We start from the raw sequence: 55,464 nt of genomic DNA, 5'->3' as shown, positions 1-55,464 counted from the left end.
CTGGCCGAGCCGATCGAGGATGCGCAGACCCTGTTCAACCCTAGCGTGGTCAAGGTTGTGAGTGACCTCAATGGCCTGGCGCTGACCTTCAGCCGTGCAATATTGCCCTGGGCTCGGGACGCGTTTGCCAAGAACCCCGATGTACTGCCCGAAGGCGTACCGTACCGCCGCCATATCGGTATCTATGCCTACCGCGCTGGTTTCCTCCAGGACTTCGTCGCCTGGGGCCCATGCTGGTTGGAAAACACTGAATCCCTGGAGCAACTGCGTGCCCTGTGGCATGGCGTGCGGATCCACGTCGCCGATGCGCTGATCGCTCCGCCGACCGGTGTCGACACCGCCGAAGACCTCGAGCGCGTTCGTCGCCTGCTGGAGGCTTGATGCGGGTCCTGTTCGTCTGCCTCGGCAACATCTGCCGCTCGCCCACCGCCGAAGGCATCCTGCGCCACAAGTTGCGTGAGGCCGGGTTGGCCGGGCAGGTGGAAGTCGCTTCCGCCGGCACCGGTGACTGGCACGTCGGTAAAGCCCCGGACAAGCGCAGCCAGGCTGCGGCCCTGAAGCGGGGCTACGACTTGTCGGCCCAGCGCGCGCAACAGGTCACCCGCGCCGACTTCGCCAGCTACGACCTGATCCTGGCGATGGACAGCAGCAACCTGCGCCACCTCAAGGCCCTGCAACCGGCCAACGGCAAGGCCGAGTTGGATCTGTTCCTGCGGCGCTACGAAGCCGAACTCGACGATGTGCCGGACCCGTACTACGACGGCGAGCAGGGCTTCGAGCAGGTGCTGGACTTGATCGAGCGCGCCACGGATCGCCTGGTGATCGAATTGAAGGGGCGGTTATGACCTTGCAGGTACGGGCGGGCGTCAGTCTCAAGCCCTTCAACAGCTTCGGAGTGGACGTCACTGCCCGCTTGTTCGCTGAAGCCCACGACGATGGCGATGTTCGCGAGGCGTTGGCTTATGCCAGCGAACATGCTGTGCCATTGCTGGTGATCGGCGGCGGCAGCAACCTGTTGCTGACCGGCGACATCGACGCATTGGTGGTGCGCATGGCCAGCCGGGGGATTCGTTTGCTCAGCGATGACGGCGAGCGGGTGGTGGTCGAAGCCGAAGCCGGGGAACCTTGGCACCCCTTCGTCCAGCACACGCTGGCGCAAGGCTGGTCGGGCCTGGAAAATCTCAGCCTGATTCCCGGTACGGTTGGGGCGGCACCGATGCAAAACATCGGTGCCTATGGCGTGGAGATCAAGGATGTCTTTGCCGGCCTCACCGCGCTGGATCGCCAGACCGGCGAGCTGCGCGAGTTCACCTTGGAGGAATGCCGCTTCGCCTATCGCGACAGCCTGTTCAAGCAGCAGGTGGGGCGTTGGTTGATCCTGCGGGTGCATTTCGCCCTCAGTCGCGCCGCGCATTTGCACCTGGAGTACGGACCGGTCCGCCAGCGATTGACCGAGCAGGGCATCGAGCAGGCGACGCCTGCCGATGTGAGCCGGGCGATTTGCAGTATCCGCAGTGAAAAACTTCCGGACCCGGCCGTGCTGGGCAATGCGGGCAGTTTCTTCAAGAACCCGCTGGTGCCGGCCACCCACGTTGACCATCTCAAGCTGCAATACCCTGACCTGGTGGCTTATCCACAGCCTGAAGGGCAGATGAAAATCGCCGCCGGCTGGCTGATCGAACGGGCCGGCTGGAAGGGCTTTCGCGAGGGTGATGCCGGGGTACACAAGTTGCAGGCGTTGGTGCTGGTCAACTACGGCAAGGCCACGGGCCCGCAGCTGTTGGACCTGGCGCTGCGCATCCAGAAAGACATTGCCGAACGTTTCCAGGTCGAGCTCGAAATGGAACCCAATCGTTACTGAACCGGGCTTTCGCAACCGCCTGAAAAAACGCCCTGTACACCCTGCGCACGATCATTTGTGCAGGATTGTGCAGGGCGTTTTGCTTGATCCTGGGTTAATTTAGCTTCCTAACGATGCGATCCTTGCATCCCTAAGGCCCGATACAGACGCCTGCGTGCGCCTGGATAAGAGAGCCCGATCAGCCTGAGCCAGTCTGCGACAACCGAACCGTTACCCAAGCGGCAGATTGCTCGACCCCATAACTCGATAACTATGCGGGCGTGCCCATGATTACCCTGAAACTCAATGGAAAAGACCATCAACTGGATGTGACCGAGGACATGCCACTGCTGTGGGCTATCCGGGACGTGGCCGGTTACAACGGCACCAAATTCGGCTGCGGCATGGGCCTGTGCGGCGCGTGCACCATCCACATCGACGGCGCCCCGGCGCGCAGTTGCATCACGCCAATCGGCTCGGTGAAAGGGCAGGACGTCAGCACCATCGATGGGCTCCACGCCGACCCGGTCGGGCAAGTCGTCCAGAAGGCCTGGCTCGACACCGCCGTGGCCCAGTGCGGTTTTTGCCAGGGCGGGCAGATCATGTCCGCCACCGCCTTGCTCAAGACCAACCCCAACCCGAGCGATGAGCAGATCGAAGAAGCCATGGTTGGCAACATCTGCCGCTGTGGCACTTACAACCGAATCAAGACCGCGATCCGCCAAGCCTCCACTCACCTGAAGGAGGCCAAGGCATGAGCCGCTTGCCCAATGATTTTGTGCTGAGCAACCTCAGCCGTCGTGGCTTCCTCAAGGGCGCGAGCGCCACCGGTGTGCTGGTGCTGGCCGCCAGTTGGGGGATGCCGGATGCCTTTGCCGAGGAAAAGAAATTCGGCGCCGAGGGCATGCCCCATGGCGCGGTCGACGACCCGAAGGTGTACGTCAGCATTGCCGCCGACGGCAGCGTGACCGTGATCTGCAATCGTTCGGAAATGGGCCAGGGTGTGCGCACCAGCCTGAGCATGGTCGTGGCCGATGAGCTGGAGGCCGACTGGGCGCGGGTGAAGGTGCAACAGGCGCCGGCCGATGAGGCGCGTTTCGGCAACCAGGACACCGACGGTTCACGCAGCATGCGTCACTGGTACGAGCCGATGCGCCGTTGCGGTGCTGCCGCCCGAACCATGTTGGAGCTGGCCGCTGCCGCACAATGGAAGGTCCCGGTGGGTGAATGCCACGCCCAGCTGCACAAAGTGCTGCACCAACCTTCCGGTCGCGAATTGGCCTATGGCGAATTGGCCGCTGCCGCCAGTGCCCTGCCAGTACCGAGCCGTGACAGCTTGCGTCTCAAGCAGCCATCCGAGTTCCGTTATATCGGCAAGGAAGCGAGCCGGGCCATCGATGGCGCGGACATCGTCAATGGCCGCGCCGTGTTCGGGGCTGATGTGCATTTGGACGGCATGCTCTACGCCGTCATCGCGCGTCCGCCGGTCTATGGCGGCAAGGTCAAGAGCGTGGACAGCAGCGCGGCGCTGAAAGTAGCGGGCGTGGTCAAGGTGGTGCAGATCGAAGGACGCCCGCTACCCTCGGAGTTTCAGCCGTTGGGCGGCGTGGCGGTGGTGGCGAAGAACACCTGGGCGGCGATCAAGGGCCGTGAGGCATTGAAAATCCAGTGGGACGACGGCCCGAATGCCGCTTATGACTCCATTGCCTATCGCAAGGAGCTGGAAGCGGCGGCCCTCAAGCCCGGCAAAGTCGTACGCAGTAGCGGCGACCTCGACGACGCGCTGGCCAAGGCCGACTCGACCCTGGAAGCGGCGTACTACCTGCCGCATCTGTCCCAGTCGCCGATGGAGCCGATGGTTGCCGTCGCTCGTTTCAAGGACGGCCAATGCGAGGCCTGGGCACCGAGCCAGGCGCCGCAGGTGACTCGCGAGCGTGTCGCCGAACGCCTGGGCATTCCTTTCGAGAAGGTCACGGTGAACATCACGTTGTTGGGCGGCGGTTTCGGGCGCAAGTCCAAGCCTGATTTTGTCGTCGAAGCGGCGGTGCTCGCCAAGGAGTTTCCCGGCCAGCCGATCCGAGTGCAATGGACCCGCGAGGACGACATCCATCACTCGTATTTCCATACCGTGTCAGCCGAATACCTCAAGGCCGGCCTGAACCAGGACGGCATGCCGTCGGGCTGGTTGCATCGCACCGTAGCCCCGAGCATCACCGCGCTGTTTGCACCGGGCATGACCCACGAGGCGCCGTTCGAAATAGGCATGGGCGTGACCAACATGGCCTACGCCATTCCCAACCTGCGCCTGGAGAACCCCGAGGCGGTGGCCCATGCCCGGGTGGGCTGGTATCGCTCGGTGTCGAATATCCCCCACGGGTTCGCGATCCAGAGCTTCATCGACGAGTTGGCCCACAAGGCCGGTCAGGATCCACTGAAGTACCAGGTCAAATTGCTCGGGCCGGACCGTAAGATCGATCCGCGTACCTTGAGCGAAGAATGGAACTACGGCGAATCCCCCGAGCGTTATCCGATTGATACCGCGCGGATCCGCACGGTGCTGGAAACCGCCGCGAAGGCCGCCGGTTGGGGCCGAGAACTGCCCAAAGGGCGTGGCCTGGGGCTGGCGGTGCACTACAGCTTCGTCACTTACGTGGCAGCGGTGATCGAGGTGGAGGTCAAGGACGATGGCACGGTGATCGTGCACAAGGCGGACATCGCCGTGGATTGTGGCCCGCAGATCAACCCCGAGCGCATCCGCTCCCAGTTCGAAGGCGCCTGTGTCATGGGCCTGGGTAATGCGATGGTGGGAGAAATCAGTTTCAAGGATGGCAAAGTCCAGCAGGACAATTTCCACATGTACGAAGTGGCGCGCATGTCCCTGGCGCCCAAGGAAGTGGCGGTGCATCTGGTCACTCCGCCGGGCGAGGTGCCGTTGGGCGGCGTCGGTGAACCGGGCGTGCCGCCGATCGCGCCAGCGTTGTGCAACGCGATTTTCGCCGCCACCGGCAAGCGCATCCGTAACTTGCCTGTGCGGTATCAGCTGCAAGGCTGGCAACAGGCGAAGGCCTGATGGACAGCGTTGATCTGAACGTCCTGCGCAGCGTGCTTGAATGGCGCCGCGCCGGGCAGCGGGTAGTGTTGTTCACCGTGGTGCAGACCTGGGGCACCGCACCGAGGCCGCCAGGGGCGATGCTGGCCCTGCGCGAAGATGGCGTGGTGATTGGCTCGGTGTCGGGCGGTTGTGTCGAGGATGACCTGATCGCCCGGCTTCACGACGGTCGCATTCCGGCGGACGGTCCGCCGGTGCAACTGATCACCTATGGCGTCACCCGCGAAGAGGCGGCGCGTTTCGGCCTGCCGTGCGGTGGCACCTTGCGCCTGACCGAGGAGCGGGTCGGCGATCCACAGTGGGTCGCTGAACTGTTGGAACGCTGCGAAGCCCATGAAATCGTCGCCCGTGAGCTGACCGTCGCCAATGGCAACGTGGTCCTGACCCCGGTCAGCAAGACCGATGCCCTGGTGTTCGATGGCCAGGTCCTGCGGGCCATTTACGGCCCACGTTGGCGGCTGCTGCTGATCGGCGCCGGGCAACTTTCGCGCTACGTGGCGGAAATGGCCCGGCTGCTGGACTTCGAAGTGCTGATTTGCGATCCGCGCAAGGAGTTTGTCTACGGTTGGGAAGAGCAGCATGGCCGCTTCGTCTCGGGAATGCCTGACGAGGCCGTGTTGAGCATCCAGACCGACGAACGCACCGCCATTGTGGCCCTGACCCATGATCCGCGCCTGGATGACATGGCGCTGCTCACGGCGCTGGACTCCAAGGCTTTTTATGTCGGCGCCCTGGGTTCGCGGGTCAACAGCCAGAAGCGCCGGGAAAACCTGGCTCAGCTAGGCTTGTCAGCAGAGGCCATCGAGCGCCTGCATGGGCCCATCGGCCTGCACATCGGCAGTCACACCCCGGCGGAAATCGCCTTGTCGCTGCTGGCCGAAATCGTGGCGATCAAGAATGGCGTTGAACTGCGGCAGAAAAAACCGCAGTAGGTCGCAGATGAGGAGGGAATATGTCCCAGTCGATTGGCGTGATCATTCTCGCGGCCGGATCGGGCAGCCGTTTCCGCCAGGTTGCAGGCCCGGACAAGGATAAATTGCTGGCCGATTGTACGGGGCGTGACGGTGCTGTGCGGTCGGTGATCGAGCAGGTGTTGGTGAATCTGCCTGCTTCCTTGGAAAAGCGCGTGCTGGTGACCAGCCCGGAGCGTCCGCAGGCCATTCGCATGGCCCAGGCCTACGGCTGCGATTTCGTGGAGCTGGATTCGCCCGGTTTGGGCGATAGCATTGCCGCCGGCGTCCAGGCCTGCCCGGACCTTGATGGCTGGCTGATTTTGCTCGGCGACATGCCGTTCATCCTGCCGTCGAGCATCGAGCAGGTGGTGGCGGCGGTCCGCGAGGATGGCATCAGCGTGCCGGTGCTTGCAGGTGAGTATGGGCATCCGGTGGGGTTTGGTCGTGAGTTTGGAGCAAAACTGATGGCGCTCACCGGGGATCGCGGCGCCAAGGTATTGTTTGCTGGGGCGCAAGTGGTCGAAGTACCGGTGGATGACCCTGGTGTTGTTTGGGATGTCGATGTGCCAGAGGCACTGACCTTCAAATAACAGACGACGCAAAACCCTGTGGGAGCGGGCTTGCTCGCGAAAGCGGTCTGACTTCAGTATTGATGCAAGCTGACCCGGCGCCATCGCGAGCAAGCCCGCTCCCACATTGGATCTTCAATGGGCATAAGTCTTGTGCCTGGTCCGAGACCCACTGTGGATAAGTCTGCAGGCATAAAAAAGCCCCGCCTGGCATGACCAGGCGGGGTTTTTTACTGGGCGGTGGAATCAGGCGTGAGGTTTAGGCTCGTGCTCTTTTTCCAGGGCTTCAGTATGACGCGGCGCGACTTCCTCAGCGGTGTGCTGAGGTGCGTCGATTTCCGGAGCTGGTTCAGCCGGGGTTTCCGCAACCGGGGCAGGGGCTGCCTCGACTGCTTCCACCACTGGTGCTGGCTCGGCAGCAGGCGCTTGAGCGGCGGCAGCGGCAGCTTGTTCGGCTTCCTTCTGCAGGCGCTCGGCTTCACGCTTGCGACGACGCACTTCACGTGGATCGTTCGGCGCGCGGCCATTCGCGGTCAGGGCGCTGGCAGGTGCAGGCGCTTCAACCGGGGCAGGTGTTTCGACGACCACGGGGGCTTCGACCACTGGAGCCGGCTCGACCACTTCTGGTTCGACCGCTTTCACTGGCTCTGGTGTCGGCTCAGGTTCGACAACCGGCGCCGGTGCAGCTGGCTCGGCGGTCCAGTTGAACGCTGTCTGCTCTTCGCGGGCAGGCTCTGGTGCCTTTTCCTCGGCCGGTGCTTCGAAGGCTGGCTCAGCGGCTGCCACTGGTTGCTCGACGACCGGTGCAGGCTCGGCGACCACTTCAGTTTCAGCAACCTGGGCTTCACGGGCCGGAGCGACTTCCACTTCTGGCGAAGCAGTGGTTTCTACCGGGGTAGTGGCTTCGACTACGGGAGCTTCGGCAACCGGCGCGCTTTCCACCGCGGCGGTGGCGCGTTCGGCTTGTTCGTGAGCCTGGGCTTCGGCCGGAGCGCTGATCGCGCTGCTGGCAACGGCCGCGGTCACGGCCAGGCCGGCAGCCAGGTCCGCAGCGCTTGGCGCTTCGGCGTTCTCGGTGGACTCGGATTCTTCCGAGCCTTCGATCACATTGCCGTTGGCGTCGCGCTGACGCTCACGACGGTTGCTGCGACGACGCTGGCCACGGGAGCGGCGGCGTGGACGATCGCCTTCGGCGGTGTCCTGGCCGTCTTCCTGCAACTGCTCTTCGGTATTCAGCACTTCTTCTTCGCTGGCAGCGGCGGCTGCCTGCTCGGCACGTGGTTGACGTTCTTCACGTGGAGGACGCGGTGCACGTTCTTCACGCGGCTGGCGGGCCGGACGCTCTTCAGCGGTGGCTGCTGCAACGGCCGGGGCGGCATCCAGTGGCTCGCGCAGTTCGCGAACACGTTCTTCACGCTCGCCACGAGGCTTGCGATCTTCACGTGGTGCGCGTGGCTGGCGTTCTTCACGCGGCGGACGCGGTGCACGTTCTTCGCGGGCTACGGCTGGCGCTTCCTCACGGGCTTCGCGTGGCTGGCGTTCTTCACGCGGCTCACGTGGCGCACGTTCTTCACGCGGTGCACGTTCTTCGCGAGGCTTGCGTTCTTCGTCGCGACGACCGTTGCGGTTGCGGGTCTGCTGGCGACCGTTGCGGCGTTCTTCGTTGCGGGCAGGACGCTCGGTGGCGGCAGGCTTGGCGACAACGGCAGGCGCGGCAGGCTCTTCCTTGGTGGCGAACAGGCTGACCAGCGACTTCACCAGGCCCTTGAACAGGCTTGGCTCAGGCGCGGCGGCCGGGGCGGCAACCGGAGCGGCCACTTCGGTCGGAACCGGAGCGTTGGCACGGGCCGGAGCGGTCTTGACCGCTGCTTCCTGGCGAACCAGGGTGCGCGTGGCGGCAGCTGGCTGGACTTCTTCCACTTCGGCAGCAGCCGCAGCGATTTCGTAGCTGGACTGGTTGGTGTGGGCTTCCGGGCTGTCATCGCGCAGGCGCTGCACTTCGAAGTGCGGCGTCTCGAGGTGATCGTTCGGCAGGATGACGATACGGGCACGGGTGCGCAGTTCGATCTTGGTGATCGAGTTACGTTTTTCGTTGAGCAGGAACGCAGCCACCGGGATCGGCACCTGGGCGCGAACTTCGGCGGTGCGGTCTTTCAGGGCTTCTTCTTCGATCAGGCGCAGGATCGCCAGGGACAACGACTCGACGTCACGGATGATGCCGGTGCCGTTGCAACGCGGGCAGACGATGCCGCTGCTTTCGCCCAGGGACGGACGCAGGCGCTGACGGGACATTTCCAGCAGGCCGAAGCGCGAGATGCGACCGACCTGTACGCGGGCACGGTCGGCCTCCAGGCATTCACGGACCTTTTCTTCCACGGCGCGCTGGTTCTTGGCCGGGGTCATGTCGATGAAGTCGATGACGATCAGGCCGCCGATGTCGCGCAGGCGCAGCTGACGGGCGATTTCCTCGGCGGCTTCAAGGTTGGTCTGCAGGGCGGTTTCTTCGATGTCGCTGCCTTTGGTGGCGCGCGCCGAGTTGATGTCGATGGACACCAGGGCTTCGGTCGGATCGATGACGATGGAGCCGCCGGACGGCAGTTCGACGACGCGCTGGAAGGCGGTCTCGATCTGGCTTTCGATCTGGAAACGGTTGAACAGCGGGACGCTGTCTTCGTAGAGCTTGATCTTGCTGGCGTACTGCGGCATCACCTGGCGAATGAAGGTCAGGGCTTCGTCCTGGGCTTCGACGCTGTCGATCAGCACTTCGCCGATGTCCTGGCGCAGGTAATCGCGGATGGCGCGGATGATCACGTTGCTTTCCTGGTAGATCAGGAACGGCGCGGAGCGATCCAGCGAGGCTTCTTTGATGGCGGTCCACAGTTGCAGCAGGTAGTCGAGGTCCCACTGCATTTCTTCGCTGCTGCGGCCAAGGCCGGCGGTGCGAACGATCAGGCCCATGTCAGCCGGGGCGACCAGGCCATTGAGAGCTTCACGCAGTTCGTTGCGCTCTTCGCCTTCGATGCGGCGGGAAATGCCACCGGCACGCGGGTTGTTTGGCATCAGGACCAGGTAACGGCCGGCCAGGCTGATGAAGGTGGTCAGGGCGGCGCCCTTGTTGCCACGTTCTTCTTTTTCGACCTGGACGATGACTTCCTGGCCTTCGCTCAGGACGTCCTTGATGTTGACGCGGCCTTCAGGGGCTTTCTTGAAGTATTCGCGGGAGATTTCTTTGAGGGGCAGGAAGCCGTGGCGCTCGGAGCCGAAATCGACAAAGGCAGCCTCAAGGCTTGGTTCGATGCGAGTAATCCGGCCTTTATAGATGTTGGCCTTCTTCTGCTCGCGTGCACCGGATTCGATATCCAGGTCGTAGAGGCGCTGGCCGTCTACCAGTGCAACACGCAACTCTTCGGGTTGAGTTGCGTTAATCAGCATTCTTTTCATGTAGTACCGTCGGTTTCCGGGCTGCCGGAAACGGCGTTCGGCACACACGACTTCTCACGGTCGGTGTCAGGTGCGTCCTGGAGATGGCAAGGCCAATCCAGTGTCCAGCGAGTTCGACCCAATGATGGCGAAGTCGCGACGGACGCGTCCTGCTTGCTGGTACTCAAGCACTCAGTCAGGAGGAGGAATCAACCGGCGTCTGTGGACGAGATGAAGCGTCTAAATATAAGCCTAGTGCTACACAGACCGACGGTTGTACATCTCCACCCTACACGTATCCCTGATAATTCGGGTGCTGCCGCGCGCAGAATCCGCAGCGGGTTGGCATTTACCGTGAGCTCCGGAAGGGGAGGTCACGCATCATGGCTAATTTAGGCGTTGTTTCCGAAGCTCTCGCTCGGGGTCGTTCGCAGCTGACTGCACTTTGTGAACTGGCCGTGAATGTGGCGCGCAAGGCGAGTCAAAACCCTGCTTTGCGGCGTATTTCAGGCCTCATGTCACCTGCGCTCGTTACACCTGCAAACTCTACCGTTACGTAGCGAAAGCCCCGTAGGACGGCCTCTCGTCCTCGTGAATTGCGTTGGTCAGGGCCGGTTTTTGACCGTTAGTCCGCTGTCCAGCCACTTTTGGCGGCGTTCGCGACTATAGCAGCAATGATTAAGTGCTTCAATTCCATAAAAAATTGTTATGATCGCCGCCATGACAACTACTGCCCCTTCGACCCCTGGCGTTCAACTGCTCGAGGTCTCGCCGGAATATGCCGGCCAACGAATCGATAATTTCCTGCTGGCCCGGCTCAAAGGCGTGCCCAAGACCTTGATCTACCGCATTTTGCGCAAAGGCGAAGTGCGGGTGAACAAAGGTCGGATCAAGCCTGAATACAAGCTCCAGGCTGGTGACGTCGTGCGCGTGCCGCCGGTTCGCGTGCCCGAGCGCGATGAGCCGGTGCCCCTGGCCCAAGGGTTGCTGCAGCGCCTCGAGGCGTCGATTGTCTATGAAGACAAGGCCTTGATCGTGATCAACAAGCCGGCGGGCATTGCGGTTCACGGCGGCAGCGGCCTGAACTTCGGCGTGATCGAAGCCTTTCGTCAGTTGCGTCCGGACGCCAAGGAGCTGGAGCTGGTCCATCGCCTCGACCGCGACACCTCCGGCCTGTTGATGATCGCCAAGAAGCGCAGCATGTTGCGTCACCTGCACGAGCAATTGCGCGGCGACGGCGTCGACAAGCGCTACATGGCGCTGGTGCGTGGCCGCTGGGAAACCGCCATCAAGCAAGTCCGTGCGCCGTTGCTCAAGAGCAACCTGCGTTCCGGCGAGCGCATGGTCGAAGTCAACGAGGAGGGCAAGGAGGCGCTGACGGTGTTCAAGGTGCTGCGTCGCTTCGACGACTTCGCCACCCTGGTCGAGGCCAAGCCGGTGACCGGGCGTACCCATCAGATTCGTGTCCATACCTTGCACGCCGGGCATTGCATTGCCGGTGACAGCAAATATGGCGATGACGATTTCACCAAGGAAATCCGCGATCTGGGCGGCAAGCGGCTGTTCCTCCATGCCTACATGCTGACCGTGCCGCTGCCTGATGGTGGCGAACTGAAACTGCAGGCTCCGGTGGATGACATGTGGGCCAAGACCGTGGAGCGGTTGAGTGCATCCTGACTACAAACTGCTGATCTTCGATTGGGACGGCACTCTGGCGAACTCCATTGGTCGGATCGTGGAGGCGATGCATGTCGCATCGGATCGCATGGGGTTTGCCCGGTGCGATGACTTCGCGGTCAAAGGCATCATTGGTCTCGGATTGCCGGAAGCCATCCGCAGCCTGTATCCGGCCATTGACGACGATGAACTGCTGGTTTTTCGCCAGCATTACGCTGATCGCTACATCGCGCTGGAAGCCGAGCCTTCACCATTGTTCGATGGTGTGGTGGAAACGCTCCAGGCCTTGCGTGCCGAGGGTTACCGTCTGGCGGTTGCGACCGGGAAAGCTCGTCGGGGCTTGGATCGGGTATTGAAGTCCCATGGCTGGGAGGAGTATTTCGATATCACCCGGGCTGCGGATGAAACCGCCAGCAAGCCGCATCCGTTGATGCTCGAGCAGATTCTGGCGCATTGCAACATGCGGCCGGAGCAGGCGCTGATGGTGGGGGATTCGTCATTCGACCTGCAGATGGCGCGCAATGCCGGCATGGGGTCGGTGGCGGTCAGCTACGGGGCTCAGGCCATCGAGGCTCTACGGGCATTCGAGCCGCGACTGGCCATTGATCATTTTCCTGAGTTGCACGCCTGGCTGAGCCGGCGGGCCCTTTAAGTCTTGCTAGGGATTCACCCATGACCGATGAATGGAAAGCACCTGTCAAGGCGAGCGCCGAGAATGGTGATGACAAAAGCTGGAAGCTGCTGGAGAAAACCTTGCTCGCTGGCGTGCAGGAACAGCGTCGCGCCCGTCGTTGGGGGATCTTTTTCAAGTCGCTGACCTTTATTTACCTCTTTCTTGCGCTGGCGTTGTTCACGCCGCTGATGGACATGGAAAAAAGCGCTGTCGCCGGCTCGGCGTACACCGCCTTGATCAATATCGAGGGCATGATCGCCGACAAAGAGCCTGCCAGCGCCGACAACATTGTCGGCAGCCTGCGGGCTGCCTTCGAGGATCCTAAGGTCAAGGGTGTGGTGCTACGCATCAACAGTCCGGGTGGTAGCCCGGTGCAGTCGGGGTACGTTTACGACGAGATCGTTCGGTTGCGTGCATTGCACCCGGATATCAAAGTGTATGCGGTGATTTCCGATCTCGGTGCTTCCGGCGCCTATTACATTGCCAGTGCGGCGGACCAGATCTATGCCGACAAGGCCAGCCTGGTAGGTTCCATTGGTGTGACGGCGGCAGGTTATGGTTTTGTCGGGAGCATGGAGAAACTGGGGGTGGAGCGTCGGGTATATACCTCCGGCGAGCATAAATCCTTCCTTGATCCGTTCCAGCCGCAAAAGCCCGAAGAAACGGCTTTTTGGCAGGGTGTGCTCGATACGACCCACAAGCAATTCATTGCCAGCGTCAAGAAAGGCCGGGGCGAGCGCTTGAAGGATAAGGAACATCCGGAGCTGTTCTCCGGGCTGGTCTGGTCGGGGGAGCAGGCATTGCCGCTGGGCCTGATCGATGGCTTGGGCAGTGCCAGTTCGGTGGCGCGGGATGTAATCGGCCAGAAGGATCTGGTGGACTTCACCATCGAAGAGTCGCCGTTCGACCGCTTCTCGAAAAAACTGGGGGCGAGCATTGCCGAGCATCTGGCGATGTGGATGGGGTTCCAGGGGCCAGCGTTGCGCTAACTCCTCGTTTCGCGCGATCTTCTGTGGCGAGGAGATTGCTGTGGGAGCAAAGCTTGCTCGCGATGAGCGATAACTCGGCTAGCCTGTATCATCACGGTGCCTGCATCGCGGGCAAGCCTTGCTCCCACAAATGAAGCCCTTCGCCACGCATGTATGTTGGATCAGGGAACCTGCACACCCTCGGCCAGCAACATATCCACAAGACGAATCAGCGGCAGGCCGATCAGGCTGGTGGCGTCCGGCCCTTCGGTGCTCTGGAACAGGCTCACGCCCAGCCCCTCGGCCTTGAAGCTGCCGGCGCAGTCATAGGGTTGCTCGGCCCGCAGGTAGCGTTCGACGCGCTCGGGGTCCAGCAAGCGCATGTTCACGGTAAACGGCACGCAATCGACCTGGCAGCTGCCGGTCTGGCTGTTGAACAGTGCCAGGCCGGTCAGGAACGTGACCTTGGCGCCGCTGGCGGCCAGCAGTTGTTCGCGAGCGTTTTCGAAGGTGTGAGGCTTGCCCAGGATGCGTTCGTCGAGCACGGCGACCTGGTCTGAGCCGATGATCAGGTGCGCCGGGTGGCTGTCAGCCAATGCCAGGGCTTTTTCCCGGGCCAGGCGTTTGACCAGTTCGAGGGCGCTCTCGCCGGGGCGATGGCTTTCGTCGATGTCGGGTGAGCTGCAGACGAACGGCAGTCCCAGGCGGGCAAGCAATTCCCGGCGATAGACCGAGCTTGAGGCAAGTAATAAAGGCAGCATGGGCAGCTCCTGGAGGCAGGGGCGAATTCTAGCGAGGTGCGCAAGTGACGGACAGGGCTGAATTTCCTTTGACATGGCCGGGGGCATCCCTATAATGCTGCGCCTATGTTGAATGACCCGATTCCACCTCACGTTGACCCGCGCAAATTGGCTGACCGTGGCACCACCCTTCAAGGTGAACTGCTGCTGGCCGATTTGAAGAGACTCTGCGACCCGCTTTCCGACGATGTCGGTACGGTCCAGGCCAAATTCGTTTTTGAACGAGATGAACGTAAATCTGTGGTTATCCACAGCTTTATCGACACTGAAGTCAAAATGGTTTGCCAGCGTTGTCTTGAGCTGGTCACCCTGCCGATCCACAGCGAATGCAGTTACGCCGTGGTGAAGGAGGGTGCGAATACCCAGTCGTTGCCGAAAGGTTATGACGTGCTGGAACTGGGCGAAGATCCATTGGATCTGCAGTCACTGATCGAGGAGGAGCTTCTGCTCGCCTTGCCCATTGTGCCTGCTCATCATCCGGAAGAATGCCAGCAGCCGGCGGGAGCAGATGAGCCCGAACCGAGCGAGGACGAGGTAACGCGGTCCAACCCGTTCAGTGTATTGGCGCAGTTAAAGCGTGACCCAAACGTTTAGGAGTTAATCAATTATGGCTGTTCAGCAGAACAAAAAATCCCGCTCTGCCCGTGACATGCGCCGTTCGCACGACGCTCTCGAGGCTAGCACCCTGTCTGTAGAAAAAACCACTGGTGAAGTTCACCTGCGTCACCACGTATCGCCAGAAGGCGTATACCGTGGCCGTAAAGTGATCGACAAGGGCGCCGACGAGTAATCACTTGTCCGCTCAAGTCATCGCGATTGACGCAATGGGCGGGGACTTCGGTCCCCGCAGCATTGTTCAGGCCAGCCTTGCTTGTCTGAATGCTACACCCTCGTTGCACCTGACCCTCGTCGGTCAATCCTCCCTTCTAGAAGAAATGCTCAGCGGCCAATCGGCTGTGGATCGTGCGCGCCTGACCATTTTCCCGGCGTCCGAAATCATCGCCATGGACGAAAAACCGGCCCAGGCCCTGCGCGGCAAGCCTGACGCCTCGATGCGGGTAGCGCTTGAGCTTCTGCGCGATGGCAAAGCCCAGGCATGTGTGAGTGCCGGCAATACCGGTGCGCTGATGGCGCTGTCGCGCTATGTGCTCAAGACCTTGCCGGGTATCGATCGGCCTGCGATGGTGGCGGCGATCCCGACTCAGCGTGGGATCTGCCAGTTGCTCGACCTGGGGGCCAACGTCGATTGCAGTGCCGAGCATTTGCTGCAATTTGCGGTGATGGGCTCGGTAGCGGCTGAAACCCTGGGCGTCGTGCGTCCTCGAGTGGCATTGCTGAACATCGGCACCGAAGACATCAAGGGCAACCAGCAAGTCAAGCTGGCGGCCACGCTATTGCAGGGTGCGCGGGGTATCAACTACATCGGCTTCGTCGAAGGTGATGGCTTGTACCGTGGCGAGGCCGATGTGGTGGTATGCGATGGCTTCGTTGGCAATATCCTGCTCAAGTCCAGCGAGGGGCTGGCCACCATGATTGGCCAGCGTATCGAGACCTTGTTCAAGCAAAGTCTGGTCTCGCGGGCAGTCGGTGCCCTGGCGTTGCCGTTGATGCGTCGGTTGCAGGCGGACCTGGCGCCGGCGCGGCACAACGGTGCGAGTTTCCTCGGGTTGCAGGGTATCGTGATCAAGAGCCATGGTTCGGCGGGCGTGCAGGGTTTCCAGAGTGCGATCAACCGAGCGGTGATCGAAATCCAGGAGAACCTGCCGGAGCGCCTGCATGGTCGCCTTGAGGATTTGTTAACTTAGGCGTTTTCGTCCGACAATGCTTAAATGTGACCGGTCGGTTTGAGCCGCCATCCAACTCTCAGTTTCCTAGCGCCCCCAGGGGCGTCAATTTTTGACGACAAGATCATTAGGGGCTTTGTTTTCATGTCTGCTTCCCTCGCATTCGTCTTTCCAGGACAGGGCTCGCAGTCCCTCGGCATGCTGGCCGAGCTGGGCGCGCAATACCCGTTGATCCTCGAAACATTCAAAGAAGCTTCCGATGCGCTCGGCTATGACCTCTGGGCGCTGACCCAGCAAGGGCCGGAAGAGCGCCTCAATCAAACTGACAAAACCCAGCCGGCCATCCTGACCGCCTCGATCGCTCTGTGGCGCCTGTGGCTGGCTGAAGGCGGCGCGCGCCCGGCATTCGTCGCCGGTCACAGCCTGGGCGAATACAGCGCCCTCGTAGCCGCTGGCAGCCTGAGCCTGGGCGACGCGGTGAAACTGGTGGAGCGTCGTGGCCAGTTGATGCAGGAGGCTGTTCCGGCCGGACAGGGCGGCATGGCCGCGATCCTCGGCCTGGAAGACGCCGATGTGCTGGCCGCCTGTGCTGAAGCGGCGCAAGGCGATGTGGTCAGTGCGGTGAACTTCAACTCCCCGGGCCAGGTGGTCATCGCCGGTGCCAAGGCGGCTGTCGAGCGCGCCATCGAAGGTTGCAAGGCCCGTGGTGCCAAGCGCGCCATGCCGCTGCCGGTCAGCGTGCCGTCGCACTGCGAGCTGATGCGTCCGGCTGCCGAGCGCTTTGCCGAATCCATTGCCGCCATCGACTGGCAGGCCCCGCAGATTCCCGTGGTGCAGAACGTCAGCGCCAACGTGGCGCCGGATCTCGAGACCCTCAAGCGTGATCTGCTGGAGCAACTCTACAAGCCGGTTCGCTGGGTCGAATCGGTACAGACCCTGGCGGCCAAGGGCGCGATCGAACTGGTCGAATGCGGTCCTGGTAAAGTGCTGGCAGGCCTGAACAAACGCTGCGCCGAAGGCGTGTCGACTTCCAATCTCAACACCCCAGACGCCTTCGCTGCCGCCCGTGCAGCGCAGGCCTGAACAGGAGAAGCTTGCATGAGTCTGCAAGGTAAAGTTGCACTGGTGACCGGTGCAAGCCGTGGCATCGGCCAGGCCATTGCCCTGGAACTGGGTCGTCAAGGCGCCATCGTTGTTGGCACCGCGACTTCCGCTTCGGGCGCCGAGCGTATCGCTGCGACCCTGAAGGAAAATGGCATCCAGGGCACCGGTCTTGAGCTGAACGTCACCAGCGACGAATCCGTTGCGGCGGTGCTGGCAAGCATTCAGGAGCAGTTCGGTGCGCCGGCGATCCTGGTCAATAATGCCGGTATCACTCGCGATAACCTGATGATGCGCATGAAAGATGACGAATGGTTCGATGTGATCGACACCAACCTGAACAGTCTGTACCGGCTGTCCAAGGGCGTTTTGCGTGGCATGACCAAGGCCCGTTGGGGACGAATTATCAGTATTGGCTCGGTTGTGGGTGCCATGGGCAACGCAGGCCAAGTAAACTATGCTGCGGCGAAGGCCGGTCTGGAAGGTTTCAGCCGTGCGTTGGCGCGTGAAGTGGGTTCGCGCTCGATTACGGTAAACTCGGTCGCACCGGGTTTCATCGATACCGACATGACCCGCGAACTGCCAGAAGCACAGCGTGAAGCCTTGTTGACGCAGATTCCGCTGGGTCGTCTGGGGCAAGCTCAAGAAATCGCGTCCGTGGTCGCTTTTCTTGCGTCGGACGGTGCGGCATACGTGACCGGGGCTACAATCCCGGTAAACGGCGGGATGTACATGAGTTAAATGTGACGGATTGCTTCAAAAAAATGTCATACGAGCTGTCTAAAATCCGTTATAAAGCTGCAATCAATTTATAGACGGCGGGCCGCGGGGTCTGAGGAGTGAAGCTTTCGGTTGAAAAACCGAAAAGTTCTTCTATACACTTACCCACCGGCCAGCTGCCTGAATTTGTCCATTAGGAGTGAAAACAAGGTATGAGCACCATCGAAGAGCGCGTCAAGAAAATCGTTGCCGAGCAACTGGGCGTTAAAGAAGAAGAAGTTGTGAACACCGCTTCCTTCGTTGAAGACCTGGGTGCCGACTCCCTTGACACCGTTGAGCTGGTGATGGCTCTGGAAGAGGAATTCGAGACCGAGATTCCTGACGAAGAAGCTGAGAAGATCACTACTGTACAAGCTGCTATCGACTACGTTACCAGCCACCAGGCGTAATCGTTTTTAGTCGTCGCTAGCTGTCATGGAAAAACCGCACTGCCGTCACGGCGTGCGGTTTTTTCTTTAGGCCTGATGCAAAGTCGTCATTAGAAAAAGGAGAGTGCTGTGTCGCGTAGACGCGTCGTAGTCACCGGTATGGGTATGTTGTCGCCACTGGGCACGGATGTGCCGAGCAGTTGGCAGGGCATTCTGGCTGGCCGCAGTGGCATTGGTCTGATCGAACACACCGACCTTTCTGCCTATTCCACCCGTTTTGGCGGCTCGGTAAAGGGCTTCAATGTCGAGGAATACCTGTCGGTCAAGGAAGCCCGCAAGCTCGACCTGTTCATTCAATACGGCCTGGCAGCCGGTTTCCAGGCAGTGCGTAACGCTGGCCTGGAGGTCACCGACGCCAACCGTGAACGCATCGGCGTGGCCATGGGTTCGGGTATTGGCGGCTTGACCAATATCGAAGAAACCAGCCGCACGCTGCACGATTCGGGGCCGCGTCGGATTTCTCCGTTCTTCGTGCCGGGTTCGATCATCAACATGATTTCCGGTTTCCTGTCCATCCACCTGGGTGCCCAGGGACCCAACTACGCCATCGCCACGGCGTGCACCACTGGTACCCACTGCATCGGCATGGCCGCGCGCAACATCATGTACGACGAAGCCGACGTGATGATTGCCGGTGGCGCTGAAATGGCCGCTTGCGGCCTCGGCATGGGCGGTTTCGGCGCGTCCCGTGCGCTGTCGACCCGCAACGATGAGCCCGCCCGCGCGAGTCGGCCATGGGACAAGGGGCGCGATGGCTTCGTACTATCCGACGGTGCCGGTGCGCTGGTGCTCGAGGAGCTGGAACACGCCAAGGCCCGCGGCGCGACCATCTATGCCGAACTGATCGGCTTTGGCACCAGTGGCGATGCGTACCACATGACCTCGCCACCGGCCGATGGTGCCGGTGCGGCCCGTTGCATCGCCAATGCCTTGCGTGACGCGAAAATCAACGGCGAGCAGGTGCAGTACATCAACGCCCACGGCACTTCGACCCCGGCCGGCGACCTGGCCGAAGCCCAGGCGATCAAGACCGTGTTTGGCGAGCACGCGTACAAGCTGGCGGTCAGTTCGACCAAGTCCATGACCGGTCACCTGCTGGGTGCGGCAGGGGCGGTGGAAGCGATCTTCAGCGTCCTGGCGATCAACAGCCAGACGGCGCCGCCGACCATCAACCTCGATGAGCCGGACGAAGGCTGCGACCTGGACTTCGTGCCGCACACCGCCCGCAGCATGGATATCGATGTGGTGCTGTCCAACTCCTTCGGCTTTGGCGGGACCAACGGTTCGCTGGTGTTCCGCCGGTTCGCCGGTTGATGGAAAGCTGGGTCGACGGTCAGCCGGCCGACGTCCTGTCGCTGAAAGATCGCGGCCTGGCTTATGGCGATGGGTTGTTCGAGACCATCGCCGTGCACGACGGCGGGCCCGTGTTGCTGGACCGTCACCTGCAACGCCTGGAGACAGGCTGCCGGCGGTTGGCGCTCAATGTCGACATGAACGCGTTGAGCGCTGAGCTGAGTGCCTACGCCCGGGGGCTGGGTAACGGCGTGCTGAAGCTGATCGTGACCCGTGGCGACAGTCTGCGCGGTTATGCCGCTGATCCCTTGGCCATGGCCCGGCGCATCCTGCAGGGGAGTCCGCCGGCCGCTTATCCCGCGACCCATGCCGAACAAGGCATTCGCCTGTTTGCTTGTACCGTGCGCTTGTCCGAGCAGCCCTTGCTCGCCGGCCTCAAGCATCTCAATCGCCTTGAACAGGTGCTGGCCCGTGCCGAATGGGCCGACTCGGAACATGCCGAAGGCTTGATGCTGGATACGTCCGGACGGGTGATCGAGGGGGTGTTCAGCAACCTGTTCCTGGTGCGCGATGGCGTATTGTTCACGGCGGACTTGAGCCGTTGCGGCGTGGCCGGTGTAATGCGCGCGGAATTATTGTTTCAAGCCAAGTCCCAAGGCATCGCCACGCAAATCACGGACATCAGCCTCGAACAGTTGCACCAGGCCGATGAAGTCTTCGTCTGCAACAGCGTGTATGGCGTGTGGCCGGTACGTGGATGCGGTTCGGCGCGCTGGTCGGTTGGCCCGCTCACCCGTAAACTGCAGACCCTTGCCCGTGCGCTACTGGATGCTTGATTCGTGAGACGTAAATTCTTGCTGCTGCTGGAGACCGGCCTGGTCCTGGCAGGGCTGTTGTTGGGGGCTTCGGCCTGGAAGATCCATTCGGCGCTGCAACAGCCGCTGAACATCACCCAGGAAGAATTGCTGGACGTGCCCAACGGAACCACCCCGACCGGAACCCTCAAGCGCCTCGAAGCCGACGGCCTGATCAGGGACGCCTTCTGGCTGCGGATCTATTGGCGTTTCAATCTCGCTGACCAGCCGTTGCACTCCGGTGAGTATCGGATGGTGCCAGGCATGACGATGGAAGGCCTGATCGGTGTCTGGAAGCGCGGCGAAGTGGTGCAGTACAGCGTGACGCTGGTGGAAGGCTGGAATTTCCGCCAGGTGCGCGCAGCGTTGGCCAAGGATGAAAAGCTCCAGCAGACCCTCACCGACCTGAGCGACAGCCAGGTCATGGAGCGTATCGGCCACTCCGGAATATTTCCCGAAGGCCGGTTCTTCCCGGACACCTATCGCTTCGTGCGTGGCACCTCGGATGTCGATTTGCTGAAAAAAGCCTACGACCGCCTGGAAGACGTGCTCGCCAAGGAATGGGCGCAGCGTTCCGCCGATGTGCCTTACACCCAACCGTATCAAGCGCTGATCATGGCGTCCCTGGTGGAGAAGGAAACCGGCGTGCCCCAGGAGCGCGGGCAGATTGCCGGCGTCTTTGTGCGACGCATGCGCCTGGGCATGCTCCTGCAGACCGATCCCACGGTGATCTACGGCCTGGGCGAGCGCTACACTGGCAAACTGACTCGTGCCCATTTGAAAGAAGAAAATCCCTATAACACTTATCTGATTCCAGGCTTGCCGCCGACGCCGATTGCGATGGTGGGACGCGAGGCGATTCATGCGGCATTGAACCCGGCGTCGGGTAATAGCCTTTACTTCGTCGCGCGCGGTGATGGCAGCCACGTGTTTTCCGATGACCTGGAGTCGCACAACAATGCAGTGCGTGAATTCCAGCTCAAGCGCCGTGCCGATTACCGCTCCAGCCCGGCCCCGGCAACCCCGGACGAGCAGGCGCCGATCCCGGCGGCATCTCCCGATACGGCGCCTGAGGACGTGCCCCAGGTACCGCCCCAGCAACCTGCCCCTGAACCGAATGCCAGCGAGCCGCCGAGCTCGCAATGAACATTGATAAAGGATCGCCTGTGACTGGCTTGTTTATAACGCTGGAAGGCCCGGAAGGCGCCGGCAAGAGCACCAATCGCGAATACCTGGCCGAACGCCTGCGAGACGCCGGCCTCGAGGTGGTGTTGACCCGTGAGCCGGGCGGCACACCGTTGGCCGAGCGAATTCGCGAGGTGCTGCTGGCGCCCATTGAAGAAGTCATGAACCCCGACACCGAGCTGTTGCTGGTGTTCGCGGCCAGGGCACAGCATCTGGCCGAGGTGATTCGCCCGGCGCTGGCCCGTGGCGCCGTGGTGCTGTGCGACCGTTTCACCGATTCGACCTATGCCTACCAGGGTGGCGGTCGCGGTTTGTCCGTGGAGCGCATCGCCGCGTTGGAAGCCTTCGTCCAGGGTGACCTGCGGCCAGACCTGACCCTGGTGTTCGACCTGCCGGTGGAAATCGGCCTGGCCCGCGCCAGCGCCCGTGGCCGGCTGGATCGTTTCGAGCTTGAGGGCCAGGCTTTCTTCAACGCCGTGCGCAATGCCTTCCTGAGTCGCGCCAAGGCCGATCCGGCGCGTTACCTGTTGATCGATGCCGCGCAACCGCTGGCCCAGGTGCAACAATCCCTGGACGGCTTGCTGCCGCGTTTGCTGGAGCGTGTCCGTGGCTGAAGCCTATCCGTGGCAAGACGGTCTCTGGCAGCAATTGGCCGGTCGTGCCCAGCATGCCCATGCCTATCTGCTGCACGGACCGGTCGGCATCGGCAAGCGGGCACTGGCCGAGCGTCTGATGGCCAGTCTGCTTTGCCTGCGCCCGGGTGTCTCGAACGACGCCTGTGGCGAGTGCAAGTCATGCCTGCTGCTCAAGGCCGGCAGCCATCCCGACAATTACGTGCTGGAGCCGGAGGAGGCGGACAAGGCGATCAAGGTCGACCAGGTCCGGGATCTGGTCAGCTTCGTGGTCCAGACTTCACAGATGGGCGGGCGCAAGGTAGTACTGATCGAGCCGGTCGAGTCGATGAACATCAACGCCGCCAACGCCTTGCTCAAAAGTCTTGAAGAACCTTCCGGCGATACCGTGCTGTTGCTGGTCAGCCACCAGCCGAGCCGCTTGCTGCCGACCATCAAGAGTCGTTGCGTGCAGCAGGCCTGCCCGCTGCCGAGCGAGGCGATGAGTTTGCAGTGGCTGGCCCAGGCCTTGCCCGATAGTAGCGACGAAGAGCGTGTCGAGCTGCTGACCCTGGCGGCCGGCTCGCCCTTGGCGGCTGTCAGCCTTCAGGCCCAGGGCGTGCGTGAACAGCGGGCCCTGGTGGTGGATGGGGTAAAGAAACTGCTCAAGCAGCAGCAATCCCCCACGCAACTGGCCGAGGGCTGGAATGCGATCCCGTTGCTCCTGCTGTTTGACTGGTTCTGCGACTGGTCGAGCCTGATCCTGCGTTACCAACTGACCGAGGATGAGGCCGGCCTGGGGTTGGCGGACATGCGCAAGGTCATCCAGTACCTGGCGCAAAAAAGCAGCCAGGATAAAATCTTGAACATTCAGGACTGGATTCTTGCCCAACGTCAGAAGGTGCTAGGCAAGGCGAACCTCAATCGGGTGCTATTGCTCGAGGCGCTGTTGGTGCAGTGGGCGAGTTTGCCTGGTCGAAACTGACAGGTACTGCCTAAACTCAGCTCAATCGCAGCGGAGATCAGCATGAACGAACCTGTCAGTCCCGGGCCACGCAACGGCATCCTGTCTTTGACCATCAAGGACAAGTCGGTGCTTTACGCCGCCTATATGCCCTTTATCAAGAACGGTGGCCTGTTCATTCCGACCAACAAGAATTATCGCTTGGGCGATGAAGTGTTCATGCTCTTGAGCCTGATGGATGAAGCGGAAAAGATCCCGGTCGCCGGCAAGGTGATCTGGATGACGCCCAAAGGCGCCCAGGGCAACCGGGCCGCTGGCGTTGGCGTGCAGTTCAACGACGGCGACAATTCGGCTCGCAATCAGATCGAAACCCACTTGGCCGGCTCCCTGAAGTCCGACCGTCCCACCCATACGATGTAGCCCAGCCCTTTATGCTTGTAGATTCCCATTGTCACCTTGACCGTCTCGACCTCGCTGCCCACGGCGGCTCCCTGGATGCTGCGCTGGACGCGGCCCGCCAACGGGGTGTCGGTCACTTCCTGTGCATCGGCGTCAGCGCCGACAACGCCGCCGACGTCAAGGCACTGGCCGAACGTTATGCCGATGTCGATTGCTCGGTCGGTGTCCACCCGCTGGATGTCCAGCCAGACGCCGCGCCGGCGCTCGATTGGTTGTTGCGTGAGCTCGACCATCCACGGGTTGTCGCCATTGGTGAAACCGGCCTTGACTATCACTACGAGCCGGAAGCCGCCGACGTGCAGCAGGCGTCGTTCCGGCTGCACCTGGAGGCCGCCCGGCAAACCGGCAAGCCGGTGATCATCCATACCCGTGGCGCCCGGGCCGACACCCTGGCCTTGCTGCGTGATGCCGCGCTGCCCCAGGCCGGGGTGCTGCATTGCTTCACTGAAGACTGGGACATGGCCAAGGCAGCACTGGACATGGGCTATTACATTTCCTTGTCCGGGATTGTCACGTTCCGCAATGCCGATGCATTGCGCGATGTCGCCAGCAAAGTGCCGGCTGATCGATTGTTGGTGGAAACCGATTCGCCTTACCTGGCGCCCATTCCCTATCGAGGCAAGCCGAATCTTCCGCAATACGTACGGGAAGTGGCGGAGTTCCTGGCGATGCTGCGCGGCGAGTCCTACGAGCGGTTTGCCGAGCAGACGACGGAAAATTTTAAGCAATTGTTTCCGCTGGCTCACGTCCGGCCGGTGCAAGCCTGAATTCCATGCAAAAAAAACCCGGGTTCTGGGGGGTGAATCCGGGTTAAGACCATTAGGAGTAAAACAAAGGCACGCGGTCCGTTGGTACCTTTATCAGCGCGTCACTTGGGGGAGATGTCGCGCCGACAGTTGAAGTATTGATCAGTATGCCAACGCGTCCAGTCGGGCCGGGGTGGTTTTTAAACAAATTTGGAATACGCTCGCTTCGGATAAGTTCTCACTGTCGTCAAAGCGCGCAGGCGCGGTACATTGGCGTGGGAAACGGCGGGCCGGGTGTGTACGGTTTTGTGAAGAACAGTGGCCGAGAGCGGATGATCCGTGCATTTTTGCGTAAGTTAGGCATAATACCCGGCTTCGAATTTTGACCCTTCAGACCTTTTTCTTATGCACAAAGAACCCCGTAAGGTCCGTGAGTTTCGCCGCCGCGAGCAGGAAATTCTCGACACCGCGCTCAAGTTGTTCCTCGACCAGGGTGAAGACAGTGTCACCGTCGAGATGATTGCGGATGCCGTGGGTATCGGCAAAGGCACGATTTATAAACATTTCAAATCCAAGGCGGAGATCTACCTGCGCCTGATGCTCGATTACGAGCGCGACTTGAACGAGCTGCTGCATTCGGCGGATGTGGACAAGGACAAGGAAGCCCTGTCGCGGGCCTACTTCGAGTTCCGCATGCGTGACCCGCAGCGCTACCGCTTGTTCGACCGCCTGGAAGAAAAGGTGGTCAAGGGCAACCAGGTGCCGGAGATGGTCGAGGAACTGCACAAGATCCGCGCCTCGAACTTCGAACGCCTGACCCAGCTGATCAAAGGCCGGATCAGCGAAGGCAAGCTCGAAGACGTGCCGCCTTACTTCCATTACTGCGCAGCCTGGGCGTTGGTGCACGGCGCGGTGGCGCTGTATCACTCACCGTTCTGGAGCAATGTGCTGGAAGACCAGGAAGGCTTCTTCCAGTTCCTGATGGACATTGGCGTGCGCATGGGCAACAAGCGCAAGCGCGATACCGACGTCCCGAGTAGCTGATTGGCCGCACAGGCCAAGACATTCAGCTGTCTTATTGCGCCATGTCCGCTTACATGGCGCAGTGCCCCAGTAATATACTCAGGCTTGGGTCTTGCGAAATCTTGATTTAGAGGTCAAGTTTCACAGGTCCGATTCTTCTTTCGCCGGAGTGATCCATGATCGTTGACCGTCAAGGCAGGCGTTTCCGCAATTTGCGGATCAGCCTGACTTCTGCCTGCAATTACGCCTGTACCTACTGCGTGCCTGATGGCAAGCGGTTGGTGGCTGCGCAGGATGAACTGTCAGCCGAAGCCATGGCACGCGGCGTAGCCTATTTGATCGAGGCCGCCGGAATCGAGCGGCTGCGCATCACTGGCGGTGAGCCGCTGGTCAGCCCCAAGCTCGAACGTTTCATGACGGCGGTGGGACAGATGGGGCTGGAAGACATCAGCCTGACCACCAACGGTCAGTTGCTGGCGAAAAAACTGCCTTTGCTGGTAGACGCTGGCATTCGCCGGATCAACGTTTCCCTTGACACCCTGGACCCCGCTGCGTTTCGCAGTATCGCCCGTGGCGGCGACCTGGCGACCGTGCTCGACGGCATGGAACAGGCCCGGGCCACCGGGATGAAGATCAAGGTCAACATGGTGCCGTTGCGCGGGCAGAACCTGGATCAGGTGATGCCGTTGCTCGAATACTGCCTGGAACGTGGCTATGAGTTGCGTTTCATCGAGTTGATGCGCATGGGCCACCTGGCCAGCGACTCCAACGCATTCCTGCAGCAGTTCGTCAGCCTCCAGCAACTGCTCAGCCTGATCGGCGATCAGTACGAATACCTGCAAGCCGACGCACCGGTGGATGCCACGGCGGTGCGTTATGAGATACCGGGGCTGGGGCACTTTGGTGTGATCGCCAATGAAAGCGTGCCTTTTTGCCGTACCTGCTCCCGGCTGCGGCTGTCCTCGACGGGTTGGCTGCATGGCTGCCTGTCTTCGAGTAACCGACACTTTGTCGGCGATCTACTGGACAAACCGCGGCATCAGGCCTTGCCAGCCCTTCAGCGCTTGCTGGTCAAGGCGTTGGGGGACAAGCAGGAAGTGGCGTTCTCCGGCGGCGCGACCATCATGAAAATCATCGGCGGCTGAGCGAAATACCTAACTGCATGCAGTGATTCCCGTGGCGAGGGAGCTTGCTCCCGCTGGGTAGCGAAGCGGCCCCTTGGGAATTTTACGACTGCTTCGCAGCCGAGCGGGAGCAAGCTCCCTCGCCACAGGAGCAGCCACTGAAAATCCAACCGATCCCAAGGACTGGCGCAAAAGCTGCATCCCACGACCATTCGCCGGTTTTCCGACACCGGTTTTTGGAGGGTAGGATGCGTAGCCTGGTTTTGCTGCTGGCCGTTTTGGTGCTTGGCGGTTGCATGAATGTCAGCGACATGGGAGAGGGCGTTCGTTATCACATGAGCGATGCCGGCCTGCTGGACCATAGCGACAGCCGTCGTATAAACAACCTGCGTATCCAGCCAGACTCGTTCATCTACATTGCCCAGGGAGCCTTCGCTCCGCCAGGCAGCGCCTATCCGCGTCCCAATGTCGTGGCCGAGGAAGCCTTCAATGGCTTCATCGAATATTTCCCCATGGTCCGTCGCGCCCGTACTCCCGAAGGCCTCGACCAGGCCATGGGTGAAGCCCGTTCCGCCGGTGCCCATTACCTGCTGTACACCCGGTTCGCCAAGGCCGACAACCGCATCGGCAACACTGACGAATGGCAAGATGAGGAAGCCGTGGATCGCCTGGGTGTCGATACCAGCGTGATTCAAATCATGTTGATCGAGACCAGCACTCAGTATTTGATTGATACTGCACGTATCAAGAGTCGTGGCGGTTTACTGACGTTGCACGACAAGCAGCCACAAGACCTCATCGCCACGCCTTTGCGTGAATATGCCCGCAGCCTGCTGGGGATGAGCGACGAGTAACTAAGGAGTCACCATGAGCGGACCGCAAAAAGCCAATGACTTGCTGGGACAGATCCCCAAGACCAAAGGCCTGCCACCGGTCCACTTGTGGAATCCCGACTTCTGCGGCGACATCGACATGCGCATCGCCCGGGACGGTACCTGGTACTACCTGGGCACGCCCATTGGGCGAAAGCCGATGGTCAAGCTGTTCTCCACCATCATCCGCCGCGACGGCGATGATTACTTCCTGATTACCCCTGTGGAAAAAGTCGGCATCAAGGTCGATGACGCGCCGTTCGTGGCCGTGACCCTCGAGGTCGAAGGGCACGGGGAAGGGCAGTTGTTGCGCTTTACCACCAATGTCGAGGAAACCACCGAGGCCGGTGTCGAGCACCCGTTGCGGGTGGTGATCGACCCCCAGACCCAGGAGCCAGCGCCCTACGTGCATGTGCGCAGCAATCTGGAAGCGCTGATCCATCGCAATGTGTTCTACCAACTGGTGGAACTGGCGGTCAGTCGCGATATCGATGGGCAGCGTTGGTTGGGCGTGTGGAGCGGCGGAGAGTTTTTCCCCATAGGCCTGGAACCCTGATCCTCTGTGGGAGCGAGCCTGCTCGCGATGATGGCAGCACAGTCAACCCGGCCTTAACTGACCCACCGCTATCGCGAGCAGGCTCGCTCCCACAGGAGTGAAGCCGTAAAATTCAAATTGACACCCAATCATATGATGATTAGCGTGGGCCTCCAATAAGAGTGGCCCGCGGGGTTTTCATGTCCAGCAGTTTTCATGCGTCGACCGTCGATTGGCTGGGCAGTTGGATAGCCGCCGGCCAGGTCAAGCCTGGGCAGACCATCAAGGTCGAGGCGGACTTGGGCGAGCAACTGGGCGTCAGTCGCACGGTGATTCGCGAGGCGATCAAGACCTTGGTCGCCAAGGGCATGCTGGAAGTCGGGCCGAAAGTCGGCACGCGGGTGTTGCCGGTGCGACGCTGGAACCTGTTCGATCCCCAAGTGGTGGGCTGGTTGTCACGCAGCGGCCTGCCGGAAAACTTTGTCGATGACTTGCTGGACCTGCGCCGTACCATCGAGCCGATGGCAGTGCGCTGGGCGTGCGAGCGGGCCACCGCCGATCAGGTGCAGGCGATCCGCCTGGCTTACCATGCGCTGGAGCGGGCGGTGGACAGCGGCGCCGATTACAACCGCGCCGACCAGTTTTTCCACGAGTGCATCCTCGCCGCCAGCCATAATCAATTCATCGAACAAATGGTCCCGGCCCTGGGGGCGCTGCTTGCGGTGTCGTTCGAGGTGTCGGCGGCCGACCCGGATGAGCTGCGCCGTACCTTGCCCATCCACAAGGACATCGCCGACGCCATCGCCGCCCGTGACGCGGCGCGGGGTGTCTGGGCCTGCATGACCCTGATCGATAACGCCGACCTGGCAATCAAACGCTTTTACCCCAATGTCATGGCTGGTCGAACAGACGCCGCCGGGCAAGTCGGGAACAGGAGGTTTCAATGAAGTGGACGGCTGTGACGGAACACCGGGCGAAATTGGGCGAGGGGCCCTTCTGGGACGAGCCGACCCAGGCATTGTACTGGGTTGATATCGCCGGCAAGCAGGCACTGCGGTTGATCGGCGCCAATGTTGATATCTGGCAGATGCCCGAGCATGTGTCCGCCTTCATACCGACCCAAAATGGCGACGCCTTGGTGACCCTGAGCAGCGGTGTCTACCGCCTTGATCTTGATTCGCCGGGCCTGGAGCCGCGCCTGACGCTGTTGTGCATGGCCGATCCCCAGCCAGGCAATCGTGCCAACGAGGCCCGTTGCGACGCCCTGGGCCAGCTCTGGCTCGGCACGATGCAGAACAACATCGGTGCCGAAGGCGAGGACTTGCCGATCGAGCACCGGTCCGGCGGCCTTTTTCGCGTCGGGAGTGATGGCCGTGTCCTGCCCCTGTTGCGCGGGCTGGGTATTCCGAACACCTTGGTCTGGAGCCCCGATGGCACCACGGTGTATTTCGGCGACAGCCTGGATGGCACGTTGTATCGGCACTTTATCTACCCGGAAGGCAACCTGGCGCCTGCCGAGGTCTGGTTCGGTCCACACCCGCGTGGCGGTCCGGATGGCTCGGCAATGGATGCCCGGGGATACATCTGGAACGCCCGCTGGGACGGCAGTTGCCTGTTGCGCCTGAACCCGGATGGCCAGGTCGATCGGGTGATCGAACTGCCCGTCAGCCGCCCGACCAGTTGTGTGTTCGGCGGTGAAGACCTCAAGACGTTGTACATCACCAGCGCCGCGAGCCCGTTGGGTCATCCGCTGGACGGTGCGCTGCTGTCGATGCGTGTCGATGTGCCCGGCGTGGCGTGTACACGGTTTGCAGGCTAAATCCCAAAATATGGGATGTAAATATATATATTGAGATTGTTTGGCGGCCGGGTTTATAGTCGGCTCCATCGGCAATACGCACTCACACTAAAAAAACAAAACAGGTGAAGTGATGCAACGATCTTTCCCCGTACGCCCCGGTGGCGTACGCCGGCCACTGTTCTTACAAGCGCCTTTGCGCCGGTCATCCGTGGATGCCCGGTTTTTGTCGTGCCCGCGTACAGGAGTCTTGAACCATGGCTGAGCCCTTGGTCTTGCCACCTGTGCCGGAGCCACCGAAGGGTGAGCGCCTGAAAGACAAGGTCGTGTTGTTGACCGGTGCAGCCCAAGGCATCGGCGAGGCCATCGTCGCCGCGTTCGCGTCGCAACAGGCTCGACTGGTGATCAGTGATATCCAGGCGCAGAAGGTCGAGGCGGTGGCGGCTCATTGGCGGGAGCGCGGGGCCGATGTGCAAGCGCTGCAGGCCGATGTGTCGAAGCAGCAGGACTTGCAGGCCATGGCCCGTCGCGCCGTCGAGCTGCACGGGCGCATCGATGTGTTGGTCAACTGCGCTGGCGTCAATGTCTTCCGTGACCCGCTGGAAATGACCGAAGAAGACTGGCGTCGCTGCTTCGCCATCGACCTGGATGGCGCCTGGTACGGCTGCAAGGCGGTATTGCCACAGATGATCGAGCAGGGCGTGGGCAGCATCATCAATATTGCCTCGGTCCATTCGTCCCACATCATTCCCGGCTGTTTCCCGTACCCGGTGGCCAAGCATGGCCTGCTCGGCCTGACCCGCGCCCTGGGCATCGAATACGCGCCCAAAGGGGTACGCGTCAACGCCATCGCCCCGGGGTATATCGAAACCCAACTGAACGTCGACTACTGGAACGGCTTCGCCGATCCCCATGCCGAACGTCAGCGTGCGCTGGACCTGCACCCGCCACGACGCGTCGGGCAACCGATCGAAGTGGCAATGACAGCCGTGTTCCTGGCCAGTGACGAAGCACCGTTTATCAATGCCTCATGCATCACCATCGATGGGGGACGTTCGGTCATGTATCACGACTGAATATTTCCGGATTGCAGTCGGAAACTTCGCCTGTAATCCAATCATCATACGATATGACTATTTAGACCTATGCTGTGTAGCAACTTGATGTAACCGCCCAGCCTGCGCATTTCCACCGACGGTGGAGCAGAACCCTGGACGTTTGGCTTTCAATAAAAAAAACAAGGAGTCAGCTATGAATCATCGTCGTGGGATCCGTTCCCTGTGTCGCGCCGCCCTGGCGGTTACCGCGGTCAGCCTCAGCAGCAGCTTGCTGGCAGCTGATCCCGTAAAAATCGGTTTCCTGGTCAAGCAGGCCGAGGAGCCTTGGTTCCAGACCGAATGGGCGTTCGCCGAGAAGGCGAGCAAGGACAAGGGCTTCGAATTGATCAAGATCGCCGTGCCTGACGGCGAGAAAACCCTCTCGGCCATCGACAGCCTGGCCGCCAACGGCGCCAAGGGCTTTGTGATCTGCCCGCCGGACGTGTCCCTCGGCCCGGCCATCATGGCCAAGGCCAAGCTCAACGATCTCAAGGTGATTGCCGTGGACGACCGCTTCGTCGACGCCAGCGGCAAGTTCATGGAAGACGTGCCGTACCTGGGCATGGCCGCGTTCGAAGTGGGCCAGAAGCAGGGCGCCGCCATGGCTGCTGAAGCGAAAAAGCGTAACTGGGATTGGAAAGATACCTACGCGGTGATCAACACCTTCAACGAGCTGGACACCGGCAAGAAGCGCACCGACGGTTCGGTCGATGCCCTGAAGAAGGCCGGGATGCCGGCAGACCACATCCTTTATTCCGCGCTGAAGACCCTCGACGTACCCGGCAGCATGGACTCCACCAACTCGGCCTTGGTGAAGCTGCCAAGCGCCGCGAAGAATCTGATCATCGGCGGCATGAACGACAACACCGTGCTGGGCGGCGTACGCGCCACCGAAGCGGCCGGCTTCAAGGCCGACAACGTGATCGGCATTGGTATCAACGGTACCGACGCCATCGGTGAGCTGAAAAAACCGAAAAGCGGCTTCTTCGGTTCGATGCTGCCAAGCCCGCACATCGAAGGCTACAAGACCGCCGAAATGATGTACGAGTGGATCACCACCGGCAAGGAACCGCCGAAGTACACCGCGATGGACGAGGTGACGCTGATCACCCGGGAGAACTTCAAGCAGGAGCTGGAAAAGATCGGCCTGTGGAATTGACGGTCGGTTGATTCAAAAGCGACCCCGGTTACCTGAGTGACCGGGATCGCTTGATCTCTGTGAGTTCGAGGTGGTTATGCAAGCGCAAACAGCGACACGGCAACACAACATCGGCGGCAGCTTGCGATTCAACGGGATCGGCAAGTCCTTTCCCGGCGTGCAGGCGCTGGCCAATATCAGTTTCGTTGCCCATCCGGGGCAGGTCCATGCCTTGATGGGTGAAAACGGCGCCGGCAAGTCCACGTTGCTGAAGATCCTCGGTGGTGCCTACATCCCGAGCAGCGGTGACCTGCAGATCGGCGAACAGACGATGGCCTTCAAGGGCACCGCTGACAGCATCGCCAGCGGTGTGGCGGTGATTCACCAGGAGCTGCACCTGGTGCCGGAAATGACCGTCGCGGAAAACCTGTTTCTCGGCCATTTGCCGGCACGTTTCGGCCTGGTCAACCGTGGTGTGCTACGCCAGCAGGCGCTGACACTGCTCAAGGGCCTGGCCGACGAAATCGACCCGCAGGAAAAAGTCGGTCGCCTGTCCCTCGGCCAGCGCCAATTGGTGGAGATCGCCAAGGCCTTGTCCCGGGGCGCCCACGTCATTGCCTTCGACGAACCCACCAGTAGCCTGTCGGCCCGTGAAATCGACCGTTTGATGGCGATCATCGCCCGCCTGCGAGACGAGGGCAAAGTGGTGTTGTACGTCAGCCACCGCATGGAAGAGGTGTTCCGTATCTGCAATGCAGTGACGGTATTCAAGGACGGTCGTTATGTCCGCACCTTCGAAAACATGAGCGAGTTGACCCATGATCAGCTCGTCACCTGCATGGTCGGCCGCGATATCCAGGACATCTATGATTACCGTCCTCGGGAGCGCGGCGATGTGGCGCTGCAAGTCAAGAACCTGTTGGGGCCGGGCTTGCGCGAACCGGTGAGTTTCCAGGTGCACAAGGGCGAGATCCTCGGCTTGTTCGGTCTGGTCGGCGCCGGTCGTACCGAGCTGTTGCGTTTGCTCAGTGGCCTGGAGCGTCAGCGCGAGGGAAGCCTCGTGCTGCACGGCAAGGAACTGAAACTGCGTTCACCCCGCGATGCCATCGCCGCGGGCGTGCTGCTCTGCCCGGAAGATCGCAAGAAGGAAGGCATCATCCCGTTGGGCAGCGTGGGCGAGAACATCAACATCAGTGCGCGCCCGGCTCATTCCGCCCTTGGCTGCCTGTTGCGCGGTGATTGGGAGCGGGGCAACGCTGACAAGCAGATCAAGTCGCTGAAAGTGAAGACCCCGGCGGCCAGCCAGAAAATCATGTACCTGTCCGGCGGTAACCAGCAGAAGGCGATTCTCGGTCGCTGGCTGTCGATGCCGATGAAAGTCCTGCTGCTGGACGAACCGACCCGTGGCATCGACATCGGCGCCAAGGCGGAGATCTACCAGATTATCCACAACCTGGCGGCCGAGGGCATCGCGGTGATCGTGGTGTCCAGCGACCTGATGGAAGTGATGGGCATTTCCGACCGAGTCCTGGTCCTGTGCGAAGGGGCCATGCGCGGCGAGCTGCCGCGTGACCAGGCCAACGAATCCAACCTGCTGCAACTGGCGCTGCCGCGCCAACGCGTTGCCGACGCGGCGAACTGAGAGGTAAATCATGACCATTCAAAACAATGCACTGCCAACGGCACGCAAACCCCTGGACTTGCGCCGTTTCCTGGACGACTGGGTCATGCTGCTGGCGGCCATCGGCATCTTCGTGCTCTGCACCCTGATGATCGATAACTTCCTGTCGCCGCTGAACATGCGTGGCCTGGGCCTGGCGATTTCCACCACCGGCATCGCGGCCTGCACCATGTTGTATTGCCTGGCGTCCGGGCACTTCGATTTGTCGGTCGGTTCGGTGATTGCTTGTGCCGGCGTGGTCGCGGCGGTGGTGATGCGCGACACCAACAGCGTATTCCTCGGTGTCAGCGCTGCGCTGGTGATGGGGCTGATCGTCGGCCTGATCAATGGCATCGTCATCGCCAAGCTGCGGGTCAACGCCTTGATCACCACCCTGGCGACCATGCAGATCGTCCGGGGCCTGGCCTATATCTTCGCCAACGGCAAAGCGGTGGGTGTGTCCCAGGAATCGTTTTTCGTATTCGGCAACGGCCAATTGTTCGGCGTGCCGGTGCCGATCCTGATCACCATCGCCTGCTTCCTGTTTTTCGGCTGGCTGCTGAACTACACCACCTATGGGCGCAACACCATGGCCATCGGTGGCAACCAGGAAGCGGCGTTGTTGGCAGGGGTGAACGTTGATCGCACCAAGATCATCATCTTCGCCGTGCATGGCGTGATCGGCGCCCTGGCCGGAGTGATCCTGGCGTCGCGCATGACCTCGGGCCAGCCGATGATTGGCCAGGGCTTCGAGCTGACCGTGATCTCGGCCTGCGTGCTGGGCGGGGTGTCGTTGAGCGGTGGTATCGGCATGATTCGCCATGTCATTGCGGGCGTGCTGATTCTGGCGATCATTGAAAACGCGATGAACCTGAAGAACATCGACACCTTCTACCAATACGTTATCCGCGGCTCGATCCTGTTGCTGGCGGTGGTGATTGACCGCTTGAAACAACGCTGAAACCTGCGCCAACCGAGCCGGCCGCCATCGCGAGCAGGCTCGCTCCCACAGGTCTTTGTGTCAGAGCCCAGAACCTCAGCACAGCACAGACCCCATGTGGGAGCGAGCTTGCTCGCGATAGCGTCCTCCCTGACGCGAACACTCACCCCGCCTTGCGCAACGCTTCGACCAACTCCTGCTTACGCATCTTCGAACGCCCGGGAATGTTCTTCGCCCGGGCTTCTTTCATCAGGTTATCCACAGTCTGGGCTTCATGAGAGGCCGTGCTGGTGCGCGGATGACCTTCGCGTGTCTTGGCTGCGCGGCGGGCCGATTCCTTACGGTCGGTCTTCTTCTCTGCGGCCGGTTTTGCCTTGCCCGAACCGCCGGAGCGCTCACCCCCGCCGGATTGCTTGTTCACCGTCGCCCACGCGCGAGCCTCGGCCTTGTCCTCGGACAGGCCCTTCTTCTCGTAACTCTCTTCGATGTGTTCGGCCTTGCGCTTTTGCTCGGCGGTGTATTTGTCTTTGCTTCCACGAGGCATGGGATGTTCCTCCTCAAATATCTAAGCAGAGGCTATTGGCTGGCGGCGCCACCTTCGGAACCCGAACCTCCGGTCGTGGTTTTCGAGCCCACGCCGGTACCTGCGTTGTCGGGGGTGGTGGAGTCAGGCGTATTCATTCCACCCTGGCGTCCCATGTCATTGCCCTGTACGCGCGGATCGGTGCCAGTGGCGGGAGGCTGGCCATTGTTCAGGTCCCCAATGCCGTCGGTATTCAACTTGGGCATGCCTTCGGTCGCGGGAGAGTTGGGTGGCTGCACCGGATCGGTCGGCCCGGTGCCAGCGGTGGATGCCGCGAAAGCTACCGAGGACAGCAGCGTGGCGAATGTGAATGCAGTCAGCCTTGAAGTGATCATGGTGTCGCCTCCATTTTTAGAATGCTTGCCTGATCTTGGGCTGCACTGGATTTGGGTTGGTGCCTGGGGCGCGACGAATGGCGCTTTTGAAGGTGGGTTCGTGTCGCGATCAAATAGTTCGATCGATATGTGACGAGCGGCACGTGGCGGCTTAGTATGGCGCTTTCAATTGGCTACAAGGCCTGTTCATGTCCATCGAGATCCGTCCTGCGCAACCCAGCGATGCGCCTCAAATCCTTGCCTTCATCACCGAGTTGGCCGATTACGAAAAGGCCCGCCACGAAGTCATCGCCAGTGTGGCCGACATCGAGCGCAGCCTGTTCAGCGAGGGCGCGACCGCCCACGGGCTGATCTGCTTGCGTGACGGCGTGCCGATTGGTTTCGCGGTGTTTTTCTTCAGTTACTCCACCTGGCTGGGCAGCAACTGCCTGTACCTCGAAGACTTGTACATCACCCCTGAACAGCGCGGTGGCGGTGCAGGGAAGACGCTGTTGCGCCACCTGGCGAAGATCGCCTGCGACAACGACTGCGGTCGCTTCGAGTGGAGCGTGCTGGACTGGAACACCCCGGCCATCGACTTCTACAAATCCCTCGGCGCGCAACCCCAGGAAGAATGGGTGCGCTACCGAATGGACGGCAAGGTGCTCCGGGATTTCGCCCAAGGCAATTGAGCGTCTCAGGAGTACGCGTCGCCAGCGTACTCGGCAAACCCCGGCCGTTGTTCGAGTCGCTTGCAATAGGCGGCCACGGCCGGGTAGTCAGGACGCTCCATGGGCGTCTGGCGCCAACGGTGGACGGACAGGCCGATGAGCACATCCGCAAGGGAAAATTTCGTACCGGCCACGTAGGCGCCGGTGCGGTTCAACTGCTGTTCGAGCAAACCCATCTTCTGGTTCCAGCCTTTGATGCCAGCGGCGATGCGCTGCGGGTCCTGGAAGTCCGGATTCTTGCGCACCAAGGCGTGGAAGGCGTAGCCCCATGACGGGTTGAGTTCCGTGGCCTGCCAATCCATCCACTGTTCGATGCGTGCTCGGGCGGCAGGTTCGACAGGCAGCAGGTCGCCGGCCCCATGTTTGCCCACCAGGTAACGGCAAATGGTATTGGACTCCCAGAGCACGCCATTCTCATCAATGATTACCGGCACCTGGGCATTGGGATTCAAGGCCAGGAACGCCGGGTCCTGGGTCGAGGCAAAGCCGATGCCCCAGTCTTCGCGCTCGAAGGCGATCTCCAGTTCCTGACAGGTCCACAGCACTTTTCTGACGTTGATTGAAGAAGTGCGGCCGAGGATTTTCAACTGTTGTCCCATCACTTTGTCCCTGAGTTTTTTGGCGTCCGGGCAGAAACGTAGCAGGGTCTTGGGCGGATGGCGATTGGCTTTGTTGTTGATGTACTAAATCCCAATATGTGGGAGTGATATTTATATATTGAGATTTTATTGCGCTCAGGTTTATAGTCCGTCTCACTCACTGCCAAAAAACAGAACAGGTGAAACGGATGCAGGCGCAATTGATTGCGCTCGATTGGGGGACCACCTCATTACGGGCTTACAAACTCGCCGCCGGGGGCGAGGTGCTCGAACAGCGTTCGCTGTCATCGGGGATCATGCAGTTGCCCTCCGGGCCACGAACCCTGGCTGGCCAGGTGTGCATCGACGGCTTCGAATTGGCCTTCGATGAGGCCTGTGGCGATTGGCTCAATGCTCAGCCGGGCCTGCCTGTCATAGCCTGCGGTATGGTCGGCAGCGCCCAGGGCTGGCGCGAAGCACCCTACTGCGACACGCCCGCCAACGTCGCCAATCTCGGACATTCCCTACAAACCGTTCGTAGTCTTCGCGGTGTCGATGTGCACATCGTACCCGGCGTGATCCAGCGTTCACGGCTGCCCAACGTCATGCGCGGCGAAGAGACCCAGGTGCTCGGCGCCTTGCATAACCTGCCGGACGGAGCGGTGCTGATCGGCCTGCCCGGCAGCCACTCGAAATGGGTGGAAGTGGCCGATGGTTGCATCGTGCATTTCGACACCTTCATGACCGGCGAGATCTTCGCCGTGCTCAGTGACCACAGCATTCTCGGCCGCACCCAGCAGCGCGGCGCGACGTTCGACGGCCAGGCCTTCGATCGCGGCGTGCAGGTGGCGTTGTCGGTGGACGGCGAGATCGGTCCGTTGTCCACCGTGTTCAGCGCCCGCAGCCTGGGCTTGACCGGCGAACTCGCTGCCAGCGCCCAGGCGGACTATCTCTCTGGCCTGTTGATCGGCCATGAACTGACGGCGCTGGCTACCGTGCAGCGTCGGCGACGCGACAGCATCCACTTGCCCGCCGTGGTGTTGATCGGCAATTCCCAACTCTGCGCCCGTTATCAACGGGCTCTCGACGCCTGCGGTTTCGCCCGGGTGACCCTGGCCGAACAGGCCACCGAACGTGGTTTGTGGCAACTGGCCGTGGCGGCCGGGCTGCTCGATTCCACCGCATCGCGTTAAACCTGACTGGAGGTCTGACATGCTCACACAAGCACTGGCACACAACGGGCTGATCGCGATCCTGCGTGGTCTGCGTCCCGAAGAGGCGGCGGCCATCGGCGAAGTCCTGTACGGCGCCGGATTTCGCGTCATCGAAGTACCGCTCAATTCCCCCGAGCCGTACGAAAGTATCCGCATCCTGCGCAGTACCTTGCCCGCCGATTGCCTGATCGGTGCCGGCACCGTGCTGACGCCGGAACAGGTCGAGCAGGTGAAAGCCGCTGGCGGACAAGTGATCGTCATGCCCCACAGCGATCCGAAGGTGCTGCGTGCGGCGAAAGCGGCGGGCTTGTATCTGTCGCCAGGCGTCGCCACGCCCACCGAAGCCTTTGCCGCACTGGCCGAAGGCGCCCACGTGCTGAAGATGTTTCCCGCCGAGCAAATGGGCCCGGCGGTGGTCAAGGCCTGGCTCGCGGTGCTGCCGGCCGGGACCGTGCTGGTGCCGGTGGGCGGGATCACGCCGGACAACATGGCGGTGTTCGTCGAGGCCGGGGTCAAGGGTTTCGGCCTCGGTTCCGGGCTGTTCAAGCCAGGCCTGACGGCAGATGAGGTGGCGGTGCGCGCCAAGGCCTACGTGGCCGCGTGGAATGCCTTGAACTGAAGACTTTTCCAGCGCCCCGGGCGCTGCATCTGACAAGAGAGACAACAAGATGAAAATCACCAAACTGACCACGTTTATCGTTCCGCCGCGCTGGTGCTTCCTCAAGGTCGAAACCGACGAGGGCGTGACCGGTTGGGGCGAGCCCGTGGTTGAAGGCCGTGCCCACACGGTGGCGGCGGCCGTCGAAGAACTGTCTGACTACTTGATCGGCAAAGACCCACGCAACATTGAAGACATCTGGACCGTACTGTATCGCGGCGGCTTCTACCGCGGTGGGGCGATCCACATGAGTGCCCTGGCCGGTATCGACCAAGCGTTGTGGGACATCAAGGGCAAGGCCTTGGGTGTGTCGGTCAGCGATTTGCTCGGTGGCCAGGTGCGCGACAAGATCCGCGTGTATTCGTGGATCGGCGGCGACCGACCGGCGGACACCGCTCGCGCGGCGAAAGAGGCGGTGGCGCGGGGTTTCACGGCGGTGAAAATGAATGGTACCGAAGAGCTGCAATTTCTCGACACGTTTGAAAAGGTCGACCTGGCCCTGGCCAACGTCGCGGCGGTGCGGGACGCGGTGGGGCCGAACGTCGGCATTGGCGTGGACTTCCACGGTCGGGTGCACAAGCCGATGGCCAAGGTGTTGATGAAGGAGCTCGATCCCTACAAGCTGATGTTCATCGAAGAGCCAGTGCTCAGCGAAAACTACGAAGCCCTCAAGGAATTGGCGCCGCTGACCAGCACCCCGATTGCCCTGGGCGAGCGGTTGTTCTCGCGCTGGGACTTCAAGCGCGTACTCAGCGAAGGCTACGTGGACATCATCCAACCGGATGCATCCCACGCCGGCGGTATCACCGAAACCCGCAAGATCGCCAACATGGCCGAGGCCTACGACGTGGCGCTGGCCCTGCACTGCCCGCTGGGCCCCATTGCCCTGGCGGCGTGCCTGCAACTGGACGCGGTCTGCTACAACGCGTTCATCCAGGAGCAGAGCCTGGGCATCCACTACAACGAGAGCAACGACCTGCTGGATTACATCAAGGATCCACAGGTGTTCGACTACGACAAAGGCTTCGTGAAAATCCCCAATGGCCCGGGCCTGGGTATCGAGATCAACGAGGAATACGTCATCGAACGCGCGGCTATCGGCCATCGCTGGCGCAACCCGATCTGGCGCCATGCCGATGGCAGTTTTGCCGAGTGGTGAGTCACGCCTGATCCACCCGGTTCCCCTGTGGGAGCGAGCCTGCTCGCGATGGTGTGTCAATTGGCTTATGGGTGACTGACCCACTGCTATCGCGAGCAGGCTCGCTCCCACAGGTTGATCTCCGTAGACAGGGAGATCCTTCTCGGTATGCCCGTTTCCTCAATAAACATAAAAAGAGGCACCTCACATGCAAGCGCACACCCTGAGCGCGCAAGCGTCGTTGGTGACGCCCAGCCGCAAGCGTTTTTTCATCATGGTCCTGCTGTTCATCACCGTGGTGATCAATTACCTGGACCGCAGTAACCTCTCGATTGCCGCGCCCGCACTGACCAGTGACCTGGGCATCGACCCGATCCACGTCGGGCTGATTTTCTCGGCGTTCGGCTGGACCTACGCGGCCATGCAGATCCCTGGTGGCTGGCTGGTGGACCGAGTACCGCCACGCATTCTTTACAGCGTGGCGCTGCTGTTGTGGTCGGTGGCCACGGTGATGCTTGGCTTCGCCGCCAGTTTCATCGCGCTGTTCGTGCTGCGCATGGCGGTCGGTGCTCTGGAAGCGCCGGCTTATCCGATCAACAGCCGCGTGGTCACTACCTGGTTCCCTGAACGTGAGCGGGCCACGGCCATCGGTTTCTACACCTCCGGGCAGTTCGTCGGATTGGCTTTCCTGACGCCGGTGTTGGCCTGGCTGCAACACGCCTTCGGCTGGCACATGGTGTTTGTCGCCACGGGCGCGGTGGGCATTATCTGGGCGGCGATCTGGTACGCGGTGTATCGCGAGCCACGGGATTTCAAAGGCGCCAACGCCGCTGAAATCGAACTGATCCGCGAAGGCGGTGGGTTGGTGGATATCCAGGCCGATACCGCCAAGGCCAAGGCGAAATTCAGCTGGACCGACCTGGGTATTGTCCTGACCCAACGCAAGTTGTGGGGCATTTACCTGGGGCAGTTCTGCCTCAACTCCACGCTGTGGTTTTTCCTGACCTGGTTCCCGACCTACCTGGTGAAATATCGCGGCATGGACTTCATCAAGTCCGGCCTTTTGGCATCGCTGCCATTTCTCGCGGCGTTTGTCGGCGTGCTGTGTTCCGGGTTCTTTTCCGACTGGCTGATTCGTCGTGGCAGCAGCGTGGGGTTCGCGCGCAAGCTGCCGATCATTGGCGGATTACTGATCTCCACATCGATCATCGGTGCCAACTTTGTCGAGTCGACGCCTCTGGTCATCGCCTTCCTGGCCCTGGCGTTCTTCGGCAACGGCCTGGCGTCGATCACCTGGTCGCTGGTCTCGACACTGGCGCCGGCGCGACTGCTCGGGTTGACCGGTGGGGTGTTCAACTTCATCGGTAACCTGGCGGCCATCGCCACGCCTATCGTCATTGGCTTCCTTGCCAGCGGCGATTCGTTTGCCCCGGCCATCACCTATATCTCCGTGCTGGCATTGGTGGGGGCGCTGTCCTACATCTTGCTGGTGGGGAAGGTCGAGCGCATCGAGTTGTAGTCCGACGGGGCGGGCGACCATAATGCCGCCCGTTCCCCGCTCACTGTTGAAGGCCGGATATGCAGCAAGACGATCCAAAAATCACCAAGGACGCCGCGCCTACAGGCACGCAGACATTGCTGCGTGGCCTGGGTGTGGTTCAGGCGGTCGCCAGCGGCGCCCGTGACTTGAAGGAAATCGCCCGGCTGATCGGCACCACCCGCAGCACCACCCATCGCCTGGCCAGTTGCCTGGTGGACGAACGTTACCTGCGCGTGGTGCCGCAAGTGGGTTACCTGCTGGGGCCGAAGCTGATCGAACTGGGTTTCCAGGCCCGGGAAGAACTGCCACTGGTGAGCCTGGCCGGGCCGTATCTGGATGAGTTGTCGGCTCTTACCGGCGACACCGTTCACCTGGCGATTCGCGAGGGCGACGAAGTCTTGTACCTGCTGAAAAATCCGGGGCGCAACGGCCCGGAGATGCGCTCGCGCGTGGGCCATCGCATGCCTTTGGCGCGCACCGGGATTGGCAAGGCACTGATGCTCGATGACTCGCAAGAACAATGGAAAAGGCTGTACGAAATCAGCCTGCCGGCCGGCGGGAAGAATCAGTTCTGGCCCCAGCATCAGGAGCAATCCTGGGAACAGTTCCAGCAACGGATGGTGGAGTACGTGGCGGGAGGTTATGCCTTCGATCTGGAAGACAACGAACCGTCGATTCGTTGCGTGGCGGCGCCGATTCGCGACGCTGGCAAGCGCATTGTCGCCGGTATCAGCATCGCCAGCACCGTGCCGTACATGCCGCTGGAAAAAATGGCCGAGCTGATTCCCCTGGTCAAAGGGGTTACAGCCCGGCTATCGGCGGAGCTGGGTGCCAAGGTCTGACGAACGTCAGGCCTTGAGGGTCGCCATGTCGATGACGAAGCGGTACTTCACGTCCCCAGCGATCATGCGGCTGTAGGCCTCGTTGATCTGGCGAATGTCGAGCATTTCAATGTCGCAGCTGATGTTGTGTTCGGCACAGAAATCCAACACTTCCTGAGTCTCTGCGATACCGCCGATCAACGAGCCAGCCAGGACTCGACGACCCATGATCAGTTTTGCGGCATGCACCGGCGGATCAATCGGCTCGACCAGACCTACCAGGATATGCACGCCGTCGAAACGCAAGGTGTCGAGGTAGGGATTGAGGTCGTGCTGCACCGGAATGGTGTCCAGCAGGAAGTTGAAACGTCCGGCGGCAGCGGCCATCTGCTCGGCGTCGGTAGACACGATCACGTGGTCCGCACCTTGGCGACGGGCTTCTTCAGCCTTGCTCGCCGAGCGGGTGAACAACGTCACTTCCGCGCCCATGGCCTTGGCGAACTTGATGCCCATGTGCCCGAGCCCACCCATGCCCAGCACGCCGACCTTGTCGCCAGCCTTCACGCCATAGTGCTTGAGGGGCGAGTAAGTGGTAATGCCTGCACAGAGAATCGGCGCGGCACCGGCCGGGTCGAGGTTTTGCGGGATGCGCAGCACGAAATGCTCGCTGACCACGATGCTGTTGGAGTAACCGCCCATGGTGTGGCCGCCGCTGATACGATCCGGGCTGGCGTAGGTCTGCGTCATGCCCTGGTAGCAGTATTGCTCCAAGTCAGCGCGGCAAGCTTCGCACTCGCGGCAGGAGTCGACCATGCAGCCAACGCCCACCAGGTCGTCGACCTTATAGCGGGTGACATTCGCACCGACGGCGGTGACTTTTCCTACAATCTCATGGCCGGGCATCAGCGGATAAACGGCGATGCCCCATTCATTGCGGGCCTGGTGGATGTCGGAATGGCAGACGCCGCAGTAGAGAATGTCGATTGCCACATCGTCGGCTCGCGGGCTGCGGCGTTCGAATTTCATGGGGGCGAGGGGAGTGGTGGCCGACTGGGCGGCATATCCGATGGCTGTGTACATGATGGACCTCGCTAAGCAGTGAACGGTGAGGGGTTCATTCTGGGAGTCCTGTCGGTGTGCGGCGATGGCGATTCCTCCGCCTGTCATGCCTAATCCTCCGGTCTTGGCCAGGATTTGATCCTATGTGGCGCCAGACCTGCGATGATGGTTTCATCCCTTTTTTCGTGAAGTTTTCGTCCATGTTGTTGACCCGCCATCTCGATGCCAACGCTACGCTGGTTTCATTGATAGAACCTTTGGCGACCCGCGACGGTTTCGTCCCGACGCCACTGCCCGGCGTACATGTGCTTCGGGCCAGTCAGGACGTCGCCCGTGGCCCACAGCTCTACGAACCGAGTCTGGTGATCATTGCCCAGGGTAGCAAACTGGCGTACCTGGGGCCTCGCACGCTGGAATATGGCGCCGGGCATTATCTGATCCAGGCCTTGCCGGTGCCGTTCGAATGCGAAACCTACGCCATGCCCAATGCTCCACTGCTTGGGGTTTCCGTTGCGATCGATCGGGCGATGCTGGGGGAACTGGTGCTGGCCATGGGGTTGGTACCGGGTCGGAACCTGGCGCCGCAGACGCCGGAATCGATGACCTGCGCCGTGCTTGATGACGCCATGCGTGGGTGTGTCGAACGTTTGTTGCGCTGTTTGCACGATCCGTTGGAGTGCCAGGTCATGGGCCAGGCGCGGCTGCGGGAGTTGCTGTTCGTCGCGTTGCGCGGGCCCCAGGCCGATGTGCTGCGGGCGCTGGTGGAGCAGCAAGGCCAGTTCGCTCGGATTGCCGTGGCCTTGAGCCATTTGCATGCGCACTTCACCGAGCCACTGAACGTCGAGACACTGGCCAGTTGCGCGAACATGAGCGCTTCAACCTTCCATGAGCATTTCAAGCGCAGCACCTTGCTCTCGCCGGTGCAGTACCTCAAGCGCTTGCGCCTGCTCAAGGCCCAGCGGCTGCTGCTCATCGAAGGCATGGGCGTGGCCCAGGTGGCGCATCAGGTGGGGTATCAGAGCCCGTCGCAGTTCAGTCGGGAGTACAAGCGCTACTTCGAACGCAACCCCGGGGAAGAGCGCGCAGCTTGAGCCTGTGATGTTCCCTTGTGGGAGCGAGCCTGCTCGCGATAGCGGTGTATCGGTCGACATCTGTGTTGAATGGAAAAACGCTATCGCGAGCAGGCTCGCTCCCACATTGGTTCGGTGTGGTCGTCGGAATAGCAGGCAACAAAAAGGCCCCCATTGCGGGAGCCTTGATGTTCAGCGAATCGGCTTACATGTTCGGGTAAGTCGGCCCGCCAGCGCCTTCCGGGGAAACCCAGGTGATGTTCTGCGCAGGGTCCTTGATGTCACAGGTCTTGCAGTGAACGCAGTTCTGGGCGTTGATCTGGAAGCGCTTCTCGCCGTCTTCCTTGGTCACCACTTCATACACGCCGGCCGGGCAGTAGCGCTGTGCCGGTTCGTCGTACAGCGGCAGGTTCTTGCTGATCGGAATGCTCGGATCGGTCAGCTTCAGGTGGCAGGGCTGTTCTTCTTCGTGGTTGGTACCGGAAATGAACACCGAGCTGAGTTTGTCGAAGCTGATCTTGCCGTCCGGTTTCGGGTAGTCGATCTTCTTGCAATCGGCCGCCAGCTTGAGGCAGGCATAGTCGGGCTTGGTATCGTGCAGGGTGAACGGCAGCTTGCCGCCGAAGATGTTCTGGTCGAGCCAGTTGAAGCCACCGCCGATGATCGCGCCGTACTTGTGAATCGCCGGGCCGAAGTTGCGGCTGGCGAACAGTTCTTCATACAGCCAGCTGTTCTTGAAGCTGTCGACGTAGGCGGTCAGTTCATCACCGCCTTCGGACTCGGCAAACAGGCGATCGGCCACGGCGTCGGCGGCGAGCATGCCGGACTTCATGGCGGTGTGGCTGCCCTTGATCTTGGCGAAGTTCAGGGTGCCGAGATCGCAACCGATCAGCGCGCCGCCCTTGAAGACCATTTTCGGCAGCGAGTTCAGGCCGCCCTTGCAAATGGCGCGAGCACCGTAGCTGACGCGCTTGCCACCTTCCAGGTACTGCTTGAGCACTGGGTGATGCTTGAGGCGCTGGAATTCGTCGAATGGCGACAGGAAGGTGTTGCTGTAGGACAGGTCGACGATCAGGCCGACCACCACCTGATTATTTTCCAGGTGATAGAGGAATGAACCGCCGGTGTTTTCGGTGCCCATGATATCCAGCGGCCAGCCGGCGGTATGCACCACCAGCCCCGGTTGATGCTTGGCCGGGTCGATTTCCCAGATTTCCTTGAGACCGATGCCGTAGTGCTGGGCGTCGGCATCGCTGTCGAGGTTGAAACGCTTGATCAGTTGCTTGCCAATATGGCCTCGGCAGCCTTCGGCGAACAGCGTGTACTTGCCGCGCAGTTCCATGCCAGGGGTGTAGAGGCCTTCCTTTGGCTGGCCTTCACGGTCGACACCCAGGTCGCCAGTGATGATCCCGCGCACCACGCCGTTTTCGTCGAACAGCGCTTCCTGGGCGGCGAAGCCCGGGTAGATTTCCACGCCCAGGTTCTCGGCCTGCTGGGCCAGCCAGCGGCACAGGTTGCCCAGGGAAATAATATAGTTGCCTTCGTTGTGCATGGTCTTGGGCACAAAAAAGTCAGGGATTTTCTGCGCGGACTCGGCGTTTTTCAGGACATAAATGTCATCACGCTTGACCGGTGTATTCAGCGGCGCGCCGAGTTCTTTCCAGTCCGGGAACAGTTCGTTCAGAGCGCGGGGTTCGAACACCGCACCGGAGAGGATGTGCGCACCGACTTCGGAGCCTTTTTCGACCACGCAGACGCTGATTTCCTTACCGGCTTCGGCGGCCTTCTGTTTCAGTCGGCAAGCGGCAGACAGGCCAGCGGGGCCGGCGCCGACGATGACCACGTCGAATTCCATGTATTCGCGTTCCACAGGGCTATCTCCTACTCAAGGCTCACAGTTTTTCTAATTGGAGGTTTGGCGTTGCATCCGTTGTTTCCTTCGCGAAAAGCGACGAAAGCGACAATGGATGAGACGCGGGTCTCTCTTAAGCGGCGCATTATATCTACACCACTCTCAGGGTCCAATACAAACGTTTGTTTGAAATTGCCGCAGCCCAGATAAATCACTGACGTACGGCTTATGACTGACCATTTTGCCGTATTGACCGGAATAGGCGTTCCGGTCAAGATACGGGCGGTTTTGCGCTCGCCGTAGGCTGACTGTTGGTTCCAAGAGCACCTCTAAAGACAGGGCGAAGGCAGCACAAAGTGACGTATTGCGCGGTTCTGACGCGCAGTTTACACGCCGCGATAATGAATGACTCATCAGTCATCACTGACGAATGGTCTTCACTCCCGTGAGCAGGGTCATGTGTGGTTCATGCCGGCGTTTTTAGAGGTGCCCTTGCGCCCATGAGCATCAACCGCCAGGTTCGCCTAGGCGACTTTTTTTCACCGGAGAGTAACGAGGAATCCATGAAGGTTCTTGTAGCTGTCAAACGAGTGGTCGACTATAACGTCAAGGTTCGCGTCAAGGCGGACAACTCCGGCGTCGACCTCGCCAACGTCAAGATGTCGATGAACCCTTTCTGCGAAATCGCCGTAGAAGAAGCCGTACGCCTGAAAGAAAAAGGCGTGGCGACTGAGATCGTCGTCGTCTCCATCGGCCCGACCACTGCCCAGGAACAACTGCGCACCGCGCTGGCACTGGGTGCCGATCGCGCCATCCTCGTCGAATCCGCCGAAGACCTGACTTCCCTGGCCGTGGCCAAGCTGCTCAAGGCCGTTGTCGACAAGGAACAGCCATCGCTGGTGATCCTCGGCAAACAAGCCATCGACAGCGACAACAACCAGACCGGCCAGATGCTCGCTGCATTGAGCGGCTACGGTCAGGGCACCTTCGCTTCGAAAGTCGAAGTGTCCGGCGACAGCGTTGCCGTGACCCGCGAAATCGACGGCGGCGCACAGACCGTTTCCCTGAAACTGCCTGCCATCGTCACCACCGACCTGCGTTTGAACGAGCCGCGCTATGCGTCGCTGCCAAACATCATGAAAGCCAAGAAGAAGCCGCTTGAAGTGCTGACTCCTGACGCTTTGGGCGTTTCCACCGCCTCCACCAACAAGACCGTAAAAGTCGAAGCGCCGGCTGCACGCAGCGCGGGCATCAAGGTCAAGTCGGTGGCTGAACTGGTCGAGAAACTGAAAAACGAAGCGAAGGTAATCTGACTATGACTATCTTGGTAATCGCCGAACACGATAACAAGGTGCTGGCTCCGGCCACGCTGAACACCGTTGCTGCCGCTGCCAAAATCGGTGGCGATGTCCACGTCCTGGTAGCCGGGCAGGGCGCTGGCGCCGTTGCCGAAGCCGCTGCGAAAATCGCTGGCGTGGCCAAAGTGCTGGCGGCCGACAACGCTGCCTACGCGCACCAACTGCCGGAAAACGTTGCTCCGCTGGTTGCAGAGCTGGGCAAGGGCTACAGCCACATCCTGGCGGCCGCCACTTCCAACGGCAAGAACATCCTGCCGCGCGTTGCCGCTGCACTGGACGTCGACCAGATCTCCGAAATCATCTCGGTGGAAAGCGCCGACACCTTCAAGCGTCCGATCTACGCCGGTAACGCCATTGCCACCGTGCAATCGAACGCTGCGGTCAAGGTCATCACCGTGCGTGCCACCGGTTTCGACCCGGTTGCCGCCGAAGGTGGCTCGGCTGCGGTTGAAGCCGTAGGCGCCGCCCACGACGCCGGCATCTCCAGCTTCGTCAACGAAGAGCTGGCCAAGTCCGATCGTCCTGAACTGACCGCTGCCAAGATCGTCGTTTCCGGCGGCCGTGGCATGCAGAACGGTGACAACTTCAAGCACCTGTATGCCCTGGCCGACAAGCTGGGCGCTGCCGTCGGTGCTTCCCGCGCGGCGGTCGACGCTGGTTTCGTACCCAACGACATGCAGGTCGGCCAGACCGGCAAGATCGTTGCACCACAGCTGTACATCGCCGTCGGTATCTCCGGCGCGATCCAGCACCTGGCCGGCATGAAAGACTCCAAGGTGATCGTTGCGATCAACAAGGACGAAGAAGCGCCGATCTTCCAGGTGGCCGATTATGGCCTGGTAGCGGACTTGTTCGAAGCCATCCCAGAGCTGGAGAAGCTGGTCTAATCCGGCGTCTTCACTTATAAAGAGCCCGGCCCTTTGGCCGGGCTTTTTATTTCTGCATCAGAGGAGCGTATCGCCATGGATCTGCGCCGTTTGGCCGGCTGGTCGTTGCTGTGGACGTTGGCACTGGTGCCAGGCCTGTCTGTTGCCGCGGGCAAATGTGAGCGACTGATCGCCACCGGCAGCCCGGATGCGCCGCCCTATCTGTGGCAAGACCCCCAGGACCCCAAGCACTTGATTGGCGCCGGTGCCGACCTGTTGGCGCACGTGGCGCAAGAGTTGGGGATCAAGATCGAACTGCTGTATGCCGGCAAGCGTGCCCAGGCATTGGACGAAGTGCGCAGTGGACGCATGGACCTGCTCACCGACGCTCCGCTGACCGTTACCGGGCTTGAAGTGCTGGACTACGTTCACCCGCCCTTGCTCGAAAACGATTATCTGGTTTGGACCCGCAAGGACTCGACGCTGGTCATCAACCAGCCGGAGGATCTTCATGGTCATCCCGGCGCCTTGTCGGAAAAGGCGCGTATGACCCAGGGATTCGGCGTTTTTGCCGAACAGAAATTATCCTTGGTGCGCACGCCCAACCTGACCCAGGCCTTTCAGAAACTTCTGCTGGGAGAGGTGGAATACGTCTTGGCGGGGCGCTATTCGGGCCTGGCAATGGCGCAGACACTGGGGATGGCCAACGACCTGCAAGCCGTACCGCAACCGGTGGACAAACCCGGGCTGTTCCTGGCGATTTCCCATAACTCCGCCTGCAATGACCCATGGTTACGCGGACAGCTGGCGCAAAAGATGACAGAATTGGCCGCGTCCGGCCTGACGGAGGCTGTGTTGCAGCGCAATCTCGAGCGTTGGAGAACACAGTTGCAGCCACCTGTCAGTGCCCCAAAACAGTAGGGAACATTAGTGACTATTCGACCTCTTTTCGCTGCCCTGGCCGTTCTGGCTCTGGCGGGCTGCGCAGCCGATCCGGCGCCGAATGAACAGATCCGCCTGACCGAACAGGCACTGGAGCAAGCCCGGGCCGTTGGCGCCACTGCCGACGAAGTGCCGGAACTGAAACTGGCTGAAGAAAAGTTCGCCCGCGCCAAATCCAACATGGCCGACGAATCCTACAAGAAGGCGCGCATGCGGGCCGAACAGGCCGAACTGGACGCCCGTCTGGCCGAAGCGAAGGTGCTGACCCTCAAGAGCCAGGAGCAACTGAACGTGCTCGACACCCGCATCAAGCGCTTACGCAAACAGTTGCGGGAGGATGCCCAATGAAGCACTCCCACGTATTGGGCGGCCTGGTCCTCGCAGGCCTTGCCAGCTTGTATGGCTGCGCCGGCCAGCGTAGCGAAGCGGCGCTCGAACAGGCCAGCACCGACTTCCAGAAGGTCAAGGAAGACGCCAACGTATTGCGCGCCGCGCCCCGGGACGTGATCCGCGCTGGCGAATCCCTGGCCCGTGCCGATCGTTTGTCCACCTACTGGGGCAGCGGTGAGGATGTGCAGCATTACGCTTACCTGAGCCAGCGCTACAGTGCGATCGCCCGGGAGCACAGCGACCAGGTGCTCAACGAAGAGCGTGCGGCGAAGCTCGAACTGGAGCGCCAGCGCCTGCAATTGGCCCTGCGTGAATCCAAGTTGCTGAGCGTGCAGCAGCAGGGCAAATGGCTTGAAGAACAGATCATGGCGATGGCGACCACACAAACCGATCGCGGCTTGGTGATGACCCTGGGTGATGTGCTGTTCGATACCGGTGAAGCGGAACTGAAGAACTCGGCCAATCGGGTCGTGCTCAAGATCGTGCAGTTCTTGCAGCTCAATCCCAAGCGTGTGGTGCGTATCGAGGGATACACCGATAGCACTGGCGGTAAGCAGGAGAACCTCAAGCTGTCTCGCGACCGCGCGCAAGCGGTTGCGGATGTGCTGGTGGACCTGGGGATAGACGAAAAGCGTATCCAGGTCGAAGGTTACGGTGATCAATACCCGGTGGACGTCAACGCTTCCGAGCGTGGCCGGGCACAGAATCGTCGCGTTGAAATTGTGTTTTCCGACGAAAAAGGCCAGCTCGGCGCCGCCCGCTGAGGGCTGCGTCACTGGAAAACCCGGCCCCTTCAACGGCGCCGGGTTTTTTTGCGCTCGCAGATTGTCTGTAGGGGTACAGTTAGAGCTGTCACTCCACTGTGCTGTCGAGTAATCTGGCAACTGTCCCAGTACACTTCTAAACTGTTCCGGTATCGTTTCCGACAAGAATAAAATGCCCGTGAAATCGAGTGCTGCGTCATGACCAACCTTCTGCTCTATCAACGTATTGCTCAACAGCTGGCTGAAGACATCCGGCGCGGTGTGTATCAGCCTGGCGAACGCGTGCCGTCGGTGCGCAAGATGAGCTCGCAGCTCAACGTCAGCCATGCCACGGTGCTGCAGGCCTACGCGAACCTTGAAGACCAGGGGCTGATTCGCGCGCGGCCGCAGTCGGGCTACTACGTGCACCAGACGCCGGCCCTGACGGCGTCGACGCCGGATATTGCCCGGGTAGAGCGTCCGGGTCTGGTGACGCGCAGCAGCATCATCCAGCAAGTGTTGGTCGAGTCACGTCGCGAAGGCGTGTTTCCCCTGGGTGCGGCGGTGCCAAGCGTCGACTATCTGCCTGTGCGGGCCTTGCATCAGCAACTGGCCAAGGTCACGCGTTTCCACAGCCCGCGGGCGTTCAGCTACATGTTCAGCCCGGGTTTCGAGCCGTTGCGACGTCAGGTGGCGATTCGCATGCGCGATGCGGGCGTGGTGGTGGACCCTTCCGAGGTGGTGATCACCCACGGCTGTGTCGATGCGCTGCAGATGTCCCTGCGGGTGCTGACGCGGCCAGGGGACTTGATCGCCGCCGAGTCACCGACCTATTACGGCTTGCTGCAATTGGCGGATCTGCTGGGTCTCAAGGTCATCGAGATCCCCAGCGATCCGGTCACCGGGATGAGCCTGGAGGCCTTGCAGTTGGCCGCCAACCAGTGGTCGATCAAGGCGCTGGTGCTGACCACGCGCCTGAGCAATCCCCTGGGCGGCACCATGCCTGAGGAGCGGCAAAAGCAGTTGCTGCGCCTGGCGTCGGACTTCGACATCCAGATCGTCGAGGACGATATCTATGGCGAGTTGATGTTTGAGCAGGGCCGCACCAAGGCCCTCAAGGCCTACGACCGACTGGACCGGGTCATCTACTGTTCGAGTTTTTCCAAGACGTTGTCGCCAGGTGTGCGCATCGGCTGGATGATCGGCGGGAAATTTCAGCAGGAAATCCAGCGGCTCCAGACCTTCAGCACTCACTCGGCGTGCAGCGTTACGCAGATGGGCATTGCCGCGTACCTGGAGAACGGCGGCTATGACCGGCACTTGCGCTATATCCGCCAGGAGTACCGCAAGAACCTCAGTGCCTTTCAACTGGCGGTGCAACAGTACTTCCCCGAAGGTACGCAGATGAGCCGTCCCACGGGAGGCTTTATCCTGTGGGTCAGCCTGCCGGGGCGGGTCAATACCCAGGAGTTGCATGTGCGGGCGTTGCAACAAGGCATCAGTATCGCGCCAGGGCTGATTTTCAGTAACACCGAACAGTTCAATCACTGCATCCGCTTGAACTGCGGTACACCCTGGAACCGTGAGGCGGAGCGGGCCTTGATGACTCTCGGGCTGTTGGCCACTCAATTGTGCCAAGAGACGGCCAACGGAATTCTTTAGGTGTCAGCGACTTAGCTCGATGTGCTTGTCAGCGCCTCATTATCAGGCGAGCATGGGGGTCCCTGCCGTCAGTGCCGTTGTGTCTATGAAAACCATTGCCCCTGCTGCCTGGGTTTTGATTGGGCTGTTGAGTGCCTTCCAAATGGGAGGCGTCGTCGCGGCAGCGCCGGCGCAGGAAAAACCGGTCGCCAGTGCCACGAAGGATGCACCGAAAAAAAACGCGGTGGCCAAGAAGCCTTCCGCGAAGAAGGCGGCACCCGCGAAGAAAAAGCGCGCGCCCATCGCCTCCAAGAGCAAATCTGCCCATGAGGTCGCCAAGACCCCATTGCCGCCAGCCAAGCTGGACCTGAGCCTGCCCCACGACATGGTCGAGGAGCTGCAGCCACCGGGTAAGGTGACGGTGCCCAAGCGTGAACCACTGCTGCCGTCCATGTTTGGCGAGAAACCCGGACCGTTCCAGCTCAATGGCCGTTTGTTGAGCAATGAAATGCAGTTGCCACTGCGCAACCAGGAGCGCAATGAGGTGGAGGGCGCGGCGCTGGATTTCGAATTCAAGCAATAGACCTTCGCCAGGCACGCAGCTCGGTGCTGACTGTCCGGTCATCTCGTCGGTCGCAAAAAATACCCAGACGGTAATTTAAAACGAGTGTTTTAGTCGTTACTCTGTGTTCTGTTACCAACTATTACCTGCCGTGAGGATGTTGTCGTCATGAAATGCCGTGAAGGCTGTGGCGCCTGTTGCATCGCCCCTTCCATCAGCTCACCTATTCCTGGCATGCCCCAAGGCAAACCGGCGGGAGAACGTTGCGTGCAATTGTCGGTCGATAACCTGTGCCGGATCTTCGGCCAGCCGGAGCGTCCGGCAGTGTGCTCGGCGTTCGAAGCCGACATCGAGGTTTGCGGCAGCAGCAATGAAGAGGCCATCCGGCTGATCGGTTGGTGGGAACAAGTCACGGCAGCGTAATGAGTCAATGAACAGATCCGAAATGAACGAACTTGGACAATAAGGAAAAAACTATGGGTTCGCTGCATCGTATGGCTGTGTTGTGTGGGTTGACCGTATTGCTGGCAACGGCCACGGCTCAGGCAGAGGACTGGCAGGTTGCCAAGGAGAAGGACGGTATCAAGGTTTCCCTCAGTGAGGTGGCCGGCTCCAAATATAAGGCTTACCGTGGTGTGACGGTCATGAAGACCAGCGTTGCAAAGCTGCGTGCCTTGCAGGAAGACGTCTCCGGCGCCTGCGCCTGGATTCACGAATGCAAGAGCCAGAAGCTGCTCAAGCACGAAGATAGCAAGAGCTGGACCTACACCCAGTTCAACACGCCATGGCCGGTAACGCCCCGTGACTCGGTGCTGGAAGTCACCACCGAGGATGGTGCCGATGGCAGCCTGACCCGCAAGCTCAAGGGCGTGCCCAAGTACCTGCCTGAGGAAAAGGGCTTCGTACGGGTGGCCCAGGTCGATGGTTTCTGGAAGTTCACGCCAAAGGGCGCGGGCCAGGTCGAAGTCGTTTATCAGGTCCACACCGAACCGGGTGGTGACGTGCCGTCCTGGCTGGCGAACAAGTTCGTGGTGGACGCGCCATTCAACACCTTGGAAGCCCTGAAAAAACTTGCCGAAAACTGATCGGCCAAGGCTGCACTAAAGAGACCGCCCCAGAGGCGGTCTTTTCATGTGTGCCGTCCAGAGGCCCAGCGGAACGATTGGCCGGCCCTCAAGGTCGAGATAAAGGTAAGCCAGGCCCTGAATTGATCAAGGAGACACTGATGCAAAAGTGGGAAATTACTTTCATTGACGATCACGGTGAAAAAACCGTCGAGCAGTTCGACTATGACCAGAAGCCCACCATGGAGCAGGCCGCCCAACTGATTCGCGAAAGGTTGCTACCAGTGCTCGAGCGACTGGACCTCAACGACTTGGAGGACCGCACCGAAGACCCTACAGTCAAGAATCTCAAGTCCCAAAACAGTATCGAAATCCTCAGCATTACACCGATTTCATGAAACGTTGCCTGGCCTCGCTTGGCAGTGGCCATCACTTGCGGCTACTCTGCAACTGAGATCAGCGAAAGGATCGCCAAGGTCCGGTCTTGTCAGCTACATGCTTGTGTCCCGACGGCTATTTGATGCCGTATCGCTTGCAGCCTGAGGGCTTCACGCACGGGAAGACGGAAAGTCTATCCATCGGTTTTAGGAGGACGTTTCATGAGCACAGCCTATCAAGAAGACATCAGCACCAGCGTATTGCGCCGCATGAAAGAAGGCGGTTTCGATTTTTCCCGATTCCATCCCATCGAGTTCTACGCCATTTTCCCGGACGAGGAGCGGGCGCGCAGGGCGGCAGGTCATTTTCGGGGAGAATCGCTGAACGCGCAGATCAGTGCACGGGACGACGGGGCTTGGTCATTGGAACTGAGCCGGGTGATGTACGCCACTTACGATGACATTGGCGACTTCGAGCAAGACTTCGAGGCAGTCGTCGAACCCTTGGGTGGCGTTATCGAGGGCTGGGGTGTCAAGCAAGAGATCCGGCGCCTGCAGGCCTGACAAATACACTCACTGCAACTACAGCAACGGCTGACCTTTGTGTCGGCCGTTTTCATGTGAAACGGATTTATATCCGACCCCACCACTATCACGTCTCCGGGTTTTGTACCTAACTGTATCCAGATCAAGCCGCTTCGTTTTTCCGTGACTATGCTCAGGGGAGCGACGCCCCCTGCGTCGCAATGAAGCGGGGGCAGCGGGGTGGGGGGTATTTGCTGCACTACAAAAGTGCACAGCCTGTCAGTGGAGAATCCAACCCGTTGATTGTAAAGCGTTTATGCCGATGGCACGGGGCTTGCGAAGCCTTGCTGCCAGGGTGACAAGGAGTACGGCATGATCCGCAGTGGTTTTGATGAGATGTACGATGCTGACGGCCAGGTCCGCCCGCATTACCGGGCTTTTGCCCGCTGGCTGGCTGAAACGCCTGACGAGCTGCTGGCACAACGCAGACGTGAAGCCGACCTGCTGTTTCATCGTGCCGGCATTACTTTCACGCTCTATGGAGACGAGCAGGGAACTGAGCGCCTGATCCCTTTCGACACGATCCCGCGCAGCATCCCGGCCAGCGAATGGCGGGTGGTCGAACGTGGCTGTATCCAGCGGGTCAAGGCGCTGAACATGTTCCTTGCCGATCTCTACCACGAACAACGGATCATCCGGGCCGGGATCATTCCCGCCGAACAGGTACTGGCCAACGAGCAGTACCAACTGGCGATGCAAGGGCTTGATCTGCACCGTGACATCTATGCCCACATTTGTGGTGTCGATTTGGTACGCGACGGTGACGGCACGTACTACGTACTCGAAGACAATCTTCGTACGCCCAGCGGCGTCAGCTACATGCTCGAAGACCGCAAGATGATGATGCGCCTGTTCCCCGAACTGTTCGCCGCCCAGCGCATCGCCCCCATCGACCATTATCCGAACCTGCTGCTCGACACCCTGAAAAGCTCCAGCCCGCTGGACGATCCCAGTGTCGTGGTGCTCACACCGGGGCG

Annotated in this window: 59 protein-coding genes (2 of these 59 only partly in view); 52 read left to right on the top strand and 7 right to left on the bottom strand. The window is 60.8% G+C overall.

From position 1 onward, the window contains the following. From kdsB to PSH86_RS21925, 7 genes are all read left to right on the top strand, one after another. Nucleotides 1-381, top strand: the final stretch of a protein-coding gene (kdsB, locus tag PSH86_RS21955; protein ID WP_109754398.1) for a 3-deoxy-manno-octulosonate cytidylyltransferase. The gene continues 384 nt to the left of window position 1, outside the view; 381 of the gene's 765 nt are visible here — the last part of the coding sequence; its start codon lies beyond the left edge, outside the window; the stop codon is at nucleotides 379-381. Then, nucleotides 381-845: a low molecular weight protein-tyrosine-phosphatase gene (locus PSH86_RS21950; protein WP_109754397.1), complete on the top strand. Its 465-nt coding sequence runs from the start codon at nucleotides 381-383 to the stop codon at nucleotides 843-845. The genes kdsB and PSH86_RS21950 overlap by 1 nt, the downstream gene beginning before the upstream one ends. Then, on the top strand, nucleotides 842-1,861 hold the full coding sequence (gene murB, locus PSH86_RS21945) for a UDP-N-acetylmuramate dehydrogenase (protein WP_305484884.1): 1,020 nt from the start codon (nucleotides 842-844) through the stop codon (nucleotides 1,859-1,861). Before PSH86_RS21950 ends, murB begins: the two co-directional genes overlap by 4 nt. 266 nt (nucleotides 1,862-2,127) lie before the next feature. Next, the gene (locus PSH86_RS21940; protein ID WP_305484882.1) at nucleotides 2,128-2,598 is read left to right on the top strand and encodes a (2Fe-2S)-binding protein; all 471 of its coding nucleotides are present in this window, start codon (nucleotides 2,128-2,130) and stop codon (nucleotides 2,596-2,598) included. After that, nucleotides 2,595-4,910: a xanthine dehydrogenase family protein molybdopterin-binding subunit gene (locus PSH86_RS21935; RefSeq protein WP_109754394.1), complete on the top strand. Its 2,316-nt coding sequence runs from the start codon at nucleotides 2,595-2,597 to the stop codon at nucleotides 4,908-4,910. The genes PSH86_RS21940 and PSH86_RS21935 overlap by 4 nt, the downstream gene beginning before the upstream one ends. Beyond that, the gene (locus PSH86_RS21930; RefSeq protein WP_305484877.1) at nucleotides 4,910-5,881 is read left to right on the top strand and encodes an XdhC family protein; all 972 of its coding nucleotides are present in this window, start codon (nucleotides 4,910-4,912) and stop codon (nucleotides 5,879-5,881) included. The genes PSH86_RS21935 and PSH86_RS21930 overlap by 1 nt, the downstream gene beginning before the upstream one ends. Before the next feature lie 20 nt (nucleotides 5,882-5,901). Next, nucleotides 5,902-6,492, top strand: a complete 591-nt coding sequence (locus PSH86_RS21925; RefSeq protein WP_305484874.1) for a nucleotidyltransferase family protein — start codon at nucleotides 5,902-5,904, stop codon at nucleotides 6,490-6,492. A 225-nt stretch (nucleotides 6,493-6,717) separates the two neighbouring features. On the opposite strand, the gene rne is transcribed toward PSH86_RS21925, so the two are convergent. Beyond that, nucleotides 6,718-9,912: a ribonuclease E gene (gene rne, locus PSH86_RS21920; RefSeq protein ID WP_249015403.1), complete on the bottom strand. Its 3,195-nt coding sequence runs from the start codon at nucleotides 9,910-9,912 to the stop codon at nucleotides 6,718-6,720. Nucleotides 9,913-10,611: 699 nt separating this feature from the next. Here rne and rluC point away from each other — a divergent pair. From rluC to PSH86_RS21905, 3 genes are read left to right on the top strand one after another with little or no spacing between them, the layout of a single operon-like run. Then, on the top strand, nucleotides 10,612-11,568 hold the full coding sequence (gene rluC / locus PSH86_RS21915; RefSeq protein WP_109754528.1) for a 23S rRNA pseudouridine(955/2504/2580) synthase RluC: 957 nt from the start codon (nucleotides 10,612-10,614) through the stop codon (nucleotides 11,566-11,568). Further along, nucleotides 11,558-12,220, top strand: coding sequence for an HAD-IIIA family hydrolase (locus PSH86_RS21910; RefSeq protein ID WP_109754390.1), 663 nt, complete (start codon nucleotides 11,558-11,560; stop codon nucleotides 12,218-12,220). Before rluC ends, PSH86_RS21910 begins: the two co-directional genes overlap by 11 nt. A gap of 20 nt (nucleotides 12,221-12,240) precedes the next feature. Continuing rightward, on the top strand, nucleotides 12,241-13,230 hold the full coding sequence (locus PSH86_RS21905; RefSeq protein WP_109754389.1) for a S49 family peptidase: 990 nt from the start codon (nucleotides 12,241-12,243) through the stop codon (nucleotides 13,228-13,230). Nucleotides 13,231-13,391: 161 nt separating this feature from the next. On the opposite strand, the gene PSH86_RS21900 is transcribed toward PSH86_RS21905, so the two are convergent. Further along, nucleotides 13,392-13,970 (bottom strand): nucleoside triphosphate pyrophosphatase, encoded by a 579-nt coding sequence (locus PSH86_RS21900; protein WP_305484868.1) that lies wholly within the window; start codon nucleotides 13,968-13,970, stop codon nucleotides 13,392-13,394. A 105-nt stretch (nucleotides 13,971-14,075) separates the two neighbouring features. Here PSH86_RS21900 and PSH86_RS21895 point away from each other — a divergent pair, with 105 nt between their 5' ends. From PSH86_RS21895 to araH, 23 genes are all read left to right on the top strand, one after another. Then, entirely contained in the window at nucleotides 14,076-14,603 is a 528-nt protein-coding gene (locus PSH86_RS21895; protein ID WP_003204262.1) for a YceD family protein, read from the top strand. A 13-nt stretch (nucleotides 14,604-14,616) separates the two neighbouring features. After that, nucleotides 14,617-14,799, top strand: a complete 183-nt coding sequence (rpmF, locus tag PSH86_RS21890; RefSeq protein WP_003179396.1) for a 50S ribosomal protein L32 — start codon at nucleotides 14,617-14,619, stop codon at nucleotides 14,797-14,799. A 4-nt stretch (nucleotides 14,800-14,803) separates the two neighbouring features. Further along, on the top strand, nucleotides 14,804-15,814 hold the full coding sequence (gene plsX / locus PSH86_RS21885) for a phosphate acyltransferase PlsX (protein ID WP_109754387.1): 1,011 nt from the start codon (nucleotides 14,804-14,806) through the stop codon (nucleotides 15,812-15,814). A 123-nt stretch (nucleotides 15,815-15,937) separates the two neighbouring features. Then, nucleotides 15,938-16,876: an ACP S-malonyltransferase gene (fabD, locus tag PSH86_RS21880; RefSeq protein ID WP_109754386.1), complete on the top strand. Its 939-nt coding sequence runs from the start codon at nucleotides 15,938-15,940 to the stop codon at nucleotides 16,874-16,876. Nucleotides 16,877-16,891: 15 nt separating this feature from the next. After that, on the top strand, nucleotides 16,892-17,635 hold the full coding sequence (gene fabG / locus PSH86_RS21875) for a 3-oxoacyl-ACP reductase FabG (protein ID WP_109754385.1): 744 nt from the start codon (nucleotides 16,892-16,894) through the stop codon (nucleotides 17,633-17,635). 191 nt (nucleotides 17,636-17,826) lie between these two features. Further along, the gene (acpP, locus tag PSH86_RS21870; protein WP_003175607.1) at nucleotides 17,827-18,063 is read left to right on the top strand and encodes an acyl carrier protein; all 237 of its coding nucleotides are present in this window, start codon (nucleotides 17,827-17,829) and stop codon (nucleotides 18,061-18,063) included. A gap of 108 nt (nucleotides 18,064-18,171) precedes the next feature. After that, nucleotides 18,172-19,416, top strand: a complete 1,245-nt coding sequence (gene fabF / locus PSH86_RS21865; RefSeq protein WP_109754384.1) for a beta-ketoacyl-ACP synthase II — start codon at nucleotides 18,172-18,174, stop codon at nucleotides 19,414-19,416. Beyond that, the gene (pabC, locus tag PSH86_RS21860) at nucleotides 19,416-20,231 is read left to right on the top strand and encodes an aminodeoxychorismate lyase (RefSeq protein WP_249015398.1); all 816 of its coding nucleotides are present in this window, start codon (nucleotides 19,416-19,418) and stop codon (nucleotides 20,229-20,231) included. The genes fabF and pabC overlap by 1 nt, the downstream gene beginning before the upstream one ends. Nucleotides 20,232-20,234: 3 nt before the next feature. After that, nucleotides 20,235-21,395: an endolytic transglycosylase MltG gene (gene mltG / locus PSH86_RS21855; protein WP_116833142.1), complete on the top strand. Its 1,161-nt coding sequence runs from the start codon at nucleotides 20,235-20,237 to the stop codon at nucleotides 21,393-21,395. A 20-nt stretch (nucleotides 21,396-21,415) separates the two neighbouring features. Further along, complete coding sequence (gene tmk / locus PSH86_RS21850) at nucleotides 21,416-22,048, top strand: dTMP kinase (RefSeq protein ID WP_163857473.1); 633 nt, start codon at nucleotides 21,416-21,418, stop codon at nucleotides 22,046-22,048. After that, entirely contained in the window at nucleotides 22,041-23,030 is a 990-nt protein-coding gene (locus PSH86_RS21845) for a DNA polymerase III subunit delta' (RefSeq protein WP_109754380.1), read from the top strand. Before tmk ends, PSH86_RS21845 begins: the two co-directional genes overlap by 8 nt. A 42-nt stretch (nucleotides 23,031-23,072) precedes the next feature. Continuing rightward, nucleotides 23,073-23,429, top strand: a complete 357-nt coding sequence (locus PSH86_RS21840; RefSeq protein ID WP_109754379.1) for a PilZ domain-containing protein — start codon at nucleotides 23,073-23,075, stop codon at nucleotides 23,427-23,429. A gap of 11 nt (nucleotides 23,430-23,440) precedes the next feature. After that, complete coding sequence (locus tag PSH86_RS21835) at nucleotides 23,441-24,235, top strand: TatD family hydrolase (RefSeq protein WP_109754378.1); 795 nt, start codon at nucleotides 23,441-23,443, stop codon at nucleotides 24,233-24,235. A 384-nt stretch (nucleotides 24,236-24,619) separates the two neighbouring features. Further along, nucleotides 24,620-25,258, top strand: a complete 639-nt coding sequence (locus PSH86_RS21830) for a TetR/AcrR family transcriptional regulator (protein WP_109754377.1) — start codon at nucleotides 24,620-24,622, stop codon at nucleotides 25,256-25,258. A gap of 155 nt (nucleotides 25,259-25,413) precedes the next feature. Further along, nucleotides 25,414-26,382 (top strand): GTP 3',8-cyclase MoaA, encoded by a 969-nt coding sequence (locus tag PSH86_RS21825; RefSeq protein ID WP_014339493.1) that lies wholly within the window; start codon nucleotides 25,414-25,416, stop codon nucleotides 26,380-26,382. Nucleotides 26,383-26,609: 227 nt separating this feature from the next. Further along, nucleotides 26,610-27,215: a DUF4823 domain-containing protein gene (locus PSH86_RS21820; protein WP_109754376.1), complete on the top strand. Its 606-nt coding sequence runs from the start codon at nucleotides 26,610-26,612 to the stop codon at nucleotides 27,213-27,215. A gap of 13 nt (nucleotides 27,216-27,228) precedes the next feature. Further along, entirely contained in the window at nucleotides 27,229-27,789 is a 561-nt protein-coding gene (locus tag PSH86_RS21815; RefSeq protein WP_163857476.1) for a DUF1285 domain-containing protein, read from the top strand. Between the two features lie 179 nt (nucleotides 27,790-27,968). Beyond that, nucleotides 27,969-28,715: a FadR/GntR family transcriptional regulator gene (locus tag PSH86_RS21810; protein ID WP_109754374.1), complete on the top strand. Its 747-nt coding sequence runs from the start codon at nucleotides 27,969-27,971 to the stop codon at nucleotides 28,713-28,715. Continuing rightward, nucleotides 28,712-29,587 carry an SMP-30/gluconolactonase/LRE family protein gene (locus PSH86_RS21805; protein ID WP_176689323.1) on the top strand — a complete coding sequence of 292 codons (876 nt, stop codon included), beginning with the start codon at nucleotides 28,712-28,714 and terminating at the stop codon, nucleotides 29,585-29,587. Before PSH86_RS21810 ends, PSH86_RS21805 begins: the two co-directional genes overlap by 4 nt. 236 nt (nucleotides 29,588-29,823) lie before the next feature. Beyond that, nucleotides 29,824-30,642: an SDR family oxidoreductase gene (locus PSH86_RS21800; RefSeq protein ID WP_053186253.1), complete on the top strand. Its 819-nt coding sequence runs from the start codon at nucleotides 29,824-29,826 to the stop codon at nucleotides 30,640-30,642. Nucleotides 30,643-30,817: 175 nt separating this feature from the next. Continuing rightward, complete coding sequence (locus PSH86_RS21795; RefSeq protein WP_109754372.1) at nucleotides 30,818-31,822, top strand: substrate-binding domain-containing protein; 1,005 nt, start codon at nucleotides 30,818-30,820, stop codon at nucleotides 31,820-31,822. 76 nt (nucleotides 31,823-31,898) lie between these two features. Further along, nucleotides 31,899-33,443 (top strand): L-arabinose ABC transporter ATP-binding protein AraG, encoded by a 1,545-nt coding sequence (gene araG / locus PSH86_RS21790; RefSeq protein WP_305484840.1) that lies wholly within the window; start codon nucleotides 31,899-31,901, stop codon nucleotides 33,441-33,443. A 10-nt stretch (nucleotides 33,444-33,453) separates the two neighbouring features. After that, nucleotides 33,454-34,422: an L-arabinose ABC transporter permease AraH gene (araH, locus tag PSH86_RS21785; protein ID WP_003204223.1), complete on the top strand. Its 969-nt coding sequence runs from the start codon at nucleotides 33,454-33,456 to the stop codon at nucleotides 34,420-34,422. A gap of 142 nt (nucleotides 34,423-34,564) precedes the next feature. On the opposite strand, the gene PSH86_RS21780 is transcribed toward araH, so the two are convergent. Both PSH86_RS21780 and PSH86_RS21775 read right to left on the bottom strand, forming a co-directional pair. Next, the gene (locus PSH86_RS21780) at nucleotides 34,565-34,945 is read right to left on the bottom strand and encodes a Rho termination factor N-terminal domain-containing protein (RefSeq protein WP_163857481.1); all 381 of its coding nucleotides are present in this window, start codon (nucleotides 34,943-34,945) and stop codon (nucleotides 34,565-34,567) included. Nucleotides 34,946-34,977: 32 nt separating this feature from the next. Then, nucleotides 34,978-35,319: a hypothetical protein gene (locus tag PSH86_RS21775; protein ID WP_305484836.1), complete on the bottom strand. Its 342-nt coding sequence runs from the start codon at nucleotides 35,317-35,319 to the stop codon at nucleotides 34,978-34,980. A gap of 188 nt (nucleotides 35,320-35,507) precedes the next feature. Between PSH86_RS21775 and PSH86_RS21770 the strand changes: the two genes are divergently transcribed. Then, nucleotides 35,508-35,990: a GNAT family N-acetyltransferase gene (locus PSH86_RS21770; RefSeq protein ID WP_109754368.1), complete on the top strand. Its 483-nt coding sequence runs from the start codon at nucleotides 35,508-35,510 to the stop codon at nucleotides 35,988-35,990. Between the two features lie 5 nt (nucleotides 35,991-35,995). Here the strand turns inward: PSH86_RS21770 and PSH86_RS21765 are convergent, their stop codons facing one another. Then, the gene (locus PSH86_RS21765; protein WP_109754367.1) at nucleotides 35,996-36,628 is read right to left on the bottom strand and encodes a glutathione S-transferase family protein; all 633 of its coding nucleotides are present in this window, start codon (nucleotides 36,626-36,628) and stop codon (nucleotides 35,996-35,998) included. Between the two features lie 188 nt (nucleotides 36,629-36,816). Here PSH86_RS21765 and PSH86_RS21760 point away from each other — a divergent pair, with 188 nt between their 5' ends. From PSH86_RS21760 to PSH86_RS21740, 5 genes are all read left to right on the top strand, one after another. After that, nucleotides 36,817-37,800 (top strand): 2-dehydro-3-deoxygalactonokinase, encoded by a 984-nt coding sequence (locus PSH86_RS21760; protein WP_249015395.1) that lies wholly within the window; start codon nucleotides 36,817-36,819, stop codon nucleotides 37,798-37,800. A gap of 19 nt (nucleotides 37,801-37,819) precedes the next feature. Continuing rightward, entirely contained in the window at nucleotides 37,820-38,440 is a 621-nt protein-coding gene (locus tag PSH86_RS21755) for a 2-dehydro-3-deoxy-6-phosphogalactonate aldolase (protein ID WP_047228220.1), read from the top strand. A gap of 49 nt (nucleotides 38,441-38,489) precedes the next feature. Beyond that, a complete protein-coding gene (dgoD, locus tag PSH86_RS21750; RefSeq protein ID WP_003179439.1) occupies nucleotides 38,490-39,638 on the top strand; it encodes a galactonate dehydratase in 1,149 nt (382 codons plus the stop codon). 187 nt (nucleotides 39,639-39,825) lie between these two features. Further along, a complete protein-coding gene (locus PSH86_RS21745) occupies nucleotides 39,826-41,136 on the top strand; it encodes an MFS transporter (protein ID WP_109754365.1) in 1,311 nt (436 codons plus the stop codon). A 59-nt stretch (nucleotides 41,137-41,195) separates the two neighbouring features. Further along, on the top strand, nucleotides 41,196-41,999 hold the full coding sequence (locus tag PSH86_RS21740) for an IclR family transcriptional regulator (protein WP_013693986.1): 804 nt from the start codon (nucleotides 41,196-41,198) through the stop codon (nucleotides 41,997-41,999). A gap of 6 nt (nucleotides 42,000-42,005) precedes the next feature. On the opposite strand, the gene PSH86_RS21735 is transcribed toward PSH86_RS21740, so the two are convergent. After that, nucleotides 42,006-43,058 (bottom strand): NAD(P)-dependent alcohol dehydrogenase, encoded by a 1,053-nt coding sequence (locus tag PSH86_RS21735; protein ID WP_305484829.1) that lies wholly within the window; start codon nucleotides 43,056-43,058, stop codon nucleotides 42,006-42,008. 179 nt (nucleotides 43,059-43,237) lie between these two features. Between PSH86_RS21735 and PSH86_RS21730 the strand changes: the two genes are divergently transcribed. After that, complete coding sequence (locus PSH86_RS21730) at nucleotides 43,238-44,128, top strand: AraC family transcriptional regulator (protein ID WP_116834261.1); 891 nt, start codon at nucleotides 43,238-43,240, stop codon at nucleotides 44,126-44,128. A gap of 184 nt (nucleotides 44,129-44,312) precedes the next feature. On the opposite strand, the gene PSH86_RS21725 is transcribed toward PSH86_RS21730, so the two are convergent. Then, complete coding sequence (locus PSH86_RS21725; protein WP_109754362.1) at nucleotides 44,313-45,977, bottom strand: electron transfer flavoprotein-ubiquinone oxidoreductase; 1,665 nt, start codon at nucleotides 45,975-45,977, stop codon at nucleotides 44,313-44,315. Between the two features lie 545 nt (nucleotides 45,978-46,522). Here PSH86_RS21725 and PSH86_RS21720 point away from each other — a divergent pair. The 12 genes from PSH86_RS21720 to PSH86_RS21665 form a co-directional block, all read left to right on the top strand. Then, nucleotides 46,523-47,272 (top strand): electron transfer flavoprotein subunit beta/FixA family protein, encoded by a 750-nt coding sequence (locus PSH86_RS21720; RefSeq protein WP_003179445.1) that lies wholly within the window; start codon nucleotides 46,523-46,525, stop codon nucleotides 47,270-47,272. Between the two features lie 2 nt (nucleotides 47,273-47,274). After that, nucleotides 47,275-48,204: an electron transfer flavoprotein subunit alpha/FixB family protein gene (locus tag PSH86_RS21715; protein WP_109754361.1), complete on the top strand. Its 930-nt coding sequence runs from the start codon at nucleotides 47,275-47,277 to the stop codon at nucleotides 48,202-48,204. A gap of 75 nt (nucleotides 48,205-48,279) precedes the next feature. Then, nucleotides 48,280-49,104 (top strand): ABC transporter substrate-binding protein, encoded by an 825-nt coding sequence (locus PSH86_RS21710; RefSeq protein ID WP_163857488.1) that lies wholly within the window; start codon nucleotides 48,280-48,282, stop codon nucleotides 49,102-49,104. Between the two features lie 9 nt (nucleotides 49,105-49,113). After that, nucleotides 49,114-49,473, top strand: a complete 360-nt coding sequence (locus PSH86_RS21705) for a DUF4398 domain-containing protein (RefSeq protein WP_003204190.1) — start codon at nucleotides 49,114-49,116, stop codon at nucleotides 49,471-49,473. After that, entirely contained in the window at nucleotides 49,470-50,279 is an 810-nt protein-coding gene (locus PSH86_RS21700; RefSeq protein ID WP_116833136.1) for an OmpA family protein, read from the top strand. The genes PSH86_RS21705 and PSH86_RS21700 overlap by 4 nt, the downstream gene beginning before the upstream one ends. A gap of 198 nt (nucleotides 50,280-50,477) precedes the next feature. Then, a complete protein-coding gene (locus PSH86_RS21695; protein WP_109754358.1) occupies nucleotides 50,478-51,920 on the top strand; it encodes a PLP-dependent aminotransferase family protein in 1,443 nt (480 codons plus the stop codon). Nucleotides 51,921-52,005: 85 nt separating this feature from the next. Continuing rightward, nucleotides 52,006-52,482, top strand: coding sequence for a translation initiation factor 2 (locus PSH86_RS21690; RefSeq protein WP_109754357.1), 477 nt, complete (start codon nucleotides 52,006-52,008; stop codon nucleotides 52,480-52,482). A 147-nt stretch (nucleotides 52,483-52,629) separates the two neighbouring features. Beyond that, nucleotides 52,630-52,884, top strand: coding sequence for a YkgJ family cysteine cluster protein (locus PSH86_RS21685; protein WP_109754356.1), 255 nt, complete (start codon nucleotides 52,630-52,632; stop codon nucleotides 52,882-52,884). Between the two features lie 53 nt (nucleotides 52,885-52,937). Beyond that, complete coding sequence (locus PSH86_RS21680; protein ID WP_109754355.1) at nucleotides 52,938-53,546, top strand: START domain-containing protein; 609 nt, start codon at nucleotides 52,938-52,940, stop codon at nucleotides 53,544-53,546. 140 nt (nucleotides 53,547-53,686) lie between these two features. After that, nucleotides 53,687-53,923, top strand: coding sequence for a hypothetical protein (locus PSH86_RS21675; RefSeq protein WP_109754354.1), 237 nt, complete (start codon nucleotides 53,687-53,689; stop codon nucleotides 53,921-53,923). Nucleotides 53,924-54,124: 201 nt separating this feature from the next. Beyond that, entirely contained in the window at nucleotides 54,125-54,466 is a 342-nt protein-coding gene (locus PSH86_RS21670) for a ribonuclease E inhibitor RraB (protein WP_003179463.1), read from the top strand. A gap of 333 nt (nucleotides 54,467-54,799) precedes the next feature. Beyond that, nucleotides 54,800-55,464: the start of a circularly permuted type 2 ATP-grasp protein gene (locus PSH86_RS21665; protein ID WP_109754353.1), read on the top strand. 745 nt of this gene lie beyond the right edge of the window; the window shows 665 of its 1,410 coding nt (coding positions 1-665); its start codon is at nucleotides 54,800-54,802; its stop codon lies beyond the right edge, outside the window.

Origin of the sequence: Pseudomonas sp. FP2300, from assembly GCF_030687595.1 — a bacterium.
Classification (GTDB): Bacteria; Pseudomonadota; Gammaproteobacteria; order Pseudomonadales; family Pseudomonadaceae; genus Aquipseudomonas; species Aquipseudomonas bijieensis.
The sequence above is the reverse complement of the archived record's forward strand: the minus strand, read 5'-3'. Positions and strand labels throughout refer to the sequence as shown.

Excerpts from the sequence above, each read along its gene's own strand:
- PSH86_RS21950 (WP_109754397.1), top strand. The coding sequence starts at position 381 with ATGCGGGTCCTGTTCGTCTGCCTCGGCAACATCTGCCGCTCGCCCACC.
- murB (WP_305484884.1), top strand. The coding sequence starts at position 842 with ATGACCTTGCAGGTACGGGCGGGCGTCAGTCTCAAGCCCTTCAACAGC.
- PSH86_RS21940 (WP_305484882.1), top strand. The coding sequence starts at position 2,128 with ATGATTACCCTGAAACTCAATGGAAAAGACCATCAACTGGATGTGACC.
- PSH86_RS21935 (WP_109754394.1), top strand. The coding sequence starts at position 2,595 with ATGAGCCGCTTGCCCAATGATTTTGTGCTGAGCAACCTCAGCCGTCGT.
- PSH86_RS21930 (WP_305484877.1), top strand. The coding sequence starts at position 4,910 with ATGGACAGCGTTGATCTGAACGTCCTGCGCAGCGTGCTTGAATGGCGC.
- PSH86_RS21925 (WP_305484874.1), top strand. The coding sequence starts at position 5,902 with ATGTCCCAGTCGATTGGCGTGATCATTCTCGCGGCCGGATCGGGCAGC.
- rne (WP_249015403.1), bottom strand. The coding sequence starts at position 9,912 with ATGAAAAGAATGCTGATTAACGCAACTCAACCCGAAGAGTTGCGTGTT.
- rluC (WP_109754528.1), top strand. The coding sequence starts at position 10,612 with ATGACAACTACTGCCCCTTCGACCCCTGGCGTTCAACTGCTCGAGGTC.
- PSH86_RS21905 (WP_109754389.1), top strand. The coding sequence starts at position 12,241 with ATGACCGATGAATGGAAAGCACCTGTCAAGGCGAGCGCCGAGAATGGT.
- PSH86_RS21900 (WP_305484868.1), bottom strand. The coding sequence starts at position 13,970 with ATGCTGCCTTTATTACTTGCCTCAAGCTCGGTCTATCGCCGGGAATTG.
- PSH86_RS21895 (WP_003204262.1), top strand. The coding sequence starts at position 14,076 with ATGTTGAATGACCCGATTCCACCTCACGTTGACCCGCGCAAATTGGCT.
- rpmF (WP_003179396.1), top strand. The coding sequence starts at position 14,617 with ATGGCTGTTCAGCAGAACAAAAAATCCCGCTCTGCCCGTGACATGCGC.
- fabD (WP_109754386.1), top strand. The coding sequence starts at position 15,938 with ATGTCTGCTTCCCTCGCATTCGTCTTTCCAGGACAGGGCTCGCAGTCC.
- fabG (WP_109754385.1), top strand. The coding sequence starts at position 16,892 with ATGAGTCTGCAAGGTAAAGTTGCACTGGTGACCGGTGCAAGCCGTGGC.
- acpP (WP_003175607.1), top strand. The coding sequence starts at position 17,827 with ATGAGCACCATCGAAGAGCGCGTCAAGAAAATCGTTGCCGAGCAACTG.
- pabC (WP_249015398.1), top strand. The coding sequence starts at position 19,416 with ATGGAAAGCTGGGTCGACGGTCAGCCGGCCGACGTCCTGTCGCTGAAA.
- PSH86_RS21840 (WP_109754379.1), top strand. The coding sequence starts at position 23,073 with ATGAACGAACCTGTCAGTCCCGGGCCACGCAACGGCATCCTGTCTTTG.
- PSH86_RS21835 (WP_109754378.1), top strand. The coding sequence starts at position 23,441 with ATGCTTGTAGATTCCCATTGTCACCTTGACCGTCTCGACCTCGCTGCC.
- PSH86_RS21830 (WP_109754377.1), top strand. The coding sequence starts at position 24,620 with ATGCACAAAGAACCCCGTAAGGTCCGTGAGTTTCGCCGCCGCGAGCAG.
- PSH86_RS21825 (WP_014339493.1), top strand. The coding sequence starts at position 25,414 with ATGATCGTTGACCGTCAAGGCAGGCGTTTCCGCAATTTGCGGATCAGC.
- PSH86_RS21820 (WP_109754376.1), top strand. The coding sequence starts at position 26,610 with ATGCGTAGCCTGGTTTTGCTGCTGGCCGTTTTGGTGCTTGGCGGTTGC.
- PSH86_RS21815 (WP_163857476.1), top strand. The coding sequence starts at position 27,229 with ATGAGCGGACCGCAAAAAGCCAATGACTTGCTGGGACAGATCCCCAAG.
- PSH86_RS21810 (WP_109754374.1), top strand. The coding sequence starts at position 27,969 with ATGTCCAGCAGTTTTCATGCGTCGACCGTCGATTGGCTGGGCAGTTGG.
- PSH86_RS21805 (WP_176689323.1), top strand. The coding sequence starts at position 28,712 with ATGAAGTGGACGGCTGTGACGGAACACCGGGCGAAATTGGGCGAGGGG.
- PSH86_RS21800 (WP_053186253.1), top strand. The coding sequence starts at position 29,824 with ATGGCTGAGCCCTTGGTCTTGCCACCTGTGCCGGAGCCACCGAAGGGT.
- PSH86_RS21795 (WP_109754372.1), top strand. The coding sequence starts at position 30,818 with ATGAATCATCGTCGTGGGATCCGTTCCCTGTGTCGCGCCGCCCTGGCG.
- araG (WP_305484840.1), top strand. The coding sequence starts at position 31,899 with ATGCAAGCGCAAACAGCGACACGGCAACACAACATCGGCGGCAGCTTG.
- araH (WP_003204223.1), top strand. The coding sequence starts at position 33,454 with ATGACCATTCAAAACAATGCACTGCCAACGGCACGCAAACCCCTGGAC.
- PSH86_RS21780 (WP_163857481.1), bottom strand. The coding sequence starts at position 34,945 with ATGCCTCGTGGAAGCAAAGACAAATACACCGCCGAGCAAAAGCGCAAG.
- PSH86_RS21775 (WP_305484836.1), bottom strand. The coding sequence starts at position 35,319 with ATGATCACTTCAAGGCTGACTGCATTCACATTCGCCACGCTGCTGTCC.
- PSH86_RS21770 (WP_109754368.1), top strand. The coding sequence starts at position 35,508 with ATGTCCATCGAGATCCGTCCTGCGCAACCCAGCGATGCGCCTCAAATC.
- PSH86_RS21765 (WP_109754367.1), bottom strand. The coding sequence starts at position 36,628 with ATGGGACAACAGTTGAAAATCCTCGGCCGCACTTCTTCAATCAACGTC.
- PSH86_RS21760 (WP_249015395.1), top strand. The coding sequence starts at position 36,817 with ATGCAGGCGCAATTGATTGCGCTCGATTGGGGGACCACCTCATTACGG.
- PSH86_RS21755 (WP_047228220.1), top strand. The coding sequence starts at position 37,820 with ATGCTCACACAAGCACTGGCACACAACGGGCTGATCGCGATCCTGCGT.
- dgoD (WP_003179439.1), top strand. The coding sequence starts at position 38,490 with ATGAAAATCACCAAACTGACCACGTTTATCGTTCCGCCGCGCTGGTGC.
- PSH86_RS21745 (WP_109754365.1), top strand. The coding sequence starts at position 39,826 with ATGCAAGCGCACACCCTGAGCGCGCAAGCGTCGTTGGTGACGCCCAGC.
- PSH86_RS21740 (WP_013693986.1), top strand. The coding sequence starts at position 41,196 with ATGCAGCAAGACGATCCAAAAATCACCAAGGACGCCGCGCCTACAGGC.
- PSH86_RS21735 (WP_305484829.1), bottom strand. The coding sequence starts at position 43,058 with ATGTACACAGCCATCGGATATGCCGCCCAGTCGGCCACCACTCCCCTC.
- PSH86_RS21730 (WP_116834261.1), top strand. The coding sequence starts at position 43,238 with ATGTTGTTGACCCGCCATCTCGATGCCAACGCTACGCTGGTTTCATTG.
- PSH86_RS21720 (WP_003179445.1), top strand. The coding sequence starts at position 46,523 with ATGAAGGTTCTTGTAGCTGTCAAACGAGTGGTCGACTATAACGTCAAG.
- PSH86_RS21715 (WP_109754361.1), top strand. The coding sequence starts at position 47,275 with ATGACTATCTTGGTAATCGCCGAACACGATAACAAGGTGCTGGCTCCG.
- PSH86_RS21710 (WP_163857488.1), top strand. The coding sequence starts at position 48,280 with ATGGATCTGCGCCGTTTGGCCGGCTGGTCGTTGCTGTGGACGTTGGCA.
- PSH86_RS21700 (WP_116833136.1), top strand. The coding sequence starts at position 49,470 with ATGAAGCACTCCCACGTATTGGGCGGCCTGGTCCTCGCAGGCCTTGCC.
- PSH86_RS21695 (WP_109754358.1), top strand. The coding sequence starts at position 50,478 with ATGACCAACCTTCTGCTCTATCAACGTATTGCTCAACAGCTGGCTGAA.
- PSH86_RS21690 (WP_109754357.1), top strand. The coding sequence starts at position 52,006 with ATGAAAACCATTGCCCCTGCTGCCTGGGTTTTGATTGGGCTGTTGAGT.
- PSH86_RS21685 (WP_109754356.1), top strand. The coding sequence starts at position 52,630 with ATGAAATGCCGTGAAGGCTGTGGCGCCTGTTGCATCGCCCCTTCCATC.
- PSH86_RS21680 (WP_109754355.1), top strand. The coding sequence starts at position 52,938 with ATGGGTTCGCTGCATCGTATGGCTGTGTTGTGTGGGTTGACCGTATTG.
- PSH86_RS21675 (WP_109754354.1), top strand. The coding sequence starts at position 53,687 with ATGCAAAAGTGGGAAATTACTTTCATTGACGATCACGGTGAAAAAACC.
- PSH86_RS21670 (WP_003179463.1), top strand. The coding sequence starts at position 54,125 with ATGAGCACAGCCTATCAAGAAGACATCAGCACCAGCGTATTGCGCCGC.